Source organism: Hymenobacter sp. BT559 (genome assembly GCF_017571525.1).
In the GTDB taxonomy this organism is placed as follows: domain Bacteria; phylum Bacteroidota; class Bacteroidia; order Cytophagales; family Hymenobacteraceae; genus Hymenobacter; species Hymenobacter ginsengisoli.
In genome coordinates this window covers 173,015-227,852 of sequence record NZ_JAGETY010000009.1, presented here as the reverse complement: position 1 = coordinate 227,852, position 54,838 = coordinate 173,015, and the positions used below count along the sequence as shown (strand labels likewise).

Below are 54,838 nucleotides of genomic sequence, written 5' to 3'. Positions count from 1 at the left end.
GAAGTACACGCAGTAATCGGTGGCTAGCCCCGCCACATACACTTGCGTGATGCCCCGCGCCCGCAAGTAACCCGTGAGGCCGGTAGCGCGGCGGTGCCCGTTGTCAAAAAACGCGCTGTAGCTATCCAATTCAGGGTCAGTGCCCTTGCGGAAGATAGCTTCTACACGGGCGAGGCTGAGGCTAGGGTGCAGCTGCGCGCCGGGCGAGCCCTGCACACAGTGGTCGGGCCAGAGGCGCTGCGGCAAGCCCTGCCACTCAATTTCTGAGAACAGCTCCTGGCCGGGGTGGGTGCTGGCGAAGCTGCGGTGCCCAGCCGGGTGCCAGTCCTGGGTAGCTACTACCAGGTCGAAGCGCGATTGCAAGTCGTTGAGCAGCGGTAAGATGGTATCGCCTTCAGCTACGGCCAGCGAGCCGCCGGGCAAGAAGTCGAGCTGAAAATCGATGAGCAGCAGGCAGGTCATAAGGTATACGGATAAGAGAGACCAAAATCGCCTGTCCTTGCGAGCGCAGCGCGGCAATCTTTCCTTGTCGCTCGCTTCGTTGGGTTAGTGACCCTAGTGAAAAGGAAAGATTGCCGCGCTGCGCTCGCAAGGATAAGCGATTAAAATGGCTTTAGCCAGGTTGACTACTAGTGAGTTAAGCCAGCTTGAGCACCTCGGCCGAATGTGCCCGCACCTGCTGCGTAAGCGCCGCATTATCGGCCAGCGACTGGCCAAACGACGGCACCAGCCGGTGCAGCGTGGCCTGCCACTCGGGCGAGGCCGCGTGCTCGGGGAAGCAGCGCTGCACCAGGTCGAGCATAATGCTTACGGCCGTGCTCGCCCCCGGCGAGGCCCCTAGCAGCGCCGCGATGGAGCCATCGGCCGAGGTAACTACCTCGGTGCCAAACTCCAGCACGCCGCCCTTCTTTTTGTCTTTCTTGATAACCTGCACGCGCTGGCCTGCCACTTCGAGCTGCCAGTCTTCGGGCCGGGCCTCGGGGTAATATTCGCGCAGGGCCGCGATGCGCTGCTCGGGCGTTTGGAGCACCTGCCCGATGAGGTACTTGGTGAGCGGAATATTGCGGGCACCAGCATAGAGCAGCGGCCGGATGTTGCCCAATTCAATAGAGCGGAACAGGTCAGTGTACGAGCCGCGCTTCAAAAACTTGGTGCTGAAGCCGGCGTAGGGGCCAAACAGCAGCTCCTGGCGGCCGTTTATCTGGCGCGTGTCGAGGTGCGGCACCGACATGGGCGGCGAGCCCACGGCGGCCTTGCCGTACACCTTGGCATCGTGCTGGGCAATGACCTCAGGCCGGGTGCACTTCAGCCACTGCCCGCTCACCGGGAAGCCGCCAAAGCCGTTGGCTTCGGGGATGCCCGACTTTTCGAGCAGCGTGAGAGAGCCCCCGCCCGCCCCGATAAATACGAACCGCGTGTACACCTTGCGGCTTTTGCCGGTGGCCAGGTCGCGGATTTTGACGCGCCAGAGGTTGCCTTCCTTGCGGCGGATATCCTCGATTTCCTGCCCTAGCTCAAACGAAACGCCCGGCTGCTGGCGCAGGTTGTCGAACAGCGCGCGGGTGAGGGCGCCGAAATTGACGTCGGTGCCGATGGCCATGCGCGTGGCCGCCACAGGCTGGCTTGGGTCGCGGCCTTCCATTACCAGCGGTATCCAGCGGGCAATCTCGGCCGGGTCGGTGCTGAATTCCATGCCCTTAAACAGCGGCGAGCCCAGCATGGCCTCGTAGCGCTTGCGCAGGTACTCCACGTTGGCCTCGCCCCACACAAAGCTCATGTGCGGAATGCTGTGGATAAAAAAATGTGGGTCGGGTAGTTTGTCTTCTTCTACTAGGCTGGCCCAGAGCTGCTTGCTGAGCTCAAACTGCTCGGCGATTTTATCGGCCTTTGAGATGTCAACGCTGCCATCGGGGCGCTGGGGCGTGTAGTTAAGCTCGCAAAAAGCTGAGTGACCCGTGCCGGCGTTGTTCCAGGCGTCGGAGCTTTCGGCGGCCACCGCGTCGAGGCGCTCATACACGGCAATGGTGAGGCTGGGGTCGAGCTCTTTGAGCAGCACCCCTAGCGTAGCGCTCATGATACCCGCGCCAATGAGCACAATATCAGCAATCAGCGGCTTGGCGGGAGGAGTTTTTAAATCCATAAGAAGAGAAGGAAATAGCGCAGGTTAAAGTAATTTTGCTGGCGCAAACAGCTGCGCCTTAGCGGCCACAAAGAAACTAACCAGCAAAAACTGCCCAATAGGGTGTAAAAAGCGCTGAGGCGTTGAGTAAGAATGGAAAGTGAACCAGGAGGGTGTTACAGCATTGTCTACATCAGTCAGGCCACTGCCGATTTTGAGGAAGCCGATTTGGTGCAACTGCTAAAGCAGGCGCGGGGTTTCAACGAGCGGGCTAATATCACGGGCGTACTACTCTACGGGGGGGGGCGGTTTGTGCAAGTGCTGGAGGGTTGCCCGGTGGCAGTGCGCCGGCTGTTTGCCCGCATCGAGACCGACCCGCGCCACGGGCTACTCGAAAAACTGGCCGACGGCCCGGTGGCGCGGCGCGAGTATAAAGAGTGGTATATGGGCTTTGCGCCCCGGCCCACGGTGGCCGATTGGCAGCGGCTGCCCGGCTACCTCACGCCGCCCCAACTCGTGCTGGCGGGCCTGGGCACCACCACCCAGTCGCTACTCAGCGAATTCTTGGCCGCCAGCACCGAGGCCGTTCTACTTTGACGCAGAGGCCGGCCCAAATGGAAATACCCGCCGCTGCTCCCAGGGTCCCCCGCGGTAGGCCCACAGCGCTAGCCCGGTGCCCTGAGCCGTAAAGGGTTGAAAGCCTGCCTCCAACTCGGCGAGCAGCGCCCGGGCCACGGCCGGGTCTACCTTGTTTTGCACGGTGATGTGCGGGCGCAGGCCTTGCTGGTCTTGGGCCGAAAGCCAAGGCTGCCACTGCTGCTGGAGGCGCCGGTGCAGGGCCGGCAGCTCGGGGTTGGCCAGCGTATACATCACGCCGCGGCCCATGAACCTAAGCCCGGTTACGGCGAGCGGCAGCGGCGCAGACTGGCTAGCCACTACGCTAGCAAGCTGCTCACTAATAGACGCTTCCTCATCGCCCGGCAAGGCATGAAATAGTGTGAGGTGGGCGCTGAGGTAGTTGATTTTGGGCGGAAAATACTTCTGGCGCTGAGTGTCAAAAAAAGCTTGGCTAGCGGCGTCGAGCGTAAGCGTGAGGATAAGGGGCGCGTTGGTCATGCGGGGCTATACGCAAAGCCGGGCTAGGTTGCCTGCTCCAGCGCATCGAGGTCGAGCCCGCAAATAGCCTGCTGGTGGCGCGTGATTTTGGCGGCGTCCCAGTGCCACCAGGCCACGGCCAGCAGCCGGGCCACGGTGGCTTTGTCGAAGCGCATGCGTACCACCTGGGCCGGGTTGCCGGCCACGATGGCATAGTCGGGCACGTCGCGCGTCACCACGGCCCGGGTGGCCACAATGGCGCCATTGCCCACGCGCACGCCGGGCATCAGCAGCGCATCGTGGCCAAGCCACACGTCATTTCCCACCACCAGGTCGCCCTTATTCGGAAACGTGGCCGGGTCGAAAGCATTTGCCCAGCCCTGCCCGAATACCGGAAACGGGTAGGTGGTAAATAGGTCGGTGCGGTGGTTGCCGCCGTTCATCACAAACTTCACCCCCGAGGCAATCTGGCAGAAGCGCCCAATACGCAGCCGGTCACCGATAAACGGAAAGTGGTAGAGCACATTGCGCTCAAAGTTGCGCACGTCGTCAAAGTCGTCGTAGTAGGTGTAGTCGCCTACCTCGATAAGTGGGTTAGTGATAATATTCTTCAGAAAAACCAGCCGCTCATGGCCGCCCACTGGGTGGCGCGTATGGGGCGAAGGGCCGGCTAGGGTAGGAGACTCGGGCATGAGGAAAAAAGTGGCCGCAGCGCCGTAAGTGCCTGCTGCTGAGGGTAGAAAATCAGATGCAAAAATGCGCCAAAATGACCCATTCTGGGCCATTTGACGTTGGGTACCTAATGCAGACCGACCTCTTTTTGCCCGTTCTCAACACCTCCGAAGTAGCCCGGCCGCTAGCCCCCGTAGAGGCCGCCGCCCCGCGCACGCATGGCGCTAAGCTGTGGCTGCCACAGCGCGTGCTTTTCACGCCTGATGCTTTGCAGGAGGACTACGGCCAGCAAATCCTGGCCCGCGCCGAGGCTCTCAACCTCGACATTGAGCTGCTGAAAAGCAACCGCCTTACCGGCCTGCGGGGCCCCGACGAGCGCGCCACCTACCGCGCCGCCAAAACCACCCTAGCGGTGGTAAACGCCCCGGCTGGCGCGCTGCGCTTGCAGCCCACGCCACCCTCGGCCGACTACCAGCTCAACCTGGCCGAAGGCTGCCCAGCCCACTGCCAGTATTGCTACCTCGCGGGCAGCCTCAGCGGCCCGCCCGTGGTGTGCGCCTTTGCCAACCTGCCCAAGCTACTGACCAATACGCAGCTATACGAGCGCGCCGACCGCCCCGTGAGCTTCGAGGCGAGCTGCTACACCGACGTGCTGGGTATTGAGCACCTCACCGGCGCGCTGGCCGAAACGGTGAAGTACTTTGCTGGCCGGGAAGGCGGGCGCCTGCGCTTCGTGAGCAAATACGACCACGTAGAGAGCCTGCTTGGCTTGCCGCACAACGGCCACACCCGTGCCCGCGCCTCGCTCAATGCCGAGCCCCTGGCCCGGCAGCTCGAAGGTGGCACGGCTAGCATCGAGGCCCGCATTCAGGCGCTGCGGCGGCTAGCCCTGCCGGTGGCTCAGGGTGGGGGCGGCTACCCGGTAGGGGTGGTGCTGGCGCCCATAATGCCCCTGCCCGACTGGCAGCGGCACTACGGCGAGCTGCTTGACCGCCTGCAAGCGGCCTTCGATTTCGACTGCGACCTCACCGTCGAGTTCATCACGCACCGCTTCACGCCCGGCTCGAAGGAGGTGCTGCTAGGCTGGTACCCCAACACGAGCCTCGACCTGGAGGAGAGCACCCGCGCCGTGAAGCGCAACAAGTTTGGCGGCCTCAAGTACGTCTACGACCTGCCGACTATGAAAGAGCTCAAGGCGTGGTTTACCAGCGAGTGGCAGCGGTGTTTCCCCAATGCGCCGGTGCAGTACTGGACGTAGGCGAGTAGTTTTATGCTTTACCCATTGAAAGTGAAGCAATGACGACTGCCCAGTTTTGGAAGCAACAAGAGTTCAGCTATTTGGTAACGTTCTCTTTCAATCGCGGGCCGAAGCTTGATGCGTTAAGAGGCGCGGCAAAAGAACTGTTTCAGCAAACTAGAAGCTCGTTATTAACAGCTAAGACGCAACAACTACCAGCGTTGCGCGAGCAGCTACGTTTGCTGGAAAGGACGCATAACCTCGACTTGTTAACGCTTACGCCAGGGCCCGCAGCTTTCCATGTAACTGCCTCGCCCATCAGTAAACTGGAGAATAACGTGGAAGCCATTCAAAAAATCGCATCCATCTTACAAAGGTCAGTAATCCAACAGTACCACTGGATGTGCGGGCCTGTCTACCGTGATGCCCTGGCATTTTATAATGTGCAAAACGAGCTCACGAACGTGCTAAACATTTGCTTTAGCTGCGACCAGATGGTAACGGCAGGTGGTCAGCAGATTGAGGCTGACGCCAGCACATACAAGGCTTTACGGGCTTGTCTAGTGCAGCTAGGTCATCCTATTGCGGAAGAAGAACGGTAAGCGTTGGTAGTATTAATTGAGCTTCAGCACCCGCACCGATAATCGGGATAATCCCCGTAGCCCGGCGCGGGGGTGTCGTCGATGCGGATGATGTGGTCGAGGCGAACTTCCTCGCCCGAGGCTAGCAGGGCGTATTCAATATGTTCGCGGGTAACAAAGGTTTTGAACGTGGCCGGGCCTTGGCAGAGCTGACGCAAGTCGTTGAAGTATTGCAGGTACACCTGCTTCTTGCGGGTGGCCAGGGCCTCGAGCTCGTCATAAAAGCCGCAGTCAATAGGTTTATAATCAGTAGCCATAATAGATAAGATGGATAGGCCCGCGGCAGGCGCACTACCGCGGCTTGAGGTGAAAAGCGAAGGCAAGAAGGGCTAGCCGCGCGCGGTGCGCTGGCGCAGCAGTAGCCACGCAGCCCCCGCTGCTAACGCTGCTACCCCAGCCACCACCACACGGGGCACTGCCTTAGGGGGCGGGGCGGGCAGGGACACCTTAGTATCGGGGAAGGGCTGGCCACTAGTGGCAGCTAGTATCAAGCGGCTGGTTTCGGCGGGCTGGTCCCACTGCGGGAAATGCCCACAGTGGTCAAACCAGTAGAGTTGGGCGTCGGGAAACTTAGCTAGGGCCCGCTCGGCCTGGCCGGGCAGGCACACCTTATCCTGGCGGCCCCAGCCAATGACCAGCGGCGCCTGAATAGCACCACGCGGGGCACCCTGTTGCACCTCGCCGTAAGCTAGGTTGTAGAGCAGCTCGTCAAACGACGGGGCGTGCGCAAAGCTGCGCATTTCATCGAGCGCCGCGCGGGCCGGAATGCGCCAAGGGTGGGCCGAAAACTGCGCAAACAGCATGGTGCGCGTCACGGGGTTGTCCATTAGTAGAGGCATCACCGGCTGCAAGGCCCGCACCAGCTTAGTGGAGAGGGCCACGCTGTGGTAAAAGACTGGAATTTCCCAGCCCTGCCAAAACCCGCCGGGGTCGAGCGAAACCACCGCCCCTAGCACCCCGCCGCGCCGGGCCAGCTCGAGCACCAGCCGCGCGCCCATAGAGCTGCCCACGGCATCGATGCCCAGCAGGTTGTGCTGGCGCAAAAAGTCCGTAAGCGCGTCGGCTAGGGTGCTGATAGTGACCGGGCCTGCTAGCGGCGGCGTGTCGCCAAAGCCCGGCAAGTCTACGGCAATCACCTCGCGCTCGCGGGCTAGCTCGTCCAAAATAGTTTGCCACGAGCGCCAGCTGCCCCCAATGCCGTGTACTAGCAGCAGCAGCGGGCCAGTGCCCCGCCGAATGAAATTCATTTCCATAAAGATGACGGTATAAAGTCGTTTTGCCCAGCCAGCGCGGCCACCACCAGCTCTACGCAAAACAGACCTGTGCTGCTAAACGAAGGCAGTAAAAACAGCTCAAATTACTTGTGGCAGGCCCACGCAGCATTTTTGCCGTACCTTTAGGCCATAAAAGGCAAATCGCCCCGTTTCAGTACCATTACGCAGCCTGCGGGCTGCATAGTCAGATAGGTTCGCTGCTGCTTGCTTTATCACCCTTTTTTCCTAGCATCATGCAGACAGGAACCGTAAAATTCTTCAACGAAACCAAAGGCTTCGGCTTCATCAAAGTAGACAGCACCGGCGAGGACGTATTCGTCCACGTAACCGACCTCGTAAACGAGATTCGTGAAAACGACAAAGTGCAGTTTGAGGTAGCTCAGGGCAAAAAAGGCCCGAACGCCGTGAAAGTATCGCTGGTGTAACGCCTGGCGCTTTAAGAAGAAAAGCCCTGCTGGTACGCCAGTAGGGCTTTTTTGTGCACGATAGTTTTTGTTTGTACAAGTGCCTCCTGGCAGTACATTGGCGGTGTTTACCAGCCGCTTATCTACATGAACCAGACTGCCACTCCTACACTCGCTAGCCCGGCCGCTACGGGCCGAGCTGCCACGGCGCGCGTGCCCATTATCGATGTAGTGCGGGGCCTGGCTATGGTCATTATGGCCATCGACCACATTCGGGAGTTTTGGTGCCCCACGCCCATGCGGCCCGAAGATGTGGCCCAGGCCCCCGCCGCGCTGTTCCTGACGCGGTGGGTCACGCATTTCTGCGCCCCGACGTTTGTGTTTCTGGCCGGCGCGAGCGTGTTCTTGTATCAGCAGAAGCGGGCTAGTCGGGGCCAGGTCAGCCGCTTTTTGCTCACGCGCGGGCTCTGGCTGGTGGTGCTTGAGCTGGTGGTTATCAATTTCATTCTGCAGTGGGGCTACCCGATGCTGGTGCTGGAAGTAATCTGGGCGCTGGGCTGCAGCATGGTGCTGCTGGCGGGTGCCATCTGGCTGCCGCGCTGGCTGCTGGCTGGCCTGGCGCTAGCCATTATTATGGGCCAGCACCTGCTGCCCCTCGTGCAGCCCGTAACGGGGGCCAGGCTGCCGTGGGCCCTGCTCTACGATAGTCCGTTTCTGTTTGCCACGCAGCCCGTGCCCGTGCTGGCGGCTTACACTATCCTACCCTGGGCAGCCGTGATGGCGCTCGGCTACGTGGCAGGGCCGTGGTTTAAGGCGGAGGCGCCGCTGCGTGCACGCTGGCTGCGCCTGGCCGGCGGGGCCGCGCTGGTTTTCTTTATTGCGGTGCGCGCTACCAACCTCTACGGCGACCCTAGCCGCTGGAGCGAGCAGGCGCGTGGGGCCGGCTACACCCTGCTCTCGTTTCTGAACGTCACCAAGTACCCGCCGTCGCTACTGTTTCTGAGTCTCACGCTGGGCGGGGCGCTGGTGCTGCTCTCGCTGGCCGGGCGCCTGCCGGGCCGGCTTGGCCAATGGCTGAGCATCTACGGGCGGGTGCCGCTTTTTTACTTCGTGCTGCACTTTTGCCTGATAAGCGGCGGGGCATATGTATGGACGCGGCTAGCCTTCGGGCAGGCCATTAACCTATCGTTTGCCTCGGTAAAGGACTGGCCTGCTGCCTATCACCCCAGCCTGCTACGGCTGTATACAGTGTGGGTGGCCGTGCTGCTGCTCACGTACTGGCCCTGCCGCTGGTACCAGGGATACAAGCAGCGGCACACCTACTGGTGGCTGTCATATTTGTAATGCAAGGGAGCAGGCGGCGATACTGCCTCTTGCTGACCAAGGCTACGCTAGCCCGGCGCTGGTGAGGATACGTAGTAAGCCCTCTGCTTAAATCTGATTTTACTTACCAATGAGTGATTTTTTGCGCGCCCTAAACTCCTACACCTTCACCGTAGCGGTAAACGCTACCTTGCGCGACGGTGGGTTTGCCATTACTGCGCCCGGCTTGGCCGGTAAAACCATCGTTACATCGGCCGCCGTGACCCAGCAAATTCTGGATTCACCCGATTTTGATGCTTTGCTGGGCGGCGACCGGGTAGGCCGCATCCTGGAAATCGTGCTGGCGCAGGCGGCCCGGTAGCCAGGACAGGCTGTGCCTTGCATCTTTGCGGCCCGGCCGGCACCCTAGCCCCGCCGCCGGCTTTTGTTCTCATGACCATTCCCATCTACCAGGTCGATGCCTTTGCCCGCCGGCCCTTCACTGGCAATCCGGCCGCCGTGTGCCCCCTCGATGCGTGGCTGCCCGATGCCACTATGCAGCTGATAGCGGCCGAAAACAACCTGGCCGAAACGGCCTTCTTTGTTCCGTTGCAGGGCGAGGAGGCCGATTTTCACCTGCGTTGGTTTACGCCCACGTTCGAAATTGACCTCTGCGGCCACGCCACGCTGGCCAGCGCCCACGTCCTTTGGAACGAGCGCGGCTATGCCAAATCTGAAATTACATTCCAGAGCAAAAGCGGCCTGCTGAAAGTGCGCCGCGAGGCCGATGGCAAACTCGTGCTCGACTTCCCGAGCCGGCCGCCGCGCCCGCTGGCCCTGGCCGAGCACCCCGAAGTGCTACTGCGCTCGCTAGGGCCCGGGGCCGCTACGCCCCTGGCCGTGCTGGCCTCGCGCGACCTGGTGGTCGAGTTTGCCCACGCCGACGAGGTGCTGGCCCTCAATCCCGACTTTGCCGCGCTAATTGACCTGGGCTATATTGGGCTGATAGCCACTGCGCCCGGCACCAACGGCGTCGATTTTGTATCGCGCTTTTTTGCGCCCGAGGTGGGCGTGCCCGAAGACCCCGTTACGGGTTCGGCGCACAGTACGCTCATTCCATTTTGGGCCGAAAAGCTCGGCAAAACCGACTTGTTTGCCCGGCAGGAGTCGGCGCGGGGTGGCGAGCTGTGGTGCCGCCTGCGCGGCGACCGTGTCGATATCGGTGGCTACGCCGTGACATTTTTGCGCGGCGACGTGCAGCTATAATGCAAGCTAGCTACTAACGAGAGTTGCTTGTTGGGGTAATGCGCTGTGTGTAAATAGAATGCGTTTGCGCGCTAGGCCTATTGCTACGCGTAATGAGTGCCCGAAGCTATACTTTTCACCGGCCTCGGCGCTTGATTTCGCCAGGTGTTTGGGCTGGGCCAGCCGGCTTATAAGCTCGGGCGCTAGTAGCTTGCAGCGGTATGCGTCAGGGCCTGGGCCTGGCGCGTACCGCCATTATCTCGCCTTTTCCACGCGATGCCCACTACTGCCCGCCTCACCTGCATCATCGTTGACGATAACGAAATCAACCGCCTCACACTCGAGCACCTCGTAGACCTCACGCCCGAGCTTGAGCTGGTGGCCTCACTGCCGGGCGGGCTCGAAACGCTGACATTTTTTCGGGGCGGCGGGCACTGCGACCTCATCTTGCTCGATGTGGAGATGCCCACGCTCACGGGCCTTGAGCTGGCCAAGCTCCTGCCCAAGCCCACCCCAGCCATTGTGCTGGTGACCACGCACCGCGATTTTGCCGTAGCTGCCTTCGAGCTACAAGCGGTTGACTATCTGGTGAAGCCGGTAGAGTTTGTGCGCTTTAGCCAGGCTATTAGCAAGGTGCTGGCCCAGCGCCCGGCCGCACCTCCGGTGGTGAAGGCCGCCGAGTCGCCCGCCGACCTGTTTGTGAAAGTGGGAACCAAGACTATCAAAATCAATTTCGACGACGTGCTCTATATAGAGGCCCTCTCGACGTATTCGGTGATAGTGACCACAACCCAAAAGCACATCGTTTACCTCACGCTCAAGGCGCTGATTGAGCGCCTGCCCTTTGCCCACTTTGTGCGGGTGCACCGCTCTTACATCGTGAATATGCGGCGCATCGAGGCCATAGAGGATAATATGCTCAAGCTAGGCCCCTACGAGATACCGGTAGGCAAGTCGTATCACGAAGAGTTTTCCCGCCACTTGCGGAGCCTGTAGAAACAGTGCGCAGTGAACAGTTCTTGCTCACTGCGCACTGGCTTTTAGCTCCTGCGGCAGGGCGGCCAGGGCGCGTTTTACCTGGCTGGCCAGGTGCGCTGCAGCGGCGGGCAGCTGGGGCAGGTCGGTGGCGGCTTCGAGCTGCTGCACGGCATCGGCCACGCCGGGCACGCCCACCGATTCGAGGCTGGGCTTGATGTGGTGCGTGATTTTGGCAACCTCTTCCCAATGCCCGGCGGCCGTAGCGGCGTGGAGCTGGGCCAAGCTCTCGGGTATATTGCGCAGGAAGGAGTTGATAATCTTAACGACAAACTCTTCGCGGCCCCGCGCCAGGGTGCGTAGCTTGCTCAGGTCGTAGGCTTGCGCCGGCGCCGACAGCTGCTGCACTAGGGTGCGGTACACCTCTTCTTCCTCAAAGGGCTTGGCTAGGGTAGCGTTCATACCGGCGGCCAGGTAGCGGTCGCGGTCGGCCCGGAAGGCATTGGCCGTTAGCGCCACAATGGGCAGGCCCGCCCGCGCCGGGTCGGGCAGGGCCCGGATGGCCGCCGTGGCATCGAGCCCGTTGAGGCCGGGCAGCTGAATATCCATGAGCACTACGTCGTAGGGCTGGGGCGCGTCGCGCACGCGCTCCACGCCCGCCCGGCCATCTTCGGCCTCGTCTACTACGGCCCCCCAGCCCTCGAATAGCAGGCGGGCCACGGTACGGTTTATCTCGTTGTCCTCTACTACCAGCAAGCGGCGGCCGCGCAGCGCGCCGGTATCATAGGCATCGAGGGCGTGAACGGGCGCGGGCGCGGCGGCCTTGGGTAGGGTGAGCACAAAGGCAAACGTGCTGCCCTGGCCTACCTCGCTGCTGAGCGTGAGCAGCCCCCCTAGCTGCTCGACCAGCGCCCGCGAGATGCTCAGGCCCAGGCCGGTGCCGCCAAAGCGCCGGGTGGTGTCGGAGTATGCCTGGGTAAAGCCCTCAAAAATAAGCTCTTGCTTGTCGGGCGCGATGCCGATGCCGCTGTCTTCTACCGTAAAGCGCACCGTGAGCGTAGTAGCCGTTTCGGAAAGCTGCTCGCCGATGACTACCACCCGCCCGCCGGGCTCGGTAAACTTGATAGCGTTGGCTACCAAGTTGATAAGTATCTGGTTGAGGCGGTGGGGGTCGCCGAGCACCCAGGGGTGGGCGCAGGTGGTGCGCAGCGGCGTGCCGGCAAAGTGAATACCCTTTTCCTTGGCCTGGTTCACGAGCGGGCGCAGTGCCTCGCCCATCGAGTCGCAGAGGTTGAAGGCCACGGCCTCAAGCTCCAGTTTGCCCGAGCTGATTTTGGCCATGTCGAGCACGTCGTTGATAACGTGCAGCAGGTGCTGCCCCGCGTGCCGGATGGTGTGCACAAACTCCTGCTGCCGGGCGTCGAGGGCCGTTTTGCCGAGCTGGCTAGCCATGCCCAGCACCCCATTGAGGGGCGTGCGGATTTCGTGGCTGATGTTGGCCAGAAAATTCTCGCGGGCCTGCACGGCGGCTTCAGCGGCCGTTTTGGCGCGGCGCAGCGCCTGCTCGGCCAATACCCGCTCGGTAATATCCTGCCCGTAGCCGATAATGTAGGGCGGCTGGCCATCTTCGCGCACCAAGTGGTTGTCGTAGAGTAGGTAGCGCCCGCCCGGCAGCGCCATGGTGCCCCGTTGGCTGCCGGAAGTGTCAAAGCCGTGTAAGTAATCGGCTACGCCACTTTGGAAGTCGGGGGCTACCAGCTCGTGCAGGTTGGTGCCCGGCAATACCTCCAGCGGACGGCCCAGCAGCTCGGCCGCCGCCGGGTTGGCCGTGAGGATATTGCCCGCCAGGTCGTGGGTGCAGATAAGCGCCTGCGAGCGCATCATCAGGTCGCGGTACTGCTTTTCGCGCTGGGTCAGGGCCTCCGTCGCCAGCTTCTCGTCGGTAATGTCGCTGCTGAGCACCAGCACCTGCCGGGTGCCATCGGGCCGCACTAGCAGGCGCTTGATGGTGCAGAAGTGGCGCACCTCGCCCGAGGGCAGCGTAGTAGTAGTTTCGCGGGTCGACTGCTCACCGGTGGCCAGCACCTGGGCATCGGTGCGCAGGTACTCTTCCCATTCGGTGGCCTGGCGGGGCGTGGGGGAGGGGGGAGCAGCGGGGTCGAAGTAGCCCATGCGGTGCCGCAGCTGCATGGTGGCGCGGTTTTCAAACACCAGCTGCTGCTGGGCATTGCGCACAAAAATGAGGTCAGGCGTGGCGTCCAGTATTTCGCTCAGCAGGTTTTGCTGCTCGGCTAGCTGGCGCTCGGCCTGCACGCGGGCGGTGGTTTCGGCCAGGTACAGCGTCACGCTGCCTTCGGGCGGTACGATGGTAGCCTTTTGCAGCAAAAAATAGCGCTGGCCCACCTGAATAATAGGCGCCAGGTCGCCCTGAGCCTGATGCACGCTGGCCCGCAGCTGCTGCCGCACCCACACTTGCTCGGCCCGGCTCAGGCCATCGCGCAGGGCCAGGGCGGCGTGGTTGGCATATAGCTGGCGGCCGTTGGCATCGAGCCGCACAATCGGATTAGGGTTTTGCGCTGATAAGCTGGCCAGCGCGCGCAGCTCGGCGACGTCGGTGGAGCTAACCTGGGCAGGGGGCAAAGACATAAGGCGAGGTGTAAAACTAAAATAGCAGTAAGTAAATACTATTCGTAGGGTAGGACGGCGCAATTGCCCAGCTATTTTACACACCAAAAGCCCCTTCTGCCGCGCAGAAAAGGCTTTTTGTTGAAAAAGCTGCAGGTAATGAGTTCGTTATCTTCCTAAGATGATGTGCACTGGCTGTGCCGTATGGCCATCGAGGGCAACCCGGGTGCTGCCAAACCCAACATACTCGGCCTGCAGGCTCAGGGCAGTGTGGGCCGGCACTTGCAGTTGAAAAGCTCCCTGCGCATTGGTTACGGCAATCTGGCGCACGTTGGTAGTCGGGAAAACGCAAACGCCCGGGCAGGGCTGCCCATCAGCCCCGAGCACGAGGCCCGCCAGGCAAAACAGGCGCGTATCGGGCAGGTCAATGGCCGCAGGAGCCGGGCTAGCGGGGGCAGGCACCGCGGCCTGAGGCCGCTTAAATAAGGGCCTGGCAGCGGGGCGCATGGCAGCACGGCGGGCTTGCGGCCGGGCCGCTTTGGTGGCGGCGGGGTGCGTGCGGGCCGCCTGGGCCGGCGCGCCTAGCAAGCAGAGGCAGGCAAGCGAAGCAACAAAATAGGAGCGAAGGCTTAGCATTAGAAGAGCGACGTACGAAATAAATAATGAGCAGCAGGCGGCAGGGTAGTGATTCAAAAATAGCGTAGGGCCTTAAAGAAGTACCAGGCCCTATGTGAATGGTCCAGTTTTCTGGCCGAACAAGCCCGGCCGACCGGCCAACTTATAGTAGCTTATCAGGCCCACCTAGCCGGTAGCCGCAGCCCCTGGCGCATAAAAAAGCCCTCTTACCAAAGCGGAAAGAGGGCCTACGAGGGGTAGTGCTAGGGCAAGCCGCCGACTATTTGCCGAGCGTGATGTGTAGGAGCTCGGCGCTGGGCACGGGCACTTCTACCCGGCTGCTGCCCTCGCCAAAGTACTCGATGCGCAGTGCTACGGGTGCCCCGGCCGGCACTGCCAGCGCAAAAGCGCCTTGCGCGTCGGTTACTACAAGCTGGCGTGGTGCCCCGGCAGGGTACACGCTAGCCCCTGCGCAGGGCCGGCCATCGGGCGCGAGCACGATACCGCGGAGCTTCACGGTTTGGGGGGCGGCCGGGCTGCTGGCTGGCTCGCTCAGCACTGGGGTTACTGCGGGTGCTGGCGCAACGGGCTGCCGGCTAGCGGCCGGAGCAGCGAGCTTGCCCTTGCCGGCAGTCGCCGGCTGGCGCTTAGTCACCGGATGCGTGTCGGTAGCCGGGGCAGCGGCGGCCGAACCAGCCAAAAGCAGCGCCAAAAAGCCCGCAACGCAAGCGCGGGATAAAAGAAGCGTAGAAAGTGAAGGCATAACAGAGCGAATAGAAGCGGAAGGCGCCAAGCAAGTTGAATAAAAAGCAGAAAAACTTGACCTGTACAAATGTACAGCAGGTCGTGCTAGGCTTCTACGCGATTCTGTGAATGTGGTTATTTCATTAGCCAATGGGCCTTTACACCGGCTAAACAGTAGAGGCAGCGGCGGAGCTACTTGGGGCGGCTGGCCGACTTGCGGCCGGTGCTGGTAGCTGCCAGGGCGCGGCCGGGGTTGTCTTCCAGAAACTTACCCCAGCTCTTGGCGCCGGCCTTCACGTTGTTGCCCTGCTGGTAGTGGTGGCACAGGGCCACGGCCAGGGCATCAGTGGCATCCAGAAACTTGGGCGCCTCTTCGATGGGGGGCAGCTCCAGGGTTTGGCGCAGCATGCGGGCCACCTGCTCCTTATCGGCCGCGCCCGAGCCCGTGACGGCCTGCTTGACCTTGGTGGGGGCATACTCCACAAACGGAATATCGCGCGAGAGGCAGGCCGCGATGGCCACGCCCTGCGCCCGGCCCAGCTTGAGCATACTTTGCACGTTGACGCCGTAGAAGGGCGCCTCGATGGCCAGCTCGTCGGGCAGGAACTCGTCAATCAGCTCCAGCATGCGCGTGAAAATCCGCTTTAGCTTTACGGCGTGATTCGAGCCCAGGGCCTTCATATTGATAACGTCGTACTGCAGCACCCGCACGTGCTGCCCGCGCACCTCAATCACGGCGTAGCCCATAATCTGGGTGCCGGGGTCGACGCCCATGATAACCTTCTCGGCCGGGGGCAGCCGCAGGGCGGGGCTAGTGGGGGGCAAGGTGCGGGAAACGGCCATCTTGTTCAAAGTTACGCCCCAATGCCGCCTGGTGCGCCCCGGCGCGGCCCGCGCTGGGTGCTGCTGGCCAAAATTGGGGTGAGCCTGCTCACGCTGGGCCTGCTCTACCACTCAGTATTTGCGGCCCCCGACACCGCGGCGGCCTGGCGGCAGCTGGTGGCCAGCACGCTCAGCGGTGCGGGGCGGGGCCCGGTGCTGGCAGCGCTAGCCTTGGTGCCGCTCAACTGGGGCCTGGAGGCCTGGAAATGGCAGCTGCTGGCCCGACACCTGGAGCCGGGGCACTCGTTTGGGCGCAGCCTGCGGGCGGTGCTGCTGGGCCTCACGCTGGGCTTTGCCACGCCGAATAGGGTAGGTGATTATGCCGCCCGCATCCTGGAGCTGCACGCCCGGCGCCGCCTGGAGGCCGTGGGAGCGGTGTTTTTGGGGCGCTACGCGCAGCTGGTGGCCACAGTGCTGGCGGGCGGAGCGGGGCTGCTGTATTTTCTGGTAAAGTTTTACTTAGTGGGCTACCCGGCCGCGCAGGCTGGGGTGCTGGCGGCGGGTGGCCTAGTGGGCGCCCTGGCGCTGTTGCCCTTCTACCAGTCGCGGCTGCTGCTGGCGGTGCTTGCCCTGGTAAAGCCGCTGCGGCGCTTTCGGCGCTACCTGGCCGTGATGCCCACCTACTCGGCCGCCGAGCTGCACGCGGTGCTGGGCATTTCGGGGCTGCGCTACGCGGTGTTTTGCGGGCAGTTTTTGCTGCTGCTGTATGCTTATGGTGTGCGCGGGGAGCTGGGGCCAGCAGTGGCGGCGGTGGCGGGCACCTTCCTGTTCAAGTCGCTGGTGCCCTCGCTCAATGCCCTGGCCGACGTGGGGGTGCGCGAGCTTTCGGCCGCACACCTGTTTGGGTTGCTGGGCCAGCCGGCGCTGCCGGTGCTGAGCGCCAGCCTCAGCTTGTGGGTCATCAACATTGCGCTGCCCAGCGCGCTGGGCTTGCTGCTGCTGCCCGGCCTGCGGGTGCTGCGCGAAAAGAAGCCCCGCTAGATGCAAGCGGTGGCAGGTGTCTTGCTGCTGGCTATGCCAGTTCTGTATGCGGCCGTATGGAGCTGGCTGCGCGCCGGGCTGGCGCCGGCCTTCCTGCCCGACTCCCTCTTAGACAAAGAAGCAGAACTGGTACAGAAGGATGCTATTGACCAGCAGAGTGGGCTAGGCGAGGAGGCCTCCGAGCGCCGAGCGCCCTCGCTCTCCGTCCTCATCGCCGCCCGCAACGAGGCCGCCGCGCTGCCGCACCTACTAGCCGCCCTGCGCCGGCAAACCCTGGCGCCGGGCTTGTTTGAGGTGCTGGTGGCCGATGACCACTCGACTGACGACACTGCCGCGCTGGTGCAGGCCGCCGCCCGGCATGCCCCCTTCCGCCTGCGGCTCCTCAGCCTGCCGCCCGGCGCTACCGGCAAAAAAGCGGCCCTGGCCGCCGCCGAGGCGCAGGCCCACGCCCCCTGGGTGGTATGCACCGATGCTGACTGCCGCCCCGCGCCCGGCTGGCTGACCGCCTACGCCGGGCTGCTGGCTAGCCAGCCGGGCCTGCACTTTATCAGTGGGCCGGTGCGCCTCACGCCGGGCGGTGCGTGGTTCGACGGCGTGCTGGGGCTTGAGTTTGCCGGCTTGGTAGGAGTAGGAGCGGGGTGCATTGCCCGCGGCCGCCCCACCATGTGCAACGGCGCCAATCTGGCCTATCGCCGCGTTACATTTCACGAAGTGGGCGGCTACGCCGACAACCAAGGGCTAGCCAGCGGCGACGACGAATTTCTGCTGCACAAAATTCATGCGCGTTACCCGGCCGGGGTGCGCTTCCTGGCCCGGCCCGAGGCCGTGGTAGATACGGCCGCGCCGGCCACACTGCACGCCCTGCTGCGGCAGCGCGTGCGCTGGGCCAGCAAGTGGCCCCACTACCGTTCCGCTGCCCCGCGCCAGCTGGCCCTGCTCGTGCTCGGCGCTAATATGAGCCTGGCGCTGGGGCTAGCGCTGGCCGTGGCGTGGCCGGAACTATGGCCGTGGGTAGGCACCGCCTGGGCCCTCAAGCTCGGCGCCGATGCCTGGCTGCTATGGTCCATGCTAGGGCTGCTGCATCGCCGCCGCTGGCTTGCCGCGCTGCTGCCCTTGCAGCTGCTGTATGCGCCTTATGCGCTGGCCGTGGGGCTAGCGGGGCAGCGCCGCCAGGGCTACCGCTGGAAAGACCGGCAGGTGCGCTAAGCTGTGGCGGCACTGGTCAGGCTGCTGCAAGCGGTCTGACCGGTCGTCATTCGGCTATATCAAAGGCATTGGCCACATAATATAACAACCAGCCGGACCGCTGCGAGCAGCCTCACTAGTGCAGCGGTTACCTAAGCCAGCTCGCGGCGGTTTTTCACACTGCCCTTTTCGTTCCAGCCAATGCCAGTTAAGCCCTAGCTGGGCAGCGGCTGCGGCGTGTAGGTGGGCCCCAGGCAGCGCGGGCCCTGGGCCGTCCAGGCCAGCTTGTCGATGCAGAGCTGGCGTTCGGTCATGGCCGCGTTCCAGGCGTGGTATACCAGGTATTCGGTGCGGCCATCGGGGCCTAACACGTGGCTGTGGTGGCCGGGGCCGCGCACGTGGCCGGGCACCGAGTGCAGCACCCGGGCCCCGGCATCGGAGCCCGAATCGACGTATGGGCCCATGATGTGGTCGGCGGCGCAATAATCGACGCCGTAGCGGTCGGTCAGGAAATTGGCCCCGCTGAAAAAGCAGTAGTACTTGCCCGCGTGGCGCCGCACAAAGGGCCCTTCCAGGGTGTGCCACTGGGCAAAGGTGCGACCTCCGTAAAGCGGCATGGTGCGATTGGCCTCGAAAAGCGTCCACTTGTGGCGCGCCCGCAGCACGGTGCGCGGCTGGCCCGCCAGCTTGGTCATGCTGGTGAGGCGGTCTACCACCAGCCCAGTGCCAGGGTAGTAGCCATCGTTGGTATCAGTAAAATCGCGGGCGTAGAACAGGTACCACTGCTCGTCGGTATCCTGAAAGGCGTGGGCATCAATAGTAAACTGGCTATCAGCCACTGGCAGGCTCGCCACCTCGGTGTAAGGCCCCTCGGGCCGCTGGCTGGTGGCCACCTTCAGCTGGTGCCCCACCGTGGCCCCAATGGCCCCGCCGCCCCGCGAGTAGTACATGTAAAACGTGCCCTGGTGCTCCACTACTTCGGGCGCCCAGAAGTCAAACTCCTCGCTGCCGGCCGGCGGCGTGAGCGCCCCGCCCAGCGGCTGCCAGTCCACAAGGTTAGCCGATTTTAGCAGCGTGAACACCCGTCCATCGGCCGTGCGGCCCCGGCCGGTGGTGCCGAAGGCGTAGTAGTGCCCGCCGTGGCGCAGCACGAAGGGGTCAGGAAAATTACGCGCCAGCACCGGGTTGGTGTACGTGCGGGCGGCGGCAAAGGCAGTGGGGCGCATAGCAAGCAGGGCTAGCCCCGTGGCGGAGCCGGTGAGAAAATGACGGCGGGTGGGCATGGAAACGGACGGGAGAAATAACGCAAATACCGAGTAATGAGATGACTTGCTTCTACTTACGTGGAGCTTCGGGCGGCGGAGTGGCCAGCGGGCCGACGCCGCGCGATAACCGGGAGGGCGGCGGTTTACCGTAAGTTTAACCCGATTTTGCCGCCTTGGTGGGCCTAGGGCCGCCGCAAAGCAACGCTCCGCCAGTTATTTATCTTTCTTCTTCGCTCGCTAGCCGCCCCATGTCAACGCCCGACGACTCGCTGTGGAATGACTTTCGGGCGGGCGATGAGCGGGCCTTCGAGCAGTTGTTTCGGCAGCATTTTCGGCCGCTCTACGCCTACGGCTTGCGCCTGACCAGCGACGAAGAAGCCGCCAAAGACGGCATCCAGAACCTGTTTCAGCGGCTCTGGCACCGCCGCACCCGCCTCGGCGCGGTGGAGGCCGCCGCCCTGCGGCCTTATCTGTTCAAAGCCTTGCGCCGCCAGCTGGCCAATGCGGCCCGCGACGAGGCGCGCCGCACGGGGTGGCATACGGGCTACGCCGCCGAGCTGGCTGCCGAGTTCAGCTACTCGCCCGAGGACTTCCTGATTGCGCAGGAGCTCTCGGCCAGCCAGCGCGAGCATCTGCTCGAAGCGCTGGGGCAGCTTACCAACCGCCAGCGGGAGGTTATCTACCTTAAGTTTTTCGATGGCTTCGCCTACGAGCGCATCGCCGACATCATGGGGCTGAACGCGCAGTCGGCCCGCAACCTCATCTACCAGAGCCTGAAGCTGCTAAAGCAGCGCCTGCCGCCCCCGGTGTGGCTGCTGCTGCTGGGCTCGCTAGGGCGTTGGTAGGGCGTGTAGAGCGCAGTTGAATGTTGCTTAAATAAGTGCCAGGCGGCATCATGTTGAGCGCCGTGAAGCATCTCTGTCGCGCAGCTAGCGCAGCCAGCCGCTGGCTGTGAAACTAATTTAGATTGAATTTTAATGTCTGGTTTCATGACGATTACGAAAATTATTCAAAATTCTCTAAAAATTATTCGAGTATAAAAACCGGGGTGCGGTGTAGCTCTAGTATCCAGCGTCTTTCTCCCACCCCGGCCTATGGATTTCACCCACTACACAGTAGATGATTTTCTGCTCGACGAGTCGTTTCAAGCCTACGTGGCTGATGCCGACTCCGTAGCGGGCCATTTCTGGCAGGGCTGGCTGCTTGCGCACCCCGCCCAGCAGGCTGCCGCCGACGAGGCCGCCACCCTGGTGCGGGCGCTGCGCCAGGCCCGCCCCCTAGCAGTGCCCGCCAGCCTGGAGGACGCCGAGTATGCGCGGCTGCAACAAGCCATCAGGCAGCCGCCGGCGCTGCCGCGCCTGCGCACCCAGCGCCGCTGGCGTGTGCTGGCGGGCGTGCTCACCTCTATTCTGGTAATGGCCCTGGGCCTGAGCTGGTGGCGCTGGCTAGCCCCGGCCACGCCCGCGGGCGACACCGTGCGCTACGCGGCCGGGGCCAGCCAGCGCCGCACCGTGACGTTGCCCGACGGCTCGGTGGTGGTGCTCAATGCCAACTCAACGTTGACCACGGCCGCCCACTGGACGGCCGCTAGCCCCCGCGAAGTGTGGCTCACCGGCGAGGGCTTTTTCCGGGTGGCGCACCGGGCCCCGCGGCCGGTGGCCGACATTGCGGCGGCCGCCCCGACGGTCAAATTTGTGGTGCACGCCGCCGACCTCAATATTGCCGTGCTCGGCACGCAGTTCGACGTGAGCACCCAGGCCGGCGCCACCAAGGTAGTGCTGGCTTCGGGCCGAGTGGCCGTGGAGCGCCGTTCGTGGGTGATGCGCGAAAACCTGCTCATGCAGCCCGGCGACCTCGTCGAGGCTTCGGCCAGCCACCCGCAGCTTACGCGGCGGCGCGTGCCCTCGGCCCTGTACTCGGCCTGGACCAAGGGCTTCTTTGAATTTCACCAGACGCCGGTGCGCGACATTATGCAGCTGCTGCGCGACACCTACGGCCTGCAAGTGAGCGTGGCCGACCCCGCCCTGCTGAGCCAGCAGGTATCGGGCGCCGTGGCCGTCACCAAGGCCGAGCTGCTGCTGCCGGCCCTGGCCGAAATACTTGACCTCCGGGTAACCCGCACGGGCAACATCGTGCGCTTTGCCCGCGCCCGCTAGGGCCCGCCGCGGCCCGGCCGCGCTCCTGTTTTGCCTCTTCCTTTTTCCCACCACTTTTATGGCAAACTTTACTCGCCTCACGCGAATGGCCTTGCTGCTGGGCAGCCTGCCCGCCGTTAGCAAGGCCCAGTCTGCACTGCCGCTGGCCATGCAGACCATGCCCGCCCCGCCCGTTGATGAGGTGCGCAGCCCCGCCCGGCAGCAGTCGCTCGAAGACTTCTTGCAGGAGCTGCGCCACACCTACGGGGTCACGTTTCTTTATCGCAGCCAGCTCACGGAGGGCAAATTCGTGGCGCCCGCCCATCCCACGTTTAAGTCGCTGGATGAGGCCCTGCGCTACCTCAGCAAACACAGCGGCCTGCGTTTCAAGCTGCTCAGCAATGGCACCTACGTGGTAGTGCCGGATGCTGCCGCCCGCCGGGGCCAGCCCATCGACTCGCTAGGCACCTCGTCGGCAGCGGGGGCCGGTACCAGTCGCCGCCAGCGGCTAGCCGATGGGCGCGTAACGGGCAAAGTCACCGATAGCAAGGGCGGTGGCCTGCCCGGCGTGACGGTGCGCGTAAAAAACGGTACGATGGGCACCACTACCGATGCCGAGGGCAACTTTGCGCTCGACGTGCCTGCTTCGGCCACGCTGGTTATTTCGTCGGTAGGCTACGCTACCCAGGAGGTAGTGGTTGGCAGCCAGAGCACTATCAACGTCAGCCTGGCCGACGACAGCCAGCAGCTTTCGGAGGCCGTGGTGGTGGGCTACCTCACCCAGGAGCGCCAGAACGTGACCGGCTCGGTGGCTACCGTAGGTGCCACCGAAGTGCGCCGTGCGCCGGTGGCCTCCGTGGGTGAGGCTATTCAGGGCCGCCTGGCGGGTGTGCAAGTCACCAACTCGGGTGTGCCCGGCCAGGGGCCGGTGGTGAACATCCGGGGGCTGGGCTCACTAGGAGGGAGCAATAGCGGTCCGCTGTATGTGGTTGATGGACTGTGGATTGAGCCCACCAGCAGCGCCGGGCGCGACATCAACCCCGCCGATATCGAGTCGGTGCAAGTGCTTAAGGATGCCGCGTCGCTTGCCCCCTACGGCAATTCGGGCGCCAACGGGGTAATCGTCATTACTACTAAAAAGGGCAAGCAGGGTACGCCGGCCATCAGCTTCAACGCCAGCGCCGGGGTGCAAAACCTGGTGAAGCGCCTTGACTTGGCTAATGCAGCGCAGTGGGCGGCCGTCAACAACCAGGCCTACGACAATGCGGGCCTGCCGCGCCAGCCCTACGCTGCCAACCTGCCCGCCGGTATTGATACCGACTGGCAGAAGGAGTTATTCAAGCAGGGCTCGGTGCAGGATTACAACCTGGGTTTTTCGGGCGGTGGGCCTAGCTCCAATTTCAACGTGTCGGGTGGCTACTTCAAGCAGCAAGGCACCATTATCGGGCCGCAGTTTGAGCGCTTCACGGCCCGCGTAAATACCGGCTTCAACCGCGGGCGCCTGCGGGTGGGCGAAAACCTGCAGCTGGTGCGCGCCAACCAGACGTATGTCAACGGCGGGCCTTTCACGGAGGTGCTGCGCATGCCGGCCGTCATTCCGGTGTATGACCCCACCGTGCCCGGCGGCTTTGGTATTGGCAACAACAACGCCATCACGTTCGGCACCAACCCGATAGCGCTGCAGCGCCTGCTCAATAGCACCAGTACCAACAACCGCGTGCTGGGCAACGTGTACGCTGAGGTGCAGATTTTTGACTTCCTGCGCTACCGCCTCAACCTGGGCCTGGAGTACCACGGCTTCCGCGACCAGCAGCGCCGCCAGTATGGCGTGTGGCGCCGCAATGATGCAACTACGCCGTCGTATTTCGGTGATGACCAGGGTAATGAGCTCTTCGGCCAGGCCGAAAATACGCTAACCTTTGACAAGAGCTTTGGTGAGCACAACTTGACGGCCGTGGCCGGCTACAGCCGCCAGCGCCGCAGCTTTGAGTTTACTAGGGGGGTCAATTTTGGCTACGGCACCGGGCCGGTGTACTATTGGGCGCTCGATGCGGGCTCGCAGACGCCGCAGGTTATTGGCTCGTCGTATGTGCAAGGCAAGGAGTCGTTCTTCGGCCAGGTGAGCTACGACTACAACCGCCGCTTCCTGGTAACGGGCGCTTTCCGCCGCGACGGCTCGTCGCAGTTTGCCCCCGACCGCCGCTGGGGCAACTTCGGGGCTGGCTCGGTAGGCTGGCGCATCTCGAAGGAGAAGTTTATGGAGAACGTGACGGCCATCAGCGACCTGAAGCTGCGGGCTAGCTACGGCAGCCTCGGCAACCAGTACCTGAGCGGCGCCTACGGTGGCTCGTACCTCTACCAGGGCGCGCTCAACACCAACGCCAACTACGTGTTGGGCACCAGCCAGACCATCCAGAACGGCGCCATCCAGACGACCCTAGCCAGCAACGTGCGCTGGGAGGAGCGCCGCACCCAGAACTACGGCTTCGACCTGGCCCTGCTCGAAAACCGCTTCTCGCTGTCGGCTGATTACTATATCTCGCGCACGGCCAATGCCCTGGTTGCTCCCAACCTGCCGCAGGTGCTTGGCAATGCTGGCGCCCTGCCGTTCCAGAACCTGGGCTTGCTCGAAAACCGCGGCTTTGAGTTCAAAGTAGGCTACGCCGACGACCGCAAAGACTTCAAGTACAGCGCTTCGGCCAACCTGACTACGCTCACCAACAAGGTGTTGAACCTGAACTCGGGCTCGATTGAAGGCTCGCCGACCAACTTCCTGACGGGTGGGCCGGGCAGCACTACCCGCACCGAAGTAGGCTATGAAGTAGGCTCGTTCTACCTCTACCAGTTCGACGGCATTTACCAGACTGGGGATAAGAACATTCCGGCCGGGCTACAGGCGGGCGACGTGCGCTACAAGGACACCAACGGCGATGGCCAGATTACCGATGCCGACCGCGTGCATGTGGGCCGGGTGTTTCCGCGCCTGCAATACGGCCTGAACCTGACGGCCAGCTACGGCGGCTTCGACGTGGCCGCCTTCTTCCAAGGCGTGCAGGGCAACACGGTGTTCAACGATGCCAAGTACTGGCTGGAGCGCACCGACGACAACAACAACCACCTGGCTGGCTTCAGCCCCTGGACGCCCACCAACCCCTCGACCACCACGCCGCGCGCCATCATTGCGGGCGGCCCCAATGGCGGCACTGCCCCCGGCAACAACGACCGCTACAACACCACCCGCTGGCTGGAAGATGGCTCGTACCTGCGCCTGAAAAACGTGCAGCTAGGCTACTCGCTGCCTAAAGGCCTGCTCGAGCGCACCAAGTACATCGGCTCGTTGCGCCTGTTCCTGACCGGCCAGAACGTGTTTACGGTGACCAAATACAGCGGCTACGACCCCGAGACCGTGGGCCAGGGCTCACTAGCCCGCGGCGTCGATGCGGGCTCGTATCCCAACCTGCGCTCGTTCACGCTCGGCCTGCAGGCTGGTTTTTAAGCTTTTCTCCCACCCGTAGCTACTTATATATTATGAAAGTTTCTGTCCTGACCCGGCTAGGCCTCGCGGGCACGCTGCTGCTCAGCGCCACGGCTTGCGAGAAAGACATTCTCAACCAAGTAAACCCCAACCTACCCACCGTGCAGTCGTCGTGGGCCACCAGCGACGATGCCGTGAAGGGCTCGACGGCCTGCTACGCGGGCTTGCAGGGCCTGGGCATGTACCGCCGCTGGCTCAATTTCGCCTTCGACCTGCGCGATGACATTGGCTGGAGCCAGAGCCCCTGGGGCGAGTTGGCCGACTTCACGCGCTTTGTGCAGCAGAACTACGACTTTGAAGTATCGAGCAATATTTGGCGCGACCACTACCGCACCATCTTCCGCTGCAACCAAGTGCTCGACCGCGTGCCCACCATCACGAGCATGGATGCCACGCTGCAAAAGCGGGTGCTAGCCGAGGCTAAGTTTCTGCGGGCGCTGTCGTACTTCAACCTCGCCTCGCTTTACGGCAATGTACCGCTGTCGCTGACCTATATCACCGACCTGAATGCTACCGTGCCGCAGGCTAAGGAAGCTGAGGTATGGGCGCAGGTAATCAAAGACTTACAGGAGGCTGCCCCTGACCTGCCGGTATCTTACAGCGCTGCCGATGTAGGCCGCGCCACCAAAGGCGCCGCGCAGTCCTTGCTAGGCAAAGCCTACATGCAAAACAAGCGCTGGGCCGATGCCCAGGCGCAGTTTGCGCTTGTTATCAACTCGGGCACGTACAGCCTGACGCCTGCCTATACCGACAACTTCCGCCATACTTCCGAGAACAATTCGGAGTCGATTTTCGAAGTTCAGTTTTCGAATGAAAAGAAGGGCGGCAACGACTCGGGCGGCGGCCCCGATGCTACGTCATCGCAGGGCGGGCAGCGCTCGCAGTTTTGGGGGGTGCCGGGCTTTGGCTTTAACGACGGCGAGGTGCGGCCCTGGATTGTGAACGAGTTTTTGCAGGAGGGCACTACCACCGGGCAGCGCGACCCGCGCCTGGCCGCCACGGTGTTTTACAACCGCAAAGACCAGACGCAATTCCCGACCGCGTTGCCTATCGATGGCGACACGCTAGCCTACGGAATTGGCTTTCTGACCCGCTATGGCAAGGATGCCCGCAACCGCGCCCGCGTGTACTGGCGCAAGTACCAAACCGACTACTATCGTCAGTTTGAAGACTTTGACTCGCCCATTAACCAGCGCGTGATTCGCTACGCCGATGTGCTGTTGCTGCAAGCCGAGGCCCTGAACGAGCAAAACCAGACGGCCAACGCCATCCCGCTCATCAACCAGGTGCGCCAGCGCGCAGGGCTAGCCCCCCTCGTAGCGGGTAGCTTCACGCAGGCCAGCCTGCGCACTCAGCTCATGCACGAGCGCGCCACCGAGCTAGCCGGCGAAGGCGTGCGCTGGTTTGACTTGCAGCGCTGGGGCCTGCTCGATACCCAGGCGGGCGTCGACCAGCTCAAGGCGCACGACGCGCAGTTCAACACCTTCCGGGTGGGCGTGTCGCGGTTGCTGCCGCTGCTGCAAACCGAGGTAGACCTGCTGCGCCTCACGCAAAACCCGGGCTACTAGCCTTCGTTTTAGGCGCAACCAACTGCCGCCGCGCCGCTTACCTAAGCGCGCGGCGGCAGTTTTGCTTAAAGTAGAGGGCTACTGATGCAGTCGCTTTCTTCCTTATCCCACCCTTTCTTATGCGAATTTCCTTATCTCCGCGCTGGGCCACGCTGCTGCTAGCCGGCAGCATCGCCTGCGCCTGCTCGAAGGGTGGCTCTTCGGGCGGCGGCACCACGCCCACGCCCAATCCGCCCGCGCCGCCCGCCGCTACCACGTTTACCAACCCACTCCTGTCGAGCGGGCCCGACCCGTGGGTGTACCAGAAAGATGGGTACTACTACTACATGCAAACCACCGGTACCAACCTGGTGCTGCGCAAAACAGCCAAGATGAGCGAGCTCGGCTCGGGGGTGAGCGCCACCATCTGGACGCCCCAGGCTACCGGGCCCACCTCGCACGACATCTGGGCGCCGGAAATCCACTTTTTGGATGGCAAGTGGTATGTGTACTTCACGGCCGGGCCCGGCAACTGCTGCGGCGGCCAGCGCCTGTGGGTGCTCGAAAACGCCAGCGCCGACCCTACCCAGGGTACCTGGACCGAGAAAGGCCAGATTGCCGTGCCCGGCCAGGACTTGTGGGCCATCGACGGCACCATTTTGGAGCAAAACGGCAAACGCTACCTCGTGTGGAGCGGCCAGGAAGCGGGCTCCAACCAGCAAAATCTGTACATCGCCCTCATGAGCAACCCCTGGACGCTCACCGGCACCCGCACGCAGCTCAGCCGCCCCCAGTATGCCTGGGAGCTGAATGGCACGCCCAAAGTGAACGAAGGGCCGGAGATTATTCAGCACAGCGGTAAGACGTATCTGGTGTATTCGGCTAGCCACTGCAGCACCGACGACTACGCCCTGGGCATGCTCACGGCCAGCGCCAGTGCCGACCCGCTTGATGTGGCCAGCTGGAGTAAGTCGCCGTCGCCCGTTTTTACGAAGAACCCCACCAACAATGCCTACGGGCCGGGCCACAACGGCTTCTTCGTGTCGAAAGACGGCACCCAAAACTGGATTATTTACCACGCCAACTTGCAGCCCAACCAAGGCTGCGGCGATGCTCGCAACCCCCGCATGCAGCAATTTACTTGGAATACCGATGGCTCGCCCAACTTTGGCACACCGGTAGCCACGGGCGTAGCGCTGCCCCGCCCGGCCGGCGAATAGCGGTAGTAGTGCGGAGAGATGCTCCGTTTTCCAGCCACCTGGCATACCACCCTACATTTACGGCCTGCCTTGCGCAGGCCGTTTTGTTCTTCTTTTATGGCTAAATTTATTTATTGCGCGCTGGCCGCGCTGGGGTTGCTGAGTGCCGCGCCGCTAGGGGCTTCGGCGCAGGTCAAGGTTAAAACTAAGGTAAAGCAAGCTGCTTCGGGAGCGCCTTCGCTAGCCCCCACGCCCATTGCCAACCCCGTGCTGGCCGGCGACTACCCCGACCCGTCGGTGACGCAGGTGGGCGATACCTACTGGGCCACGGCCACCTCCTCGAACTGGGGGCCGACGTTTCCGCTGCTGAAATCGACCGATTTGCAGCACTGGCAGCTGGTGGGACACGTGTTTCCGGGCGAGCGGCCGGCCTGGGCCGACTACTACTTTTGGGCGCCGGAGATTAACCACGATGCCAACGGCAAAACCTACGTCTTCTACACCGCCCACAAGCGCGGCGGCAACCTGGCCGTGGGCGTAGCCAGCGCCGACCGCCCCGAAGGCCCGTACCGTGACCTCGGCCCGCTGGTGGGCCAGCCCGACGGCAGCATCGACGGCTTTTTAATGCACGATGAGAACGGCCAGCCCTACCTCATCTGGAAGGAAGACGGCAACAGCGTGCAAAAACCTACGCCCATCTGGGCGCAGCGCCTGAGCGCCGACCGCACCCAGCTGGTGGGCGAGAAAACCGAGCTTTTCCGTAACACGGCTGCCTGGGAGGGTAACCTCGTGGAGGGGCCTAGCGTGGTGCGCCACGGCGGCTACTTCTACCTGTTCTACGCCGCCAATGGCTGCTGCGGCGCGGGCTGCACCTACGCCACCGGCGTGGCCCGGGCCAAAAACCTGCTCGGCCCCTGGGAGAAGTACGACCGCAACCCCATCCTTACCAAAAACGACATCTGGACCTGCCCCGGCCACGGCACCGCCATCGAGCGCAACGGCCACTGGTACATGCTGCACCACGCCTACCAAACCGGCAGCATGCAGTATGTGGGCCGTCAGGGCGTGCTCAGCGAGTTTACCTGGACGGCCAGCGGCTGGCCCGAATTTCTGAGCAACCACGGCACACCCACGGCCGCCGCGCCCATGCCGGGCACCGTGGCCGATGAATTTGCCGGCGCCACGCTAGCCCCCAGCTGGGAGTGGCCGGTGGAAGACAAACCAACCTTTGCCCTGCAAAATGGGCAGCTTCAGCTCACCGCTCGGCCCGACAAGGGCGGCGCGGCGCTGGGCCGCCCCACGCTGGCGGCCAATTACACCGCCACTACCACGCTGTTGAACCCCGCTAGTCTGCCCGCCGGCACTACGGCGGGCCTGGCCGCCCTCGGCGACCCTAGCAACTCGCTCAGCCTGCTGGCGGGCGCTGGCAAGCTGCAAGTGCAGGAGCTGCGCGACGGTAAAACCCGCACTCTGGCCGAAACCGTTCTGCCCGCCGGTCCCGCCCTGCACCTGCGCGTGCAGGACCAAGGCGGCAACCACTACCGCTTCGCCTATAGCCCCGACGGCCGCACCTGGACCGAGCTGCTGCCCGCCGGCCAAACCGCCGACGGCAGCTTCCTGCCGCCCTGGGACCGCGGCGTGCGCGTGGGCGTAGTAGCACAAGGGCCGGCGTCGGCTACGGCCGCCTTCGAACGGTTTGAGGTGGTGAACAAGCAATAGACTGATGCAATAAAAACCCGTCTGTCATGCTGAGCTTGTCGAAGCATCTCTACCGAACGACCCCATCGGCGTAGTAAAGATGCTTCGACAAGCTCAGCATGACAGACGGGTTTTTATTGCATCAGCTTGTCGGCTAGTCTAGTGCAATCTTTGAAGGGTATGACAAACGGGTTTTTACTTCATTAGCTTGTCGGCCAGCAGCTTCATGAAGTAGCCGCCCACCACCGAGCGGGCCTGGAAGCCCGCTTTGCGGGCATCGGTGGTTTCGTGCCAGTCGGTGAGCGGTACGCGGCTAGGGGTATCGTTGGCAAACTGCCACACGGGCGCCACCAGGGCCTCAAAATCGGCTTGGCTGCTGGCTAGGGTGGCGGTCCAGAGTATCCAGTCCGATTTGGTGTAGGTCTTGCGGCTGTCGAGCGGCAGGCCGTATTTCTGCTGGTTCTGGAGGTAGAACGCCATTTCCTGCTGCGCCACCTCGGGCGGAAATACATTCAGGCCCAATAGCTTATCCCACACCAGGTTGTATTTCTGGCTCCACGAGCCGGCCGGCTTGTCGAACGTCAGGGCATAGTGGTCGCCGTCCTGGGCCATCTGCATCCACTTTTTGGCCAGGTCGCGGGCCAGGGCCTGGTGCTCGTCGGCGGCCTCGGTATCGCCGAGCTGGCGGGCCAGCTGGCCGTAGCAGGCAATGCCCATAATGGCCTTCAGCGACAGGTTGGTATTGCGCGAGAGGTGGCCGGCAAAGTCGTCGGTGCACAGCTGGTTGGCCGGGTCGAAGCCGTCGCGCTTCAAAAAGCCCACCCACTTGGTGAGCGTGGGCCAGTGCGCGCGGGCAAAGTCGGGCTTGCCATCCATGCGCACTGCGGCGGCCGTGAGGATGAGCATGTTGCCGGCTTCTTCCACCGGCATATCCTCGCCGTATTTCTGGCCGTTGGCTAGGGGGTAGGTGCCCAGGTCGTGGGCCGGAAAGTCCTTCTTCCAGCGTCCCGACTCTGAATAGTCAAATATGAAGCGCAGCATCCCCTTTGCCAACTCATTGTTGTAGAGCAAGTACAGCGGCTCCGACGGATACGTCACGTCTACGGTGCCGATAAAGCCGCCCGAGTAGTTTTCCTTCGAGAAAAAAAGCAGCTCGCCTTTGGGGCCGGCCACAATACTGTGCGCCGCAATGCTTTGGCGGTAAGCCAGCTGGCACAAGTCGGCGTACTTCGAGCCGCCGCTGGCCTGGGCATCGGCATGCAGCTTTTGGTCGAAGGCAGTGGCTTTTTGGCGCAGGCGGGCGTAGTCGGCCTCGGCGGCGGCCAGGGCTTTTTCCATCGTCATGGCTGGGGCGCGGCGCCACCAGGGCCGCAGGTTTTGGCCGAAGTACTGCACTGCATACTGCTCGTCGTAGCCCAGCAGCAGGTGCTGCTCGGCGGGCTGGGCGGCCACCCGGCCCAGGTCGAGCACGGCGGCCTGCGCCACGCGCTGGGCCTGCCCCTGGGTGGGCGCGCCGGTGGCTAGGGTGCCGGTCTTGGCGAAGGCGGTTTTCAGCGCCTCGGGGCTGCCGGTGCCGAGCTTGGCCGTGCCGGGCGCGGCCAGGTAGGCGTAGCCCCAGTCGATGCGCTGGCCGTCGCCGGCCTTGGCCAGCACGGGCTGCTCGGTGGTGCCCAGGGCCGACCAGTGCAGGCCGCCGGCCTGGCCGGGCTTGGCTGCCACGGGCTGGTAGGGCGTGTTGGTGGCCAGGGTGCCGGCTTCGGTCAGCAGCACCTGGGTGGCGTGGGGCTGGCCATCGGTGGCCGTAGCGGTGCAGGTGACGTAGCTCACGGGCCGGGCCACGGTTTCGAGCTCATCGAGCAGCAGCGGCGACAAGAAGTTGACTTTCAGCGTAACCGGGCCAGCGGCAAAGGTATAGGTGGTTTGCGTGGCCGTCAGCTGCACGCCGGTTTGGCGGGCTAGGGGCAGCTGGGCCAGCGCCGGCAGCGTTTCGTAGAGGCCGGCATCGAGGTAGGCTCCGCCCTGCGGGTTGGCAGCGTGCATCGCCAGCACGTTGTCGCCGGCGCGCAGGCTTTGGCGGGCGGCGGCCGGGATGGTAAAGTAGTCGTAAGCGCCATTCGCGCCCGCCTGCTTGGTCAGCAGCGTACCGTTCAGGTACACCTCAGCGTCGTCGTCGTGCTGCATCAGCACCCGCAGCTCGCCGGTGGGGTGGGGGCTAGCCAGGCGCACGGTGCGGCGCACCCACACGTCCTTGGTAGTCCAGCGGGTGCCGGGCTCGCCCTGATTGTCGGTGAAGGGCGCCGTGCCTTCGCTCCAACTGCTGGCGGCCGCAAAGCTGGTTTTCTCCCAGCCCGCCGCCGGCCGCGCAAAGGTGTAGCGCGCCCGGTAGGGTTGCTCCAGCGCCGTTGGCACTACGGCGCGGTACTGGAGCGCGGCCTGCCCCATAAACTGATACGCCCGGCCATCGACGCGCACCACGCCCTCCAGGCTTTGGGGCTGGCCGGTCCAGTGGCGGGTAGGCGCGGCGGCCAGCTCATCCTGAAACGCCCACAAGCTGAAATAAGGCGTGTGCGTGATGAGCGGATAAGCCGGCGGGCGCAGCGGAGGCGTAGACTGGGCCAGAGCCGGCGCCGCGGCTAGGCTAGCCAAGAGCAGGCAATATCGGGTTTTAAGCATTGGAAAAGAAAAGGGTGGGAAAAAGTAAAGGAATGCTCTACGCAGCCCTGGAACAGGGGCGGGAAGCAACGCCACAGAGGTATTTTTAGAGACAAGTTAAACGATTTAGCATTAAACGCAAATTAAGGTAATCAGTGAGTTATGGCCACCCAGTAGTGTTGCGTCAGTGCCACCCGGCGCTGCCACGGCATGCAACCCGAGACGAACGTAGTAAAGTAACCGAAGTAGCCTGTCAGGATGCAAACGTTTGCACTTCGCTTTTTCAGTTTTTTAGAAGGCGCAAGTACGCCTTGGTGGTGTAACCTTTGCGCTGGTTGCGGCCCCGCGACCGGCCGCTGGCTAGGGTGGCGATAGGTAATTTTCTTCTCTTCAGTGGCTAAAAAACGCGCTTCTATCACGGACCTGGCCCGGGAGCTCCATATCTCGGCATCGACGGTATCGCGCGCCCTCAATGGCCACCCGGCCATCAGCGAGGCCACGGTGAAGCGGGTGAAAGCCCTGGCTAAAGAGTTAGGGTATCAGCCTAATAGCTTGGCTTCGGGCCTGCGCCGGGGACGCAGCAACATGCTGGGTGTGGTGGTGCCCCACATCGACGGCCATTTCTTCTCGCAGGTAGTGAAGGGCATTGAGGCCGCCGCCAGCAAGGCTGGCTACCAGGTGCTCATTTGCCAGTCGAATGAGGATGTGGAGCACGAGCGGGCCAACCTCGAAACGCTGATGAATGCGCAGGTAGAGGGCATTATGGTTTCGATTTCGCGCACCACCCGCGAGACCAGGCACTTCGAAAAAGTACGCAAGCGTGATATTCCGCTGGTATTTTTCGACCGCATTCTGGAAGGCTACGACGTGAATGCGGTGGTGCTCGACGACCGCGCCGGGGGCTACCGCGCCACCCGCCACCTGCTTGAGCAGGGTTACCGGCGCATTGCGCACTTCAGCGGCCCGCAGCACCTGAACATCTACAAGCACCGCCGCCAGGGCTACGAAGAGGCGCTGCGCGAGTACAACCTTCCAGTTAGGGAGGAGCTTATTATCATGGGTGACATGAAGATGGAGGATGGCAGCGCGGGGATGCAGCAGCTGCTAGCCCTTCCCGAGCCGCCCGATGCCGTGTTTTCGGGGAGTGATTTTTCGGCGGCCGGCGCGCTCGAAGTGCTGGAGGCTCGTGGCCTGCGCGTGCCGCAAGATATTGGGCTGGTGGGGTTTAGCAACGAGCTGTTTTCGCGCCTCACCGCGCCGCAGCTAACCTCCATCGACCAGCACTGCGAGCTGATGGGCCGCTCGGCCACGCGCCTGCTGCTGCAGCTGCTGGACGAGCGCGAGCCGCACGCCGCGCCCCGCCACGTGGTGCTGCAACCCGATTTGTTCGTGCGCGCTTCGTCGCTGCGGACGGGGCTAGCCGGCTAGCCCCGTCCGCAGCGACGAAGCGTCGTGGAGGCAAAAAAGTGCAAACGTTTGCACAAGCCATTGTTACCTTCGGGCCGCCCCTTTCCCAAGCCGCCTTTGGAGCGGACGAGGGCATAGTATTCCCATTTTCCGCTCTTCTTTTCCCACTCTTCCGCATGAAAAAAATCGCGATGCTCCTGCTGGGGCTGGCGCTGCTCGGCGCCCCGGCGGCCCAGGCCCAAAAAGTTAAGACCAAAGTAAAAGGCGCCGCTAGCCTGCCCATCGGCCAAGCGGGCCGCTGGTCGGCCGACCGGGCCAATGCTTGGTACAAAACCCGCCCCTGGATGACGGGCGCCAACTTCATCCCGAGCACGGCCATCAACCAGCTGGAGATGTGGCAGGCCAGTACCTTCGACCCGCAAACCATTGACAAAGAGCTGGGTTGGGCTGAGAGCATCGGCTTCAATACTATGCGCGTGTTCTTGCACAGCCTAGCCTGGAAGGAAGACCAAGCCGGCTTTAAGAAGCGCCTGAACGACTACCTGGCCATTGCAGACAAGCACCACATCGGCACCATCTTCGTGTTCTTCGACGATTGCTGGAACAAGGACCCCAAGGCCGGCACCCAGCCGGCGCCCAAGCCCGGCATTCACAACTCGGGCTGGGCCCAGGACCCCGGCGACCCCGCCTCGCGCGACTCGGCCACCTTCATGCAGCTGCGGCCCTACGTCACGGACGTGCTCACCAGCTTTGCCCATGATAAGCGCATCGTGCTCTGGGACTTGTATAACGAGCCGGGTAATGGCAACAAGGGCAGTGCCTCGCTGCCGCTGCTGCGCAACACCTTTGCCTGGGCCGAGGCCGTGCGCCCCGACCAGCCCCTGAGTTCGGGCCTCTGGAACTGGGACCTCACGGCCCTGAACACCTTCCAGGCCCTGCACTCCGACGTCATTACTTACCATAACTACGACGAGGTGGCGGCGCATCAGCGTGTTATCGAGCTACTCAAAACGCACGGCCGGCCGCTCATCTGCACCGAATACATGGCTAGGCCCCGCAACTCGCGCTTTGTCAACATCTTGCCCCTGCTCAAGAAGTACAACGTGGCTGCCATCAACTGGGGACTGGTAGCCGGCAAAACCAACACCAAATACGCCTGGGATACGCCCCTGGCCGATGGCTCGGAGCCCGCCGAGTGGTTCCACGAAGTCTTCCGCCCCGACGGCACGCCCTACCGCCAGGACGAAGTCGATTTTATCAAGAAAATGACCGCTAAGTAGGCTAGCCGCAAGGTTGAAATAAAGATGAAAAAAGTGAACCGGCAGTTAAGCAAAAGGCTTGGCTGCCGGTTCTTATATGTCTTTATTGCTCAATTTTATTTTCTCCGCCATGCGCACCAATCCGGCCGCCTTCGCCCTTGCCCTCGGGATGGGCTTCATCGTTTTGCTGATAGGATTTCTGGCCTTGAATGTGGGTGGGTTGGTGAGCTTTAATTTGGCCAGTGAAGATTCAACAGAGATGCCAATTGATAGTCTGGGAGAAGGCGTGGTTGTTGCTTACAAACCCCGTCCTCTGCCACCCACTTCAGCCCCAAACGGTGAGGCTATTGTGATAGGTGATGCGCTCTTTAAAAACAACTGTGCCCAGTGTCACGCAGTGAACGATAAAGTGGTAGGGCCGGCGCTGGCTGGCATTACAAAGCGCCGCAGTATTTCGTGGATAGTGTCATGGGTACATAATTCGAGCAAAGTCGTGGCCAGCGGCGACGAGTATGCCGTGAAGCTTTTCGACGACAACGGGAAGCAGCAAATGCCGGCTTTCCCAAACCTTTCCGGCGAGCAGATAAAGAGTATTTTGGCTTGGGTGGAATGGCAAAATAGCCCAGCAAATTCAGCCGGTGCAGTGGCTGCTAACTAGGTCATAAACTAGCAAAAGGCCGTCATGCTGAGCTTGCCGAAGCATCTCTACCGCGCCACGTGGATTAGTACCCTCTAGCGGCATAGTAGAGATACTTCGACAAGCTCAGCATGACGGCCTGATTTATAACTCAATTAACCGCTACTGCACCAATACCAGCGCCGAAGTGGGGGCTAGCGGCACCCCAGCCGCGCCAGCCGCCAGTGGTTCGCCCAGGCCGTTTTGGTTGATGTCCAGCCCGCGCAGCACCACCTTGTAGCTGCCGGCCGGCACGGGCACCGTGGCCGGCTGGCGCAAACCATTGAAGAGCACCGTGATAGTCTGCCAGGTGTCGCCGCCGGCGTGGTTTTTTAGCTGGTAGCCGACAGTGCCAGCGGGCAGGCCGGGCAGGAATTCCAGGTGTTGCGCGATGAGCTCCTGGCTAGGGAGGCGGAAGGCAGGATGCGCCTTGCGCAGGGCTAGCAGTTGGCGGTAGAACGCGAAAACGGCCCGGTACTGCGCCTTGCGGCTCCAGTCGAGCTGGTTCACGCTGTCGGGCAGGTTGTAGGAATTGGACGAGCCCTTTTTGGTGCGCAAAAACTCGTCGCCGATGGGCAGGAAGGGCACACCCTGCGAGGTGAAGACGATGGTGTTGCACAGGGCATCCATTTGGATAAGCTCGGCCTCGGTGGCCGTAGGGTTGGCCACGGTGAGCTTGTCCCAGAGCACGCGGTCGTCGTGGCAGGCTACGTAGCTGATGGCCTGGCTGGGCTGGCTAGCCCAGGGCGCCTTGCTGTAGTTTACCTTTTGATAAGCAAGCTGCGGGTGCTGGGTGGCGGCCACAATACCAAACTTCACGCTCTCTTCCAGCCCCGGCTGGCCGCCTACAAAGCCCGCCTCGGCCTGGTGGGCGTAGTGGCCTTTCACGCCGTCGCGCAGCTCGTCGCCGAAGGCGGCGATGCGATTGAGACGCCCTACGTTGGCCTTCACGGCGCGCTGGGCTTCGGGCAGAGGGCTGGCGCCGGCGGCCCAGCCCTCGCCGTAGACGAAGATGCTGTGGTCTTGCTGGTCGAGGGCCACGCGCACGGCGCGCATTGTCTCTAAATCGAGCACGCCCATGAGGTCGAAGCGGAAGCCATCGACGTGGTACTCGCGGGCCCAGTGGGCCACGGCATCCACGATGAGCTTGCGCACCATGGGGCGCTCGGAGGCTACCTCGTTGCCGCAGGCGGTGGCGTTCGAGAGCCTGCCATCGGCCTCGTGGCGGAAGTAGTAGCCGGGCACCAGTTGCTCGAAGGCGCTGGTGCCGGCATCGGCCACGTGGTTGAAGACCACGTCGGCCACCACGCGCAGCTGGTGGTCGTGCAGGCTTTGCACGGCCTGCTTAAACTCGCGGATGCGCGCCGCCGGGTCGGTGGCCGAGGTGGCGTACGAGCCCTCCGGTACGAAGTAATTGAGCGGGTCGTAGCCCCAGCTGTAGCGGCTGGATGTGGCCGGTACGCTCTCATCAATGGCCGCAAAGTCGTTGACGGGCAGTAGGTGCACGTGCGTCACGCCCAATTCCTGCAAGTGGCTGAGGCCAGTGCGCACGCCGCCCGGCCCGGTGGTGCCGGATTCGGTCAGTCCCAAAAACTTGCGCTTGTTCCTAATGCCCGATTGCGGGTCGGCCGAGAGGTCGCGCACGCTCACTTCGCCAATCACGATGCTGGTGGGCGCGCCCATTTTGGGGCGCAGGTCTTCGGCCCAGCCAGGAGGGCTAGCAGTGGTGGGGTCGAGCCAGGCGCCACGGTGGCCATTTACGCCCACGGCGCGGGCGTAGGGGTCAGCTACCTCGGCCATGTCGCGGCCGCCAATGGTGGCCTGCACGGTGTAGAAGCCGGTAGTGCCAGCCGGCAACGTCAGCGTCCAGGTGCCGCTGGCGCTGTGGGCTAGCGGGTGGGTGGCGGTAGCTGCACCGCCCGCCCCGGCCGCGTAGAGGCGCAGGCGCAGCGCTTCGGCGGTGGGCGCCCACACGCGCAGGGTGCCCTGGCCTTCGCGGTCGAACGTCAGACCCAAATCGGGGCCTTGGTAGAACGGATATTGGCTGAGCGGATAGCGGGCCGCGTCGGGGTAGGGTGCGGCGGCAACGGAAGAATTTTTGGTCTTGATTTTAATCTTGGTTTGGGCCAGCGCGGCGGGTAAAATACTCGAAAACGCGAGCAGCAGGGGCAAAAAGCGACGAATCATACCAGCAAATTACGCCGGGCCGGCGGCTACGGCCGGGGCCTCACGCAGGCTACAGCTTGAGGCGCTAGTTTCGGCCCATCGTCGCCCGAATAAAACGCCCCCTTGGTCTGGAAAGCCCCGCCGCCGGCCGAACAATTCACCCATTTAACTAAACCTCGCGCAACCTTCGCCGTCGAAACAAGCATCTCTCGTTGGTTACTCACCTGCTTCTGCTATGACCACCGTGCCTTCCTCTAACCACCTCCAGCCCGAGGCCGATTTTCTGGAGCTGCGCTACCGCCCCGATGTGCAATACCTGGTGGCGCGCTGGCACCGGCCGGTATCGGGGGCCGAGCTGCGGCAGGGCTACTTCGCCATTCTGCGCCTGGCGCGGGAAGTGAACTGCACTTGCTGGAAAATCGACTTACGCAGCCGCAATGCCCCCGATGAAGCTGACCGTCGCTGGGTGGCGGCCGATTTTCTGGCCCGCGCCGCCCAGCGCCTCGATGGCCCCGTGTGTCTGGGCTACCTGCTCACGCCCAGCCTGCTGGCTCAGCTAGGGCCCCCCACGCCTGGCCCCAATCGGGTAGCGTTCTTCTCCGAAGAAGGTCCGCTTACAGACTGGCTTATGCAGTGCCAGAGCAGCCAGCCGGGCCGGGTGGCGGCGTAGGCAGTTTACCAGGCAATCACCAGCATATTTCCTATGCCTCTCCGTCTGTCCTTGCCGCGCTGCGCTCGCAAGGACAGACGGAGAGGAGTTACCCCGCCGTCGGCAGCGTAAACGTGAAGCAGCTGCCGGCGCCGGGTTGGCTCTCTACCCACAGCTGCCCGCCCTGCGCCGTGATAAACTCGCGGCTGATACTCAACCCCAGTCCCGAGCTGCCGCGCTGGTGCCCGCCCGGCCCCAGCACCCCGCCAAAGCGCTGGAAAATGCGCTGGTGATATTCTTTCGCAATGCCTGGCCCCTGGTCTTCCACGCTCAGCTGCACCATTTCGCCCCAGGGCACCACGTTGATGGTGAGCGCCGCGCCGTGCGGCGAGTAGCGAATGGCGTTAGATAAGAGATTGATGAGCACCCAGGTGGTTTTCTCCACATCGGCGTGGGCGCAGGGGAGCGGCTCGGCCAGGTGCACGGCCAGGCGCAAGTCCTTGTCGGTGAGCTGGGCGCGCACAATGTCGGTGGCGTAGCGCACTACCTCGGGCAGCGGCACCGGTGCCAGGTTGAGGCGGATTTCCTTGCCCGCGTCGAGGCGCGATACCTCAATAAGCTGGCCCACCATGCCCAGCAGCCGCTGGGTTTCGCCCCGAATGCCGCCCGCTATCTCCTGGCGCCGCTCGGCGGTGAGGCGCTCGTCCTGCATCAGCATCAAGCTGAGGTTGATACTGGCCAGTGGTGTTTTTAATTCGTGCGAAATCGTGGCCAGAAACTCCGACTTCACCTGGTCGAGATTTTTGAAGGCCGACACGTCGCGCAGGCAAAAGACGTGGCCCGCCGGCACGGCCTTCTTCAGCTCCTCGTTCAGCTCGGTTACCTCGCTCACCGTGAGCTGGTAGTGCAGGTTTTCGCCGTGCGGCCGCACCATAAACACGGGCCCGGCGGGCCGGCTAGGCTCGCCTTGGTCGGTGGGAGTGGGGCTAGCCGCCGGCGCGTCGAGGGCGCGCAGCCACTCGCGCAGCATGTCGTTGTGGCGGGCCACCTCGGCGGCGGGCTGGTCGAGCAGGGTTTTGGCGGGCTGGCCCAACAGCAGGCAGGCCACAGGGTTGGCGAGCACGATAACGCCGTGCTGGTCGATGAGGAGCAGGCCCTCATCCAGCCCGCGCACGAGGCTGTCGGTGCGGTTGCGCTGGGTAATGAGCTCGGCCAGGGTGGCGCGGCGCTCGTCTTCGGCCTGGCGCAGCACGCGGTTTACGGCCGCCGCTACGTGGCCGATTTCGTTGTTGCGGGTCACGGCCACGCGCGTCACGGGGCCGGGCGCGGCCACGCGCTCCACGTCGGCGGTGAGGCGCGTGAGCGGGCGCGTAACCAGCCGTGGCAGCCGCACCATCAGTACGATGCCCAGCAGCGTGCTGATTATCAAGAACAAATACACCGCCCGCTGGGCCGCCAGCGCGTTGGCTTGCTGCACGCTGGGCGTTTCGGTTTCGAGCCGGTGAATGGTGAAAATAACGTAGCTGCCCAGGCCCAGCAGCAGGCCCAGCATGAGCAGCACGCCCAGACGAATTTGAATTTTTAGCGACATGGCTAGGGGGTAATCGGCCCGGCGGCCACTTCATTACAAAGGCAGCGCGAGGCCTTCGTCGGCAATATGAAACCCTTGCCGCAGCACCGCCCGGCGCTCGGGGCTGTCGCGCTGCAGCAGCGGATTGGTGTGGTTGAAATGGATAAAGTAAACCTTGGCCCGCTCGGCGGGCGGCAGGCTTTGCAGCAGCCGCAGCGTTTCTTCTACAAACGGATGCGGCACCTCGGCCATCGGGCGGGCAATTTCACCATCGCGGTAAAACGTGGCGTCGAGCAGCGCATAATCCACGCGCTTTAAGAGTTCGCTCAGCTGCTGCGGCCACTTCGCCCACTTGTCGATGTCCGGAATAAATACCGCTTTTTTGTGCGCCCCCGCAAGTTCAAAGCCCACCGTTTCGGTAAACTCATCGCGGTGCGGTACCAGGAAAGGCGTAATTTTCAAACGCGGATTCAGCGAGATTACTTGGCCGCTGGCAAGTGGTTTCAGCTGAATATTTTGCAGCGTCACGAGCTGGCTCCACGGCGCGTTATTCGTCAGAAAGCCAACCATGCGCGGCATGGCGTATACCGGCACCTGGCTAGCCCCCAGCGCCTCGCGGCCCAGGTACATGAGGCCCGTGTAGTGCCCGATGTGCCCGTGGGTGAGGAAGATACCCGTAGGCAGCGTGCCCGGCGTGGGCAAATACTCATTGAGCGCGTAGAGCTGCTCGGACATATCGGGCGTGGCTTCGAAGAGGAATTTTTGCCCGGCCTGCTCATCTACCACCCCTAGCGAAACCACTTTTTGGCGCGGGCGCTGGCCCAACTCTACGGCCGCAAACTCCTGCACAGCGCCGATTTGCGGATAGCCGCCATCCTGCGCCACGCCTAGCACAATGAGCTTTTGGTCTTGCGCGAAGGCCACGGTGCCGCAAGTGAGGAATAGCCCTAGTAGAAACAGCTTTTTCATAAACTACCACTAATAGCATCTGTCATTGCGAGCGCAACGCAGTGGAGCGCGGCAATGACAGACGCAAAGTATGGGCGAGTGGGTAGGATTACTCTTCCAGCCCGTACTCCTGCAATTTCCGGTACAGCGTAGTCAGGCCGATGCCGAGCTTCTTGGCCACTTCGGGCTTGTTGCCCAGCAAGTCGCCCATCAGCCGCTTAATGTGGCGCGCTTCAAGGGCCCGCAGGCTTTCATCATCGGCCGATAAGACGGGCCGGGCGCCGCTCTGAAACTCTTCGGGCAGGTATTCGGGGGCTAGCGGCTCGCCGGCCGGCGCCAGGATGGCGGCGCGCTCCAGTACGTTTTTGAGTTCGCGCACATTGCCGGGCCAAGCGTAGGCTTGCAGTGCGGCCACGGTTTCGGGGGCTAGGCCGGGCAGGCGCTTGGCCAGCCGGGCGGCGAAGTGCTGCAAGAAAAACCCGGCTAGCAGCGGCACGTCGCTAGCCCGCTCCTTCAGCGACGGCACCAGGATGGTGAACACCGAGAGCCGGTAGTACAAATCGGGCCGGAAGCGCCCCTCGGCGGCCTCCTGCTTGAGGTTGCGGTTGGTGGCCGCCACCAGCCGAATATTCACGCTCGTGGCCTTGGTGTCGCCGAGCTTGGTAAACTGCTGCATCTCCAGCACCCGCAGAAACTTGGCCTGCACATTCAGCTCCAGCTCGCCGATTTCGTCCAGAAACAGGGTGCCGCCGGTGGCTTCTTCCAGCAAGCCTTTCTTGTCGGTCAGTGCCCCAGTAAAGGCGCCTTTCTTGTAGCCAAACAGCTCGCTTTCCAGCAAATCTTTGGGAAAGGCGGAGCAATTGACGGCCACAAACGGCTTGCTCTTACGCCCGCTGGCCTCGTGCAGGGCCTGGGCAAACAGCTCCTTGCCCGCGCCGGTAGGTCCTTCGAGCAGCACCGTGCTATCGGTGGGCGCCACCTGCCGGGCCAGGTGCTGGGCGCGCCGCAGAGCCGGGGCCTCGCCTATCATGCTCTCGAAGCTGTGGCGCTGGCCTACGCGCTTTTCCAGCTCGGCCACCCGGCGCTGCAGGCGGGCCTTTTCGGCAGCGCGCTCCACCACCACTACCAGCTGCTGCTCAAAATCGCCCTTGGTGAGGTAGTCGAAGGCGCCGAGCTTCATAGCCTTCACCCCGTCGGGGATGGTGCCGAAAGCCGTGAGCAGCACCACCTCGGCTAGCGGCGCGGCGGCCCGGTAGCGCGGCAGCAGCTCCACGCCGTGGCCATCGGGTAGCTTCACATCGGAGAGCACCACCAGCACCTCGGCGGCGTGCTGGGCTAGCAGGGCCAGGCCGCGGTAGGCATCGGGGGCTTGCAGCACGGTGTAGCCTTCCAGCTCCAGCACCTGGGCCAGCAGCTGCCGCAAGCGCGCTTCGTCGTCGATGAGGAGCAGGGTTCCGGTGGGCATGTCTGGGTAAGAGTTATGTCGCTGCGGCAAAGAACGGCAAGGTTAGGCTGCTACTTTTGGCGGCATTATTCACCCAATTTGGATTCCTTGTTAATGACGAGTAGAAGACGAGCATTCCAGTGCATTTATAAAATTCGTCATTTTGCATATATTACTCAGCATCAATCCATACGCTAGCAGTCTTTAGTAAACTATATGCTCGACATTTCAGCGGGTATTCCTACTGCTTTCTCAGTAGGAATAGGCAGTGTCTTTTTGTATAGCGCATTTGAGCGGTATCGCAAACGGACTTTTTTACTTCAAAATGGATTACGAACTGAGAGCACTGTTGTAAGGCTCGAACAAGATGATGACCCTGATTCAAGTAGTTTGTATCCGGTAGTCAGGTTCACAGATTCTAGTTATGAAACCATAACACTACGTTATAATTCTGGTAGTTATCCCGCTGCTTTTCACCTTGGGCAACGCGTTCAAATACTCTACGACCCGTCAAAGCCACAGGATTTTGTGATTGGCTACACCACTATAGACTGGGAAACTATTAATGTACTTGTAATTGGTATTTCTTTAGTTGGGGTGGGACTATACTGCTGCATTAAGCCCTACCTCTAAGCTCCTGTTAATAGAATGATTTTAGGTTTAGCTACCACGTTAACGTCCTAAGGCAGCCGCGCTAGGTTCTGTTAGTGGCAGACGGACTTTGCACCCCAGCTTATTACCCCCTACCTTGCCACCCTCAATGCCAGGACTATGCAAGTAGGTTTTCGGAAGCTAGCGGGGGCTAGCCGCGCAAGCGAGTTGCCGCGCACCCAGCGATTCAGGGCGGCCGTGCGCCAGCGGCGGCGGCGCCTCGACGGGGCCGTGGTTGAATCGGCTGCCCGGCTGATGCCCCTGGTGGCGCTGCTCGATGCGCTGCAAGCCCCGCCCGCGCAAGAATCGGTGTTTCGCACGCGGCGCAAGAAGCTGCGGGCGCACTGGGATGCTGCCTACGCCGAGCTGCAAGCCGTGCATCCGCGCCACCGGGCCCTAGCCCACGCCCTGCAGTCCGTGGCCGACATGCTGCGCGACGAAGCCCGCGACATCAGCCCCGAGGAGTGGCAGCGCGCCGCCCGGGAGCTAGCGCTGGCCACCCTCAAGAATGCGCCGGGGCTCATTAGTGTGGCCCAGCAGGCGCGGCTGCTGGCCTAGAGGGTGACCGCTAGCTGCCCCGAATCTCGTTCTTAATACCCTCCACGAACTGGGCAAATTCGGGCTCGGCTTCCACATCGGGGTGCCAGGCCAGGCCGAGCTGAGCCAGGTTGTACTGGTGGCGCGGGCTAATGGTGGCACCGGGCAGCAGTTGGCCGGTGCTGGGGTCGCGCTCGGGGGCTAGCAGCCAGAGGCGGTCGGCTAGGGCCGTGGTGGTGGCAATATCATGCGAAACGATGAGCACGGTGTTCAGCTCATCCATGGTCGTGACTTCCACGATGATTTTCTTGACCTCGTCAATCATGGCCACGTCGAGGCCCGAGAAGGGCTCATCGAGCAGAATGAGGTGGTCGGAGCACAAGAGCTGCTGCGCGATGGCCGCCCGCTGGCGCTGCCCGCCCGAGAGGTGCGCCGGGTACTTGCGGGCGTGGGCGGTCAGCCCAAAGCGGGCGAGGTAGTCGGTGGTACGGGCCTGGGCTTCGGCCGGGGCGTGCTTGCGATGGGCGGCCAGCAGCAGGTTGTCGCGCAGGGTGAGGTGGTTGAACAGTGGGTAGCGCTGCTGCACGTAGCCTACGGCGCCGGGCTGCACGGGCTGCTGGGCTTCGCCCACCCGCACGGTGCCGGTGCTGGGGTTGGCTAGCCCCGCCAGCAGCCGGCACAGCACCGACTTGCCGATGCCCGAGCGCCCGTAGATGCCCACCACCTGCCCCTGGTTCATGCCGGGACGGATTACGTCGAGCACCTGCACGTTGAGGTCGCGCAGAATTACCTCGCTGCCGAAGCTCATCGACACGTCTTGCAGCGTGAGCAGCGGGTCTTTGTAGGAGTGTGGAAGGGTGGTCATGGCAGTAGCGCGGACTTTCAGTCCGCGAGTGAAGAGTTATGTTAGAGTTGCGGACTGAAAGTCCGCGCTACAGAAATGTCGAACCTGATTTATTATGAGCGGTATCTGCCGCATCGGCTGCCACCGGGAGAGACAATCTTTATCACCTTCAGGCTAGCTGGCAGCTTGCCACAGGAAGTACTAGTGCGGTTGCAAGCTGAAGCCCAGCTAGCCCAGCAGCGCAGCGCGCCTGATGTTGGGCTGCGCTATGCCGAGCAGAAGCGCTACTTTGGTCGTTTCGACGCGCTTCTAGACGGTTCTACCCACGGCCCTACATGGCTCGGGCAGCCCGCCGTGGCTGCTATTGTGCAGCAAGCCATCCATTATCCCGATAGGAAGGGCTACGACCTGCGTTGCTACTGCATCATGCCCAATCACGTTCATCTGGTAGTAGACCTGCCTGATGACGCGCCGCCGCTAGCTAAAACTTTACAAACACTGAAAGGCTATTCCAGCTTTCAGGCCAATAAGCTGTTGGGATTGAGCGGGGCATTTTGGCAAGCCGAAAGCTATGACCATGTGGTAAGGTCTGGTGAACTAGACCGCATCATCAGCTACGTGCTCGAAAATCCAGTGAAAGCGGGTTTGGTAGATGAATGGCCAAAGTGGCCCTACAGCTACTTAGCCCCCAGTAACGCGGACTTTCAGTCCGCGAGTGAGTAGGCAGCGGTGAATACCCGCCACTCGCGGACTGAAAGTCCGCGCTACATCTGTCCCAGTTCGGCGTAAGGGAAAAACGTTTTGCGTAATGCCTCAAAACCATAGTCTTGCGCCACGCCCACGGCCAGAATGACAAGCTGAATAGCCACCACGCCATCGAGGTGCAGGTAGCGGTTTTGCTTGTAAAGCAGTAGGCCGATGCCGCCTTCCGATTGATAGAGCGTTTCCACGAGCGTGATTAGGGTCCAGATGATGGCGAAGTTCTGGCGCACTACTTCGAGCATATCGGCCAGCTTGCCGCGCACCACCACTTGCCAAAAGCTGCCCCACTCGCCCAAGCCCAGGGTGCGGGCGTGGTCCAGCTCCTCCTGCGTGGTGCTGAGGATGACGCGCGTCATGCCCGTAACGAGGTATACCGTGGCCCCAAACACCAGTACCGAAAGCTTCACCTGGTGACCCGAGCTGAGCATCAGCGCCATAAAAAACGTGAGCCCGGTGAGCGTGAGGTAGCGCAGCTTGGAGGCGGCAAATGCCAGCGGCCGGAAAAACGGCAGCGCCGTGAGGTAGGAAATGCCTAGAGCCAAGACTGTGGCAATGCCCAGCGCCTGAAACGCCGTGAGCAGGCTAGCCCACAGCTCGGGCAGCAGGCCCTGCGTGGTGATAAGGTCCTCGAGAGCACGAAATACATCGGCTAGGCTTGGGAAAAGTTGGAGCGGGAAGAAGAGCCACAGCGCCAGCAAGGCTAGCACCTGGCCCGCCACTAGCGCGGCCAAGGTGGCGCGGCGCGGGTGGGCATTCGGAGTGAAGAGAGGGCTCATGGTATGTAGCGCGGACTTTTAGTCCGCGAGTAGACCCGTGCGCGCCGGCTGTTATCGTCGCCGGCGCGCTGGCATTCAAAAAGTTTGAAAAGGCAGTCTGGAATATTGGCTCACTCGCGGACTGAAAGTCCGCGCTACACTAGTTGCCCAGCACCACTTCCACGCGGCGGTTTTGGGCTTTGCCGGCTTCGGTGGCGTTGCTGGCTACCGGCTCGGCGGCGCCGTGGGCGTATACCTGCACGCGGCCTTCGGGGAAAGCGCTGGCGCTTTTCGTTTCGAGCCAGTGGGCCACGGCCTCGGCACGGGCCTGCGAAAGCTGCTGATTGGCGGTGGGGTTACCGGTGTTGTCGGTGTAACCGTGCACGGCCACTTTCAGGCGGCCAGCTACTACGAGGTCGTCGAAGAGCTGGCTGAGTTCGCGTTGGGCGGCGGGGGTGAAGGTGCTCTGGCCGGTGTTGAACTCGATGTTCCAGGCGCGCTTGCTCACGCTGCGGCGAATCTCATCATCGGCAGCAAACTGCTGGGTTTCGGCCGGTGCCACTGCCTTGCCTTTGTACTGGGCTTGCAGCTTGCGCAGCAAGGTCAGGTCGAGCATGTTGGTTAGGGGCACGTAGCTCGGCAATTCTTTCGGATAGAGCTTGCTCTGCACGTCGCCGAAGGTTTTGTACACGGCGGCGTAGATGTTGGTGCCGCCATTGTCGAGGCCGAACAAGGTCAGGTTATCGCTGAAGTTGAAGGCTTTGCTGCCTCCTAGCTCCACCACGTTGCCGGTGCGGTCGGCCTCGCTGGTGCCTTTGTAGTACTTCAGCCAGTATGCGCCGGGCTTGTCTTGGTCGCCGTAGACCTGGGCCGAGATGTCGGCGGCGCGGGTCAGAGCTTCGGGGTGGCTTTTCACCTGGTCGCCGGCTACGGCGAAGGCGGTCATCATATTCAGCACAGCGGGCTGGTGTTTCTCGTACCAGCGCTTGGTCGTCACCATGATGTTAGGCATCTGGTTCGAGTAGTCCTTGGTGCTCACGATGTTCACTAGGCCCCCCTTTTGCTTGGCGATGTTCACGTCGCCGGGCGTCCAGGTGGCTACGGCGTCGGCCACGACGTCTACTTTCACGCCGGTGCTGTGGCCGCTCACCACTTTAGTCCGCGATTCGGGCTTGCCCACGATGTACTTTTCGGCGGCTACCAGGAAGTCGCTGGCGGCCATGAAATTTACGGCTTCGGGGTCGTAGGTGGTTTCGTCGGGGTTTACTTTCAGGCCGTTGTCGGCGCACCATTTCAGGGCAATGTTGTGGTCACCGTCGCGCAGGTAGCAGGCGATGGTTTTGCCCAGCGCAGCCTTGGGGTTATCGAGCCATTCCTTGGGGCCCATCAGCTTGTCTTCGCCAAAGCTTTTACCCACCGAGTAGGGAATAATCTGTAGGCTGGTGCCGGCCTTTTCGAGCTGGCTCTGCACAGCCGAGAATGCGGGCATTCCGTCGCCCATGATGCTCACAATCAGGCCCGGGGTCTGCGGGTTGCTTTGCAGGTCGAGGGCGTTTTTCACCAGGTCAGCCTGCATCTTCGATACGTCGTCTTGGCGGGTAATCTGCATGTCAATTTTGTTGGCCGCCAGGGCCGAGCCCATCGTTGTGCGAGGGCCGCCGTTGGCGAGCATGCCGGCCATTTGGGAGTTCCAGGCCATTACTTCCCAGACCACTGCGGTGCCGTTTTCGGCGGGGGCAGTGCCGGGCAGGGGGGCTAGCGGCACCACTAAGTTGGCGCGGCTGCCGCTAGGGGCCACCGGCAGCTCTATCGAGCTCAGAAGCACCGACTGCGTGTCGGCCTTCTGGAAAATTTTATTGCTGGCAATCAGCTTATTGATGCCAAAGTACAGCAGTGCGAAAATGAGGGCACCGAGTACGATTTTGCCACGAGTTGTCATTGTATGTAGCGCGGACTTTTAGTCCGCCAGTAGAGTAGTTAGAAAGAAAGTGGGTGGTGGCGGGCATAGGTGGCCTCGCCTAGGGGCGGTGTGGGTCGCGGACTGAAAGTCCGCGCTACAGCAGCACCATAATCAGTAGCAGCGCCAGGCATCCACTAATCAAGCAGGCTAGAATAGGCATCATCGGAGCGTTGTTTAGTGGCGGCTACGGAGGTTGAAATGGGCTTTTTATCGGTGTCCATCAGGGCGTTGAAGTCGCCTTTCTGGTAGCGGTCGAGCAGGCGCTGGCCTTTTTCGCTCATCACGCCGTTCTGGATATCCATCTCTTTCACAAACTCTTGCGAGTAGCGCATGGCCTGCTTTATCTGGCCGAGCTGCTGCGCCATATCCTGGGCCACGCGGTCGGTGGCCAGGTCGAAGAAGTACTTCTTGTCGGGGTCGCCACGCAGGATGTTCATGGCGGCGCGCATGCCCGAGCTGGTGCGTTTCACGAGCTCGTATTCGTCTTTCAGCAGACCGACCTTGAACTTGCTGCCATCTATCTGGCGCAGGGCGGCTTTCAGAATCTGGCGCATCACCACGCTCACGTTGGCCGTCGTTGTTGCCATGGGCTGCAGGCGCTGGTTGTAGTCCAGGATTTGGGCGGCGCGGCTGGCGTAGGCTTCGGCGGCGTCCTTTTCGCCTTGGCGGGTGGCCGAGTCGGCCAGGGCCAGGTACTCCTTCATCAGGGTGTCGTTGGCGGCGAGCTTGCGCTTCACCAACTCGTGGGCACCCTCGATGTGGCCGACCTCCGCTTCCATCTGGCGGGCCTCCTTCTCGGTGTTCTGGATGTAGTCTTCCATGATGCCAATGGGGTCGGTGTTCACGAAAATGCCCGCCGCCGTGCGCAGAATGCGCTGCCCGGCGTACCAGAGCCCGGCCTGAATGCGCTTGTTGGTGCCGAGCAAGAAGAGCACAAAAAGTGCCCCTAGCCCGAAGCCCAGCTTCACGCTGTTAAACACGATGTCAACGAGGTAGGGCACGATTTTGCCCCAGTAGTACACGCCAGCGGCAGCTGCGCCGCCCAGCACCACCCAGCCGGCTACTTTTTCGGGCTGCTGCCACTTGGGTAGGGTCGAGTTGAGGTCGGGAGCAAGCAAGGTTTTCATAAGTCAGAAAGGGGGTTAGTTATTTGAGTAGAAAGGACTTGGTAGCTTGCTGGTGGGCTTGCAGCTCGGCCGCGGCAGCAGCGTGGGCCAGCTCGTAGCTGGCAAGGGCGGCCTGGGTTTTGGCGCCTTCCTGCTGCAGCTGCTGCTGGGTTTCCTGCAGCTGCTGGGTCTTGTCGTTGAGCTGCTGGCTGAGGCTGGCCACGGCTTGCTGCAGCTGGGCTTCCTGCTCGCGCAGCTTGGCTAGGGCACTCGGTGGGCCTTGCAGCGGCATAGCCTCGCCCATTTTTTCGCGGTGGCGGGCCTGCACCTTGGCGCGGTCGTCGGCCAGCTTCTGGGCCAGGTTATCGGCCGAGGTGAGCAGGCTGGGCAGGTCGGTGCCGGTCACGGCCGAGAAGGCGTTGAAGGCCGTTTGGTAGAGCAGCGGACCGCTGAGGCCGCTGGCCGCCAGGCTTTTCACCATCTTGGTGAAGGCGCCGAAGTCGCGGCCGTCGCCGGCCAGCAGCCCGGCAATGTGGTCGAGGTGGCGCTGCTCGGGCTGCTCCATGCCGGGCGGCAGGCTAGCCAGCGGCTGGGCGGGCATTACCGGCACGGCCAGCTTCGGAGCCGGCACGGAACCGGCCGAGGCTTCGCCGTCGGGCTCGACGAAAAAGTCTTTGGCGGCTTTCGCCAGGTTATCGAGAATGGCCATGTTGGGAGGGGCTAATAGGTGAGGGATGTGTACCTATTGCCAAGACCAATGCCGAGTCGGGAGAGTAGAAGATTTATTTTATTAATAGATTGATTGACAGTATGATAAATAAAAAATCCCGTCCGGCGCCAGGCCGAACGGGATGTTATTTTTTCAAAATGGAAAGCCGTTTTTACTAAAAAGGAAAATGGTAGAGGCCCTAGCGGAGCCCGCCAAAGCGGTAGCGCAAGCCTAGCGCCATGGCCGTGCTTCCATTCATGCTGTTGGTGAGCGACACGTTGAGGAGGACATCGTACATGGCATCCAGGTGCTTGCCAAAGCGGTAGCGAAAGCTGGGCCCGGCGCTGATTAACAAGTCGTTATAGTTGTAGGAATAGTCAGAATACGAGGCGCTACTGCTGCCCTGGCTGGTGGCCGTTTCAGAATAGGTAGAGCGGCCAGCCGAATGGGTGAACGAGGGACCAGCCAGCGCATCTACCTGAAACCGGTGCGCGGCCTGCCGGGTGATGGTGTAGCGAGCTAGCAGCGAAGTAGTGAAGACGCGCCGCATGTCGTCACTGGTAGTCACAGAGCTGATTAAGTTAGCGTTAGAATCGACGTAGTTATTGGTATACGAGTTGTTGCTTTTGACATTGCTATAGGCTAGGCCCACTTGCACTGCCAGCCGGGGCCGCAGCTGGTAGCCCAGCGTGGCCTGCACGGGCACACTATACCGACTGCCGTGGTAGCCGCCCACCGCTTGGGTGGTGCTGGCGTATGCCGCCATGCCACTGTAGAACCGATATACTGGCGGCGGGCTAGTGCTTTGGGCCAGGGTGGCTAGGGGAGTAGCTACAATAAGGGCGCTGCACAGGAGGCGGGGCACTGGCATGAGATTATAGGTCGAAAGGGGCTGCATATGAAGCAGAACCCTTCCGCTACTAAAGCGTTGCACGGTAGGTCGACTATATACCGCTTGCGCCTTGCGCAGCTGCCCGCCAGCAGTGCTGCTTAATGCCAGACCCCTAGCACGCGCCGCAGCAAAACAAGCTCGCCAATATGGTAAGCCGCGTGGTCGCCGATGAGCAGGGCCTCGCGGAGGATGTTCTGGCCATCGCCGTGGGCTAGCGGGGCGAAGAAATCTGTAGCCGGGTCGTTGAGCAGGTCGATAAACCGCTGCTGGTCGTGGGCAATGGCGAGTAGCGCAGCCTGCCAGCCGGCCTCATCTACTACCGACGTTCGGGCGGGCCAGTAGCCGGCGGGCCACGCGGGCGACACGTGCTGCGGGTTCAGCGTAAACTCGACAATGTCGTGCTGCGCAATGCGCAAGTGCTCGACCACGTGCCAGATGGTGTAGGGCACCTCGGGCACAAACTCGTTGCGCAGGGGCGCGGGCAGGTCGGCCAACGCCTGCTCGAAGGTGGCGTGGGCATTGCCGCCGGCCAGCAGCGCCATAAGCTCGGCCACGAGGGCAGCGCGGGAAGTGGAGTCCATAAAGAAGGAAGTAAAAAAAGGGTAGTTACAAAACAGACAAATTTCCATTGGGTGCCTGCAGCAGCCCTAGCCGGGTGGCAAACACCCGCCCGATGTGCAGCGCCTGCTGCCGGGCCAGCTCGGCGGTGGGGCCGGCAAAGTGCGCCGCCAGCGTTTCCTGAAACAGCCCTAGCCAGCGCTCGAAATGCGCCAGCCCAATAGGCAGCGGGAAGTGCTTGCGCATGGGAAAGCCCCGAAAGCGGTTGGTGCCCAGCAAGATGCCGCTCCAGAAGTCGTAGAGCTGCGGCAGGTGATGGCTGAAGTCGACTTTGGCAACGTCCGTAAAAACAGGGGCTAGCAGCGGGTCGGCCAGCACGCGCCCGTAGAAACTGTCTACGAGCAGCTTGATGTCGGCTTCGGTGGTAATATCGGGGAGCATGGGGCGGGGCGGGCGCCGCCTGTGGCCGCCCGTTTTACTTTTGAAGGTACAAATGAACGACCCCGACATTCGCGCCCGGCTTTACCCCCTGCTGCTGGGCGGCGTGTATATAGACGAGCTGCCCACCGGCAGCACCCGCGCCGATGTGGTGCATATCACCGAGCACTTCATGCACGGCTACGAGGTGAAGGGCGACGGCGACACCCTAGCGCGGGTTGCAAACCAGCTGCGCTGCTACGCCGAGGTTTACGACTTCGTCACGTTCGTAGTCACCGAAAAGCACCTGCCCAAGCTGCTGCCTCAGCTGCCCGAGTGGGTGGGCGTGCTTGTAGCCAGCCCCGAGGCTGCCGAGCTGCGCCCGCACCGCCCGGCCGGCTACAATGCCACCGTGCAGCACGCCCCGCTGGCCGGCCTGCTGTGGGTAGAGGAAATAAAGCAATACCTGCTGGCACGGGGTCTGGCCGGGGCCAGCACCCTGCGCCAGCGCGAAGTGGCCCAGTACCTGCGCACTACGCACACGGTGCCGCTCTCGCACCTAGCTCAGTACGTGCGCGAGCGCCTCATGGCGCGGCTGCCCGAGCGCCTGCTGCAGCGCGAGGTGCGCAAGGCCGAGCGCGAGCGCCTGGCTGCCATTCGGGCGCGGCGCTCAAAAAAGAAGCGCTAGCGGCGACAATCTTTTCGCGCGCCGGGGCCTTAACTTTCCGGGAAATTCTGTGCCGACTATCTTTTTATGCAACAAGCTACGCCTTTGCCGGCTACCACCCTGCCCAAGCTGCCCAAGGCCCCCACGGGCATTGATGGCCTCGACGAAATAACCGAAGGGGGCCTGCCGCTGGGCCGCCCTACGCTGGTGTGCGGCAGCGCTGGCTGCGGCAAAACATTGATGGCCATTGAGTTTTTGGTGCGCGGCATTGAGCACTACGGCGAGCCGGGCGTGTTCATGACCTTTGAGGAAACGGCCGACGAGCTGGCTGCCAACGTGGCCTCGCTGGGCTTCGACCTCAAGCAGTTGCAGACCGATAAAAAATTGCGGGTCGACCACGTGCACGTCGACCGCTCGGAGATTGAGGAGGCCGGCGAGTACGACCTCGACGGCCTGTTTATCCGGCTAGGGTATGCCATCGACAGCATTGGGGCCAAGCGCGTGGTGCTCGACACTATTGAGGCGCTGTTTTCAGGTTTCCCCAATGAGGCGGTGCTGCGCTCCGAAATCCGCCGGCTATTTCGCTGGCTTAAGGATAAGGGCGTCACGACTGTCATCACGGCCGAGCGTGGCGAAGGAACACTGACCCGGCAAGGCCTGGAAGAGTACGTGTCGGACTGCGTGATTCTGCTCGACAACCGCGTTATCGACCAGATAACTACCCGCCGCCTGCGCATTGTGAAGTACCGGGGCAGCACCCACGGCACCAACGAATACCCCTACCTCATCAGCGAAGATGGCATTTCGGTGCTGCCCGTTACGTCGCTTAAGCTCGAGCATAAGGTATCGAACGAGATTATCTCGTCGGGCGTGCCGGGGCTCGATGAAATGTTTATGCGCAAGGGCTGGTACCGGGGCAGCAGCATCTTGCTCACCGGCACTGCCGGCACCGCCAAAACGACCCTAGCGGCCTCGTTTGCCGCCGAAACGTGTCGGCGGGGCGAGCGCTGCCTCTACTTCGCTTTCGAAGAATCGCCGGCCCAGCTCATGCGCAATATGCTGTCGGTGGGCATCGACCTCAAGCCCTACGTCGAGCAGGGCTTGTTGTATATCGAGGCCTCGCGCCCCACGCTCAACGGCCTGGAGCGCCACCTCGTGACGCTGCACAAAACCATCGGCGAGTATCGGCCCCAGGCCGTGGTCATTGACCCCATCAGCAACCTAGTGGCGGTGGGCTCGCTCAGCGAGGTGCGCAGCATGCTCACGCGGATGATTGACTTCTTGAAAATCAGTGGCGTTACGGCCTTGTTTACGGCGCTTATCAGTGGGCGGCACGGGCAGCTCGAGCTCACCGAGGAAGGCGTGTCGTCGCTGGTCGATACCTGGATTTCGGTGCGCGACCTCGAAGGCGTGGGCGAGCGCAACCGGGGCCTCAGCATTCTGAAAGCCCGGGGCATGTCGCACTCCAACCAGGTGCGCGAGTTTCTGGTCACCGAGCACGGCATACAGCTGCTCGACGTCATTATCGGGCCCGAGGGCATCATTACGGGGGCCGGGCGCCTCACCCAGCGCATTCAGGAAGAAGCCCAGCGCGTGGTGAAGCAGCACGAGGCCGACCGCCGCGACCGCGAACTCGAGCGCAAGCGCCGCGTGCTCGAAGCCACCATTGCCAACCTGCGCACCGAGTTTGAAACCGTCGAGGAAGAGCTGCGCCACATCAGCCACGAGGAAAGCACCCGCGAGGCGGCCCTGCGCGACGGTCGCTCGGCCCTGGCTACGGGCCTGACTTCCGATTATTTAACCGCTCAGCCCAACGCCCGGCCCTAGGCGCCGTATGCCTGTTAGTTATGATGGAAGCGAGGGAAGAAATAAACAGTGCTACCGAGCCACTTGCCAGCGAAACCTGGGAGCTGCGCCTCTACGTGGCCGGCCAAACGTCGAAGTCGATTGCGGCGCTGGCCAACCTGCGCCGCTACTGCGAGCAGCACGTGCCGGGCCGCTACCAGCTCGAAGTGATTGATTTGATGCAGCATCCGCAGCTAGCCGAGGGCGACCAGATTCTGGCCATCCCGACGGTGGTGCGCAAGGTGCCCGAGCCTATTCGTAAGGTTATCGGCGACCTCTCCAACGAGGAGCGGGTTATTGTGGGGCTCGACCTGCGCCCCCAGTCCCGCTAGGCCGTGGCAGCAGACTATTCGCCCCCTGCCGCCACCGAGCCGCTCTACGAACTCCGGCTATACGTAGCGGGCGCGACCCCCAATTCGACGCGGGCGGTGCGCAACATCAAGGAAATCTGCGAGCACTACTTGGCCGGACGCTATGTGCTGCGTATTATTGACATGTACCAGCAGCCGCAGCTAGCTAAGGAAGAGCAGATTATTGCCGCCCCGACGCTGGTGCGCCAGCAGCCGCTGCCGCGCCGCCAGCTCATCGGCGACCTCTCGAACCGCGCCACCGTATTAGCCACTTTAGGACTAGACGGCTAGCACAACCCTAGCCAGACCCGCCCCATGACTCCCACTGCTTCTTCCCTGGCCCAGGAAAACGAAGAGCTGCGCCAGCGCCTGCGCGAGGCCGAGGAGCTGATTGTGGCCGTGCGCACGGGGGCGGTCGATGCGCTGGCCATTCAGGGGGCCGATGGACCACGCATCTTTACCCTAGAAAGCGCCGACCACGGCTACCGCCACCTGGTAGAGCAAATGAGCGAAGGTGCCGTGCTGCTGGGCGCCGATGGGATTGTGCTGTATTGCAACGCCGCGCTGGCGGCCGCGCTAAGCTGCAACCTGAGCGAGCTGCTAGGGCGGCCGTTTACCGATTTTGTGCCGCCCAAGTAC

52 protein-coding genes (2 of these 52 cut by a window edge) are annotated in these 54,838 nt (G+C 62.5%); 28 read left to right on the top strand and 24 right to left on the bottom strand.

Features of this window, described 5'->3' with window-relative positions; translation table 11 throughout:
* Together pncA and J4D99_RS14125 are read right to left on the bottom strand one after the other, a co-directional pair.
* Positions 1–462: the 5' portion of a bifunctional nicotinamidase/pyrazinamidase gene (pncA, locus tag J4D99_RS14130; RefSeq protein ID WP_208132372.1), read on the bottom strand. It extends 153 nt beyond the left edge of the window; only the first 462 of its 615 coding nucleotides appear in the window; it begins with the start codon at positions 460–462; its stop codon lies off the left edge, out of view.
* Positions 463–637: 175 nt separating this feature from the next.
* Positions 638–2,140: a malate:quinone oxidoreductase gene (locus J4D99_RS14125; RefSeq protein ID WP_208132371.1), complete on the bottom strand. Its 1,503-nt coding sequence runs from the start codon at positions 2,138–2,140 to the stop codon at positions 638–640.
* Positions 2,141–2,272: 132 nt separating this feature from the next.
* Here J4D99_RS14125 and J4D99_RS14120 point away from each other — a divergent pair, with 132 nt between their 5' ends.
* Entirely contained in the window at positions 2,273–2,716 is a 444-nt protein-coding gene (locus J4D99_RS14120) for a BLUF domain-containing protein (RefSeq protein ID WP_208132370.1), read from the top strand.
* Here the strand turns inward: J4D99_RS14120 and J4D99_RS14115 are convergent.
* On the bottom strand, positions 2,708–3,235 hold the full coding sequence (locus J4D99_RS14115; protein ID WP_208132369.1) for a 2'-5' RNA ligase family protein: 528 nt from the start codon (positions 3,233–3,235) through the stop codon (positions 2,708–2,710). The genes J4D99_RS14120 and J4D99_RS14115 overlap by 9 nt on opposite strands.
* 23 nt (positions 3,236–3,258) lie before the next feature.
* Positions 3,259–3,906 carry a CatB-related O-acetyltransferase gene (locus J4D99_RS14110; RefSeq protein ID WP_208132368.1) on the bottom strand — a complete coding sequence of 216 codons (648 nt, stop codon included), beginning with the start codon at positions 3,904–3,906 and terminating at the stop codon, positions 3,259–3,261.
* Between the two features lie 110 nt (positions 3,907–4,016).
* Between J4D99_RS14110 and J4D99_RS14105 the strand changes: the two genes are divergently transcribed.
* Together J4D99_RS14105 and J4D99_RS14100 are read left to right on the top strand one after the other, a co-directional pair.
* Positions 4,017–5,144 carry a spore photoproduct lyase family protein gene (locus tag J4D99_RS14105; protein WP_236018663.1) on the top strand — a complete coding sequence of 376 codons (1,128 nt, stop codon included), beginning with the start codon at positions 4,017–4,019 and terminating at the stop codon, positions 5,142–5,144.
* Between the two features lie 38 nt (positions 5,145–5,182).
* On the top strand, positions 5,183–5,725 hold the full coding sequence (locus J4D99_RS14100) for a hypothetical protein (RefSeq protein ID WP_208132367.1): 543 nt from the start codon (positions 5,183–5,185) through the stop codon (positions 5,723–5,725).
* A 23-nt stretch (positions 5,726–5,748) separates the two neighbouring features.
* Here the strand turns inward: J4D99_RS14100 and J4D99_RS14095 are convergent, their stop codons facing one another.
* Both J4D99_RS14095 and J4D99_RS14090 read right to left on the bottom strand, forming a co-directional pair.
* On the bottom strand, positions 5,749–6,021 hold the full coding sequence (locus J4D99_RS14095; RefSeq protein ID WP_208132366.1) for a hypothetical protein: 273 nt from the start codon (positions 6,019–6,021) through the stop codon (positions 5,749–5,751).
* Between the two features lie 72 nt (positions 6,022–6,093).
* Positions 6,094–7,017 carry an alpha/beta fold hydrolase gene (locus tag J4D99_RS14090; protein WP_208132365.1) on the bottom strand — a complete coding sequence of 308 codons (924 nt, stop codon included), beginning with the start codon at positions 7,015–7,017 and terminating at the stop codon, positions 6,094–6,096.
* A gap of 254 nt (positions 7,018–7,271) precedes the next feature.
* Between J4D99_RS14090 and J4D99_RS14085 the strand changes: the two genes are divergently transcribed.
* From J4D99_RS14085 to J4D99_RS14065, 5 genes are all read left to right on the top strand, one after another.
* Positions 7,272–7,463: a cold-shock protein gene (locus tag J4D99_RS14085; protein ID WP_208132364.1), complete on the top strand. Its 192-nt coding sequence runs from the start codon at positions 7,272–7,274 to the stop codon at positions 7,461–7,463.
* 126 nt (positions 7,464–7,589) lie between these two features.
* The gene (locus J4D99_RS14080) at positions 7,590–8,786 is read left to right on the top strand and encodes an acetyltransferase domain-containing protein (protein ID WP_208132363.1); all 1,197 of its coding nucleotides are present in this window, start codon (positions 7,590–7,592) and stop codon (positions 8,784–8,786) included.
* Positions 8,787–8,895: 109 nt separating this feature from the next.
* Positions 8,896–9,126 (top strand): hypothetical protein, encoded by a 231-nt coding sequence (locus J4D99_RS14075; RefSeq protein WP_208132362.1) that lies wholly within the window; start codon positions 8,896–8,898, stop codon positions 9,124–9,126.
* Between the two features lie 71 nt (positions 9,127–9,197).
* Positions 9,198–10,010: a PhzF family phenazine biosynthesis protein gene (locus tag J4D99_RS14070; RefSeq protein WP_208132361.1), complete on the top strand. Its 813-nt coding sequence runs from the start codon at positions 9,198–9,200 to the stop codon at positions 10,008–10,010.
* A gap of 255 nt (positions 10,011–10,265) precedes the next feature.
* The gene (locus tag J4D99_RS14065; protein ID WP_208132360.1) at positions 10,266–10,985 is read left to right on the top strand and encodes a LytR/AlgR family response regulator transcription factor; all 720 of its coding nucleotides are present in this window, start codon (positions 10,266–10,268) and stop codon (positions 10,983–10,985) included.
* Between the two features lie 27 nt (positions 10,986–11,012).
* Here the strand turns inward: J4D99_RS14065 and J4D99_RS14060 are convergent, their stop codons facing one another.
* The 4 genes from J4D99_RS14060 to ruvC all read right to left on the bottom strand — a co-directional run bounded on the left by J4D99_RS14060 (position 11,013) and on the right by ruvC (position 15,791).
* On the bottom strand, positions 11,013–13,610 hold the full coding sequence (locus tag J4D99_RS14060) for a PAS domain-containing hybrid sensor histidine kinase/response regulator (protein ID WP_208132359.1): 2,598 nt from the start codon (positions 13,608–13,610) through the stop codon (positions 11,013–11,015).
* Between the two features lie 147 nt (positions 13,611–13,757).
* Complete coding sequence (locus J4D99_RS14055; RefSeq protein ID WP_208132358.1) at positions 13,758–14,225, bottom strand: peptidase associated/transthyretin-like domain-containing protein; 468 nt, start codon at positions 14,223–14,225, stop codon at positions 13,758–13,760.
* A 259-nt stretch (positions 14,226–14,484) separates the two neighbouring features.
* Positions 14,485–14,916, bottom strand: a complete 432-nt coding sequence (locus tag J4D99_RS14050) for a carboxypeptidase-like regulatory domain-containing protein (protein WP_208132357.1) — start codon at positions 14,914–14,916, stop codon at positions 14,485–14,487.
* 224 nt (positions 14,917–15,140) lie between these two features.
* The gene (gene ruvC / locus J4D99_RS14045; RefSeq protein ID WP_208132356.1) at positions 15,141–15,791 is read right to left on the bottom strand and encodes a crossover junction endodeoxyribonuclease RuvC; all 651 of its coding nucleotides are present in this window, start codon (positions 15,789–15,791) and stop codon (positions 15,141–15,143) included.
* 21 nt (positions 15,792–15,812) lie between these two features.
* Here ruvC and J4D99_RS14040 point away from each other — a divergent pair, with 21 nt between their 5' ends.
* Together J4D99_RS14040 and J4D99_RS14035 are read left to right on the top strand one after the other, a co-directional pair.
* Positions 15,813–16,811 (top strand): lysylphosphatidylglycerol synthase transmembrane domain-containing protein, encoded by a 999-nt coding sequence (locus tag J4D99_RS14040; protein ID WP_208132355.1) that lies wholly within the window; start codon positions 15,813–15,815, stop codon positions 16,809–16,811.
* Positions 16,812–16,844: 33 nt separating this feature from the next.
* Positions 16,845–18,017: a glycosyltransferase gene (locus tag J4D99_RS14035; protein WP_208132354.1), complete on the top strand. Its 1,173-nt coding sequence runs from the start codon at positions 16,845–16,847 to the stop codon at positions 18,015–18,017.
* Between the two features lie 194 nt (positions 18,018–18,211).
* On the opposite strand, the gene J4D99_RS14030 is transcribed toward J4D99_RS14035, so the two are convergent.
* Positions 18,212–19,279 (bottom strand): glycoside hydrolase family 43 protein, encoded by a 1,068-nt coding sequence (locus J4D99_RS14030; protein ID WP_208132353.1) that lies wholly within the window; start codon positions 19,277–19,279, stop codon positions 18,212–18,214.
* Between the two features lie 230 nt (positions 19,280–19,509).
* On the opposite strand from J4D99_RS14030, the gene J4D99_RS14025 reads away from it, so the two are divergent.
* From J4D99_RS14025 to J4D99_RS14000, 6 genes are all read left to right on the top strand, one after another.
* Positions 19,510–20,106: an RNA polymerase sigma factor gene (locus tag J4D99_RS14025; protein WP_208132352.1), complete on the top strand. Its 597-nt coding sequence runs from the start codon at positions 19,510–19,512 to the stop codon at positions 20,104–20,106.
* Positions 20,107–20,355: 249 nt separating this feature from the next.
* Positions 20,356–21,417: a FecR family protein gene (locus J4D99_RS14020; protein ID WP_208132351.1), complete on the top strand. Its 1,062-nt coding sequence runs from the start codon at positions 20,356–20,358 to the stop codon at positions 21,415–21,417.
* Positions 21,418–21,475: 58 nt separating this feature from the next.
* On the top strand, positions 21,476–24,892 hold the full coding sequence (locus J4D99_RS14015) for a SusC/RagA family TonB-linked outer membrane protein (RefSeq protein WP_208132350.1): 3,417 nt from the start codon (positions 21,476–21,478) through the stop codon (positions 24,890–24,892).
* Positions 24,893–24,924: 32 nt separating this feature from the next.
* On the top strand, positions 24,925–26,499 hold the full coding sequence (locus J4D99_RS14010) for a RagB/SusD family nutrient uptake outer membrane protein (RefSeq protein WP_208132349.1): 1,575 nt from the start codon (positions 24,925–24,927) through the stop codon (positions 26,497–26,499).
* A 119-nt stretch (positions 26,500–26,618) separates the two neighbouring features.
* The gene (locus J4D99_RS14005; RefSeq protein ID WP_208132348.1) at positions 26,619–27,698 is read left to right on the top strand and encodes a glycoside hydrolase family 43 protein; all 1,080 of its coding nucleotides are present in this window, start codon (positions 26,619–26,621) and stop codon (positions 27,696–27,698) included.
* A 96-nt stretch (positions 27,699–27,794) separates the two neighbouring features.
* Positions 27,795–29,396, top strand: a complete 1,602-nt coding sequence (locus tag J4D99_RS14000; RefSeq protein ID WP_208132347.1) for a family 43 glycosylhydrolase — start codon at positions 27,795–27,797, stop codon at positions 29,394–29,396.
* Between the two features lie 174 nt (positions 29,397–29,570).
* Here the strand turns inward: J4D99_RS14000 and J4D99_RS13995 are convergent, their stop codons facing one another.
* Positions 29,571–32,048, bottom strand: a complete 2,478-nt coding sequence (locus tag J4D99_RS13995) for a glutaminase family protein (RefSeq protein ID WP_208132346.1) — start codon at positions 32,046–32,048, stop codon at positions 29,571–29,573.
* A gap of 372 nt (positions 32,049–32,420) precedes the next feature.
* Here J4D99_RS13995 and J4D99_RS13990 point away from each other — a divergent pair, with 372 nt between their 5' ends.
* The 3 genes from J4D99_RS13990 (at position 32,421) to J4D99_RS13980 (ending at position 35,351) form a co-directional block, all read left to right on the top strand.
* Positions 32,421–33,455, top strand: coding sequence for a substrate-binding domain-containing protein (locus J4D99_RS13990; protein ID WP_208132345.1), 1,035 nt, complete (start codon positions 32,421–32,423; stop codon positions 33,453–33,455).
* A gap of 155 nt (positions 33,456–33,610) precedes the next feature.
* Positions 33,611–34,714 (top strand): glycoside hydrolase 5 family protein, encoded by a 1,104-nt coding sequence (locus tag J4D99_RS13985; RefSeq protein WP_208132344.1) that lies wholly within the window; start codon positions 33,611–33,613, stop codon positions 34,712–34,714.
* Positions 34,715–34,790: 76 nt separating this feature from the next.
* A complete protein-coding gene (locus tag J4D99_RS13980) occupies positions 34,791–35,351 on the top strand; it encodes a c-type cytochrome (protein ID WP_208132343.1) in 561 nt (186 codons plus the stop codon).
* 141 nt (positions 35,352–35,492) lie between these two features.
* On the opposite strand, the gene pulA is transcribed toward J4D99_RS13980, so the two are convergent.
* Positions 35,493–37,556, bottom strand: a complete 2,064-nt coding sequence (gene pulA, locus J4D99_RS13975; protein ID WP_208132342.1) for a type I pullulanase — start codon at positions 37,554–37,556, stop codon at positions 35,493–35,495.
* A gap of 214 nt (positions 37,557–37,770) precedes the next feature.
* Between pulA and J4D99_RS13970 the strand changes: the two genes are divergently transcribed.
* On the top strand, positions 37,771–38,205 hold the full coding sequence (locus tag J4D99_RS13970; protein ID WP_208132341.1) for a hypothetical protein: 435 nt from the start codon (positions 37,771–37,773) through the stop codon (positions 38,203–38,205).
* A gap of 88 nt (positions 38,206–38,293) precedes the next feature.
* Here the strand turns inward: J4D99_RS13970 and J4D99_RS13965 are convergent, their stop codons facing one another.
* The 3 genes from J4D99_RS13965 to J4D99_RS13955 all read right to left on the bottom strand — a co-directional run bounded on the left by J4D99_RS13965 (position 38,294) and on the right by J4D99_RS13955 (position 42,167).
* On the bottom strand, positions 38,294–39,775 hold the full coding sequence (locus tag J4D99_RS13965) for a sensor histidine kinase (protein ID WP_208132340.1): 1,482 nt from the start codon (positions 39,773–39,775) through the stop codon (positions 38,294–38,296).
* A gap of 33 nt (positions 39,776–39,808) precedes the next feature.
* Positions 39,809–40,723, bottom strand: a complete 915-nt coding sequence (locus J4D99_RS13960; protein WP_208132339.1) for an MBL fold metallo-hydrolase — start codon at positions 40,721–40,723, stop codon at positions 39,809–39,811.
* 88 nt (positions 40,724–40,811) lie between these two features.
* Complete coding sequence (locus J4D99_RS13955) at positions 40,812–42,167, bottom strand: sigma-54-dependent transcriptional regulator (protein ID WP_208132338.1); 1,356 nt, start codon at positions 42,165–42,167, stop codon at positions 40,812–40,814.
* Between the two features lie 195 nt (positions 42,168–42,362).
* Between J4D99_RS13955 and J4D99_RS13950 the strand changes: the two genes are divergently transcribed.
* Together J4D99_RS13950 and J4D99_RS13945 are read left to right on the top strand one after the other, a co-directional pair.
* Entirely contained in the window at positions 42,363–42,779 is a 417-nt protein-coding gene (locus J4D99_RS13950) for a DUF3592 domain-containing protein (protein ID WP_208132337.1), read from the top strand.
* A gap of 138 nt (positions 42,780–42,917) precedes the next feature.
* Entirely contained in the window at positions 42,918–43,355 is a 438-nt protein-coding gene (locus J4D99_RS13945; protein ID WP_208132336.1) for a hypothetical protein, read from the top strand.
* Between the two features lie 10 nt (positions 43,356–43,365).
* Here the strand turns inward: J4D99_RS13945 and J4D99_RS13940 are convergent, their stop codons facing one another.
* Positions 43,366–44,199, bottom strand: a complete 834-nt coding sequence (locus tag J4D99_RS13940) for an ATP-binding cassette domain-containing protein (RefSeq protein WP_208132335.1) — start codon at positions 44,197–44,199, stop codon at positions 43,366–43,368.
* Positions 44,200–44,274: 75 nt separating this feature from the next.
* Between J4D99_RS13940 and J4D99_RS13935 the strand changes: the two genes are divergently transcribed.
* Entirely contained in the window at positions 44,275–44,901 is a 627-nt protein-coding gene (locus tag J4D99_RS13935; RefSeq protein WP_208132334.1) for a transposase, read from the top strand.
* A gap of 41 nt (positions 44,902–44,942) precedes the next feature.
* Here J4D99_RS13935 and J4D99_RS13930 read toward each other — a convergent pair whose 3' ends face one another.
* The 7 genes from J4D99_RS13930 to J4D99_RS13900 form a co-directional block, all read right to left on the bottom strand.
* Positions 44,943–45,716 (bottom strand): ABC transporter permease, encoded by a 774-nt coding sequence (locus tag J4D99_RS13930; RefSeq protein WP_208132333.1) that lies wholly within the window; start codon positions 45,714–45,716, stop codon positions 44,943–44,945.
* Positions 45,717–45,855: 139 nt separating this feature from the next.
* On the bottom strand, positions 45,856–47,634 hold the full coding sequence (locus tag J4D99_RS13925; RefSeq protein WP_208132332.1) for an OmpA family protein: 1,779 nt from the start codon (positions 47,632–47,634) through the stop codon (positions 45,856–45,858).
* A gap of 155 nt (positions 47,635–47,789) precedes the next feature.
* Complete coding sequence (locus J4D99_RS13920; protein ID WP_208132331.1) at positions 47,790–48,782, bottom strand: hypothetical protein; 993 nt, start codon at positions 48,780–48,782, stop codon at positions 47,790–47,792.
* A 19-nt stretch (positions 48,783–48,801) separates the two neighbouring features.
* On the bottom strand, positions 48,802–49,470 hold the full coding sequence (locus J4D99_RS13915; RefSeq protein ID WP_208132330.1) for a hypothetical protein: 669 nt from the start codon (positions 49,468–49,470) through the stop codon (positions 48,802–48,804).
* 199 nt (positions 49,471–49,669) lie between these two features.
* On the bottom strand, positions 49,670–50,341 hold the full coding sequence (locus J4D99_RS13910) for an outer membrane beta-barrel protein (protein WP_208132329.1): 672 nt from the start codon (positions 50,339–50,341) through the stop codon (positions 49,670–49,672).
* Between the two features lie 119 nt (positions 50,342–50,460).
* Positions 50,461–50,943: a DinB family protein gene (locus J4D99_RS13905; RefSeq protein WP_208132328.1), complete on the bottom strand. Its 483-nt coding sequence runs from the start codon at positions 50,941–50,943 to the stop codon at positions 50,461–50,463.
* Positions 50,944–50,968: 25 nt separating this feature from the next.
* Positions 50,969–51,361 (bottom strand): group III truncated hemoglobin, encoded by a 393-nt coding sequence (locus J4D99_RS13900; RefSeq protein WP_208132327.1) that lies wholly within the window; start codon positions 51,359–51,361, stop codon positions 50,969–50,971.
* A gap of 52 nt (positions 51,362–51,413) precedes the next feature.
* On the opposite strand from J4D99_RS13900, the gene J4D99_RS13895 reads away from it, so the two are divergent.
* The 5 genes from J4D99_RS13895 to J4D99_RS13875 all read left to right on the top strand — a co-directional run.
* A complete protein-coding gene (locus tag J4D99_RS13895; RefSeq protein WP_208132326.1) occupies positions 51,414–52,025 on the top strand; it encodes a sce7726 family protein in 612 nt (203 codons plus the stop codon).
* A gap of 66 nt (positions 52,026–52,091) precedes the next feature.
* On the top strand, positions 52,092–53,831 hold the full coding sequence (kaiC, locus tag J4D99_RS13890) for a circadian clock protein KaiC (RefSeq protein WP_208132325.1): 1,740 nt from the start codon (positions 52,092–52,094) through the stop codon (positions 53,829–53,831).
* Between the two features lie 20 nt (positions 53,832–53,851).
* Positions 53,852–54,181: a circadian clock KaiB family protein gene (locus J4D99_RS13885; RefSeq protein WP_236018662.1), complete on the top strand. Its 330-nt coding sequence runs from the start codon at positions 53,852–53,854 to the stop codon at positions 54,179–54,181.
* A 3-nt stretch (positions 54,182–54,184) separates the two neighbouring features.
* Positions 54,185–54,490 carry a circadian clock KaiB family protein gene (locus J4D99_RS13880; protein WP_208132324.1) on the top strand — a complete coding sequence of 102 codons (306 nt, stop codon included), beginning with the start codon at positions 54,185–54,187 and terminating at the stop codon, positions 54,488–54,490.
* A gap of 24 nt (positions 54,491–54,514) precedes the next feature.
* Positions 54,515–54,838: the beginning of a PAS domain-containing sensor histidine kinase gene (locus tag J4D99_RS13875; protein ID WP_208132323.1), read on the top strand. It continues 1,377 nt past the right edge of the window; only the first 324 of its 1,701 coding nucleotides appear in the window; its start codon is at positions 54,515–54,517; the stop codon falls past the right edge of the window.

What these genes read in the sequence shown, in the direction of transcription:
- J4D99_RS14125 (WP_208132371.1), bottom strand. Translation starts at nt 2,140, where the DNA reads ATGGATTTAAAAACTCCTCCCGCCAAGCCGCTGATTGCTGATATTGTG.
- J4D99_RS14120 (WP_208132370.1), top strand. Translation starts at nt 2,273, where the DNA reads ATGGAAAGTGAACCAGGAGGGTGTTACAGCATTGTCTACATCAGTCAG.
- J4D99_RS14115 (WP_208132369.1), bottom strand. Translation starts at nt 3,235, where the DNA reads ATGACCAACGCGCCCCTTATCCTCACGCTTACGCTCGACGCCGCTAGC.
- J4D99_RS14110 (WP_208132368.1), bottom strand. Translation starts at nt 3,906, where the DNA reads ATGCCCGAGTCTCCTACCCTAGCCGGCCCTTCGCCCCATACGCGCCAC.
- J4D99_RS14105 (WP_236018663.1), top strand. Translation starts at nt 4,017, where the DNA reads ATGCAGACCGACCTCTTTTTGCCCGTTCTCAACACCTCCGAAGTAGCC.
- J4D99_RS14100 (WP_208132367.1), top strand. Translation starts at nt 5,183, where the DNA reads ATGACGACTGCCCAGTTTTGGAAGCAACAAGAGTTCAGCTATTTGGTA.
- J4D99_RS14095 (WP_208132366.1), bottom strand. Translation starts at nt 6,021, where the DNA reads ATGGCTACTGATTATAAACCTATTGACTGCGGCTTTTATGACGAGCTC.
- J4D99_RS14090 (WP_208132365.1), bottom strand. Translation starts at nt 7,017, where the DNA reads ATGGAAATGAATTTCATTCGGCGGGGCACTGGCCCGCTGCTGCTGCTA.
- J4D99_RS14085 (WP_208132364.1), top strand. Translation starts at nt 7,272, where the DNA reads ATGCAGACAGGAACCGTAAAATTCTTCAACGAAACCAAAGGCTTCGGC.
- J4D99_RS14080 (WP_208132363.1), top strand. Translation starts at nt 7,590, where the DNA reads ATGAACCAGACTGCCACTCCTACACTCGCTAGCCCGGCCGCTACGGGC.
- J4D99_RS14075 (WP_208132362.1), top strand. Translation starts at nt 8,896, where the DNA reads ATGAGTGATTTTTTGCGCGCCCTAAACTCCTACACCTTCACCGTAGCG.
- J4D99_RS14070 (WP_208132361.1), top strand. Translation starts at nt 9,198, where the DNA reads ATGACCATTCCCATCTACCAGGTCGATGCCTTTGCCCGCCGGCCCTTC.
- J4D99_RS14065 (WP_208132360.1), top strand. Translation starts at nt 10,266, where the DNA reads ATGCCCACTACTGCCCGCCTCACCTGCATCATCGTTGACGATAACGAA.
- J4D99_RS14060 (WP_208132359.1), bottom strand. Translation starts at nt 13,610, where the DNA reads ATGTCTTTGCCCCCTGCCCAGGTTAGCTCCACCGACGTCGCCGAGCTG.
- J4D99_RS14055 (WP_208132358.1), bottom strand. Translation starts at nt 14,225, where the DNA reads ATGCTAAGCCTTCGCTCCTATTTTGTTGCTTCGCTTGCCTGCCTCTGC.
- ruvC (WP_208132356.1), bottom strand. Translation starts at nt 15,791, where the DNA reads ATGGCCGTTTCCCGCACCTTGCCCCCCACTAGCCCCGCCCTGCGGCTG.
- J4D99_RS14040 (WP_208132355.1), top strand. Translation starts at nt 15,813, where the DNA reads ATGCCGCCTGGTGCGCCCCGGCGCGGCCCGCGCTGGGTGCTGCTGGCC.
- J4D99_RS14035 (WP_208132354.1), top strand. Translation starts at nt 16,845, where the DNA reads ATGCCAGTTCTGTATGCGGCCGTATGGAGCTGGCTGCGCGCCGGGCTG.
- J4D99_RS14030 (WP_208132353.1), bottom strand. Translation starts at nt 19,279, where the DNA reads ATGCCCACCCGCCGTCATTTTCTCACCGGCTCCGCCACGGGGCTAGCC.
- J4D99_RS14025 (WP_208132352.1), top strand. Translation starts at nt 19,510, where the DNA reads ATGTCAACGCCCGACGACTCGCTGTGGAATGACTTTCGGGCGGGCGAT.
- J4D99_RS14020 (WP_208132351.1), top strand. Translation starts at nt 20,356, where the DNA reads ATGGATTTCACCCACTACACAGTAGATGATTTTCTGCTCGACGAGTCG.
- J4D99_RS14015 (WP_208132350.1), top strand. Translation starts at nt 21,476, where the DNA reads ATGGCAAACTTTACTCGCCTCACGCGAATGGCCTTGCTGCTGGGCAGC.
- J4D99_RS14010 (WP_208132349.1), top strand. Translation starts at nt 24,925, where the DNA reads ATGAAAGTTTCTGTCCTGACCCGGCTAGGCCTCGCGGGCACGCTGCTG.
- J4D99_RS14005 (WP_208132348.1), top strand. Translation starts at nt 26,619, where the DNA reads ATGCGAATTTCCTTATCTCCGCGCTGGGCCACGCTGCTGCTAGCCGGC.
- J4D99_RS14000 (WP_208132347.1), top strand. Translation starts at nt 27,795, where the DNA reads ATGGCTAAATTTATTTATTGCGCGCTGGCCGCGCTGGGGTTGCTGAGT.
- J4D99_RS13995 (WP_208132346.1), bottom strand. Translation starts at nt 32,048, where the DNA reads ATGCTTAAAACCCGATATTGCCTGCTCTTGGCTAGCCTAGCCGCGGCG.
- J4D99_RS13985 (WP_208132344.1), top strand. Translation starts at nt 33,611, where the DNA reads ATGAAAAAAATCGCGATGCTCCTGCTGGGGCTGGCGCTGCTCGGCGCC.
- J4D99_RS13980 (WP_208132343.1), top strand. Translation starts at nt 34,791, where the DNA reads ATGTCTTTATTGCTCAATTTTATTTTCTCCGCCATGCGCACCAATCCG.
- pulA (WP_208132342.1), bottom strand. Translation starts at nt 37,556, where the DNA reads ATGATTCGTCGCTTTTTGCCCCTGCTGCTCGCGTTTTCGAGTATTTTA.
- J4D99_RS13970 (WP_208132341.1), top strand. Translation starts at nt 37,771, where the DNA reads ATGACCACCGTGCCTTCCTCTAACCACCTCCAGCCCGAGGCCGATTTT.
- J4D99_RS13965 (WP_208132340.1), bottom strand. Translation starts at nt 39,775, where the DNA reads ATGTCGCTAAAAATTCAAATTCGTCTGGGCGTGCTGCTCATGCTGGGC.
- J4D99_RS13960 (WP_208132339.1), bottom strand. Translation starts at nt 40,723, where the DNA reads ATGAAAAAGCTGTTTCTACTAGGGCTATTCCTCACTTGCGGCACCGTG.
- J4D99_RS13955 (WP_208132338.1), bottom strand. Translation starts at nt 42,167, where the DNA reads ATGCCCACCGGAACCCTGCTCCTCATCGACGACGAAGCGCGCTTGCGG.
- J4D99_RS13950 (WP_208132337.1), top strand. Translation starts at nt 42,363, where the DNA reads ATGCTCGACATTTCAGCGGGTATTCCTACTGCTTTCTCAGTAGGAATA.
- J4D99_RS13945 (WP_208132336.1), top strand. Translation starts at nt 42,918, where the DNA reads ATGCAAGTAGGTTTTCGGAAGCTAGCGGGGGCTAGCCGCGCAAGCGAG.
- J4D99_RS13940 (WP_208132335.1), bottom strand. Translation starts at nt 44,199, where the DNA reads ATGACCACCCTTCCACACTCCTACAAAGACCCGCTGCTCACGCTGCAA.
- J4D99_RS13935 (WP_208132334.1), top strand. Translation starts at nt 44,275, where the DNA reads ATGTCGAACCTGATTTATTATGAGCGGTATCTGCCGCATCGGCTGCCA.
- J4D99_RS13930 (WP_208132333.1), bottom strand. Translation starts at nt 45,716, where the DNA reads ATGAGCCCTCTCTTCACTCCGAATGCCCACCCGCGCCGCGCCACCTTG.
- J4D99_RS13925 (WP_208132332.1), bottom strand. Translation starts at nt 47,634, where the DNA reads ATGACAACTCGTGGCAAAATCGTACTCGGTGCCCTCATTTTCGCACTG.
- J4D99_RS13920 (WP_208132331.1), bottom strand. Translation starts at nt 48,782, where the DNA reads ATGAAAACCTTGCTTGCTCCCGACCTCAACTCGACCCTACCCAAGTGG.
- J4D99_RS13915 (WP_208132330.1), bottom strand. Translation starts at nt 49,470, where the DNA reads ATGGCCATTCTCGATAACCTGGCGAAAGCCGCCAAAGACTTTTTCGTC.
- J4D99_RS13910 (WP_208132329.1), bottom strand. Translation starts at nt 50,341, where the DNA reads ATGCCAGTGCCCCGCCTCCTGTGCAGCGCCCTTATTGTAGCTACTCCC.
- J4D99_RS13905 (WP_208132328.1), bottom strand. Translation starts at nt 50,943, where the DNA reads ATGGACTCCACTTCCCGCGCTGCCCTCGTGGCCGAGCTTATGGCGCTG.
- J4D99_RS13900 (WP_208132327.1), bottom strand. Translation starts at nt 51,361, where the DNA reads ATGCTCCCCGATATTACCACCGAAGCCGACATCAAGCTGCTCGTAGAC.
- J4D99_RS13895 (WP_208132326.1), top strand. Translation starts at nt 51,414, where the DNA reads ATGAACGACCCCGACATTCGCGCCCGGCTTTACCCCCTGCTGCTGGGC.
- kaiC (WP_208132325.1), top strand. Translation starts at nt 52,092, where the DNA reads ATGCAACAAGCTACGCCTTTGCCGGCTACCACCCTGCCCAAGCTGCCC.
- J4D99_RS13885 (WP_236018662.1), top strand. Translation starts at nt 53,852, where the DNA reads ATGATGGAAGCGAGGGAAGAAATAAACAGTGCTACCGAGCCACTTGCC.